General features: G+C 40.8%; 57 protein-coding genes, 1 pseudogene and 1 other annotated feature. Of the genes and pseudogenes, 11 read left to right on the forward strand and 47 right to left on the reverse strand.

The window, feature by feature from the left end; all coding sequences use genetic code 11:
* The 11 genes from HMPREF9707_RS04245 to HMPREF9707_RS04295 all read right to left on the reverse strand — a co-directional run.
* A partial coding sequence (locus HMPREF9707_RS04245) for a DDE-type integrase/transposase/recombinase (protein WP_006701453.1) occupies positions 1 to 777 on the reverse strand: 777 nt, incomplete at its 3' end.
* Between the two features lie 154 nt (positions 778 to 931).
* Positions 932 to 1,915, reverse strand: coding sequence for an ABC transporter ATP-binding protein (locus tag HMPREF9707_RS04250; protein WP_006701454.1), 984 nt, complete (start codon positions 1,913 to 1,915; stop codon positions 932 to 934).
* On the reverse strand, positions 1,908 to 2,831 hold the full coding sequence (locus tag HMPREF9707_RS04255) for an ABC transporter ATP-binding protein (protein WP_006701455.1): 924 nt from the start codon (positions 2,829 to 2,831) through the stop codon (positions 1,908 to 1,910). The genes HMPREF9707_RS04250 and HMPREF9707_RS04255 overlap by 8 nt, the downstream gene beginning before the upstream one ends.
* Before the next feature lie 9 nt (positions 2,832 to 2,840).
* The gene (nikC, locus tag HMPREF9707_RS04260; RefSeq protein ID WP_006701456.1) at positions 2,841 to 3,722 is read right to left on the reverse strand and encodes a nickel transporter permease; all 882 of its coding nucleotides are present in this window, start codon (positions 3,720 to 3,722) and stop codon (positions 2,841 to 2,843) included.
* 12 nt (positions 3,723 to 3,734) lie between these two features.
* Positions 3,735 to 4,664 (reverse strand): ABC transporter permease, encoded by a 930-nt coding sequence (locus HMPREF9707_RS04265; protein ID WP_006701457.1) that lies wholly within the window; start codon positions 4,662 to 4,664, stop codon positions 3,735 to 3,737.
* Between the two features lie 70 nt (positions 4,665 to 4,734).
* Positions 4,735 to 6,252, reverse strand: coding sequence for an ABC transporter substrate-binding protein (locus HMPREF9707_RS04270; protein ID WP_006701458.1), 1,518 nt, complete (start codon positions 6,250 to 6,252; stop codon positions 4,735 to 4,737).
* Positions 6,253 to 6,550: 298 nt separating this feature from the next.
* Positions 6,551 to 8,353, reverse strand: a complete 1,803-nt coding sequence (locus HMPREF9707_RS08485; protein ID WP_006701459.1) for an ABC transporter ATP-binding protein — start codon at positions 8,351 to 8,353, stop codon at positions 6,551 to 6,553.
* Complete coding sequence (locus HMPREF9707_RS08490) at positions 8,354 to 10,189, reverse strand: ABC transporter ATP-binding protein (protein ID WP_006701460.1); 1,836 nt, start codon at positions 10,187 to 10,189, stop codon at positions 8,354 to 8,356.
* Positions 10,190 to 10,347: 158 nt separating this feature from the next.
* Positions 10,348 to 11,652: an IS1182 family transposase gene (locus HMPREF9707_RS04285; RefSeq protein WP_006701461.1), complete on the reverse strand. Its 1,305-nt coding sequence runs from the start codon at positions 11,650 to 11,652 to the stop codon at positions 10,348 to 10,350.
* 150 nt (positions 11,653 to 11,802) lie between these two features.
* Positions 11,803 to 12,501 carry a sensor histidine kinase gene (locus HMPREF9707_RS04290; protein ID WP_006701462.1) on the reverse strand — a complete coding sequence of 233 codons (699 nt, stop codon included), beginning with the start codon at positions 12,499 to 12,501 and terminating at the stop codon, positions 11,803 to 11,805.
* A complete protein-coding gene (locus HMPREF9707_RS04295) occupies positions 12,501 to 13,217 on the reverse strand; it encodes a LytR/AlgR family response regulator transcription factor (protein ID WP_006701463.1) in 717 nt (238 codons plus the stop codon). Before HMPREF9707_RS04295 ends, HMPREF9707_RS04290 begins: the two co-directional genes overlap by 1 nt.
* A gap of 112 nt (positions 13,218 to 13,329) precedes the next feature.
* Between HMPREF9707_RS04295 and HMPREF9707_RS04300 the strand changes: the two genes are divergently transcribed.
* Positions 13,330 to 13,713, forward strand: a complete 384-nt coding sequence (locus HMPREF9707_RS04300) for a RidA family protein (RefSeq protein WP_006701464.1) — start codon at positions 13,330 to 13,332, stop codon at positions 13,711 to 13,713.
* Positions 13,714 to 13,771: 58 nt separating this feature from the next.
* Here HMPREF9707_RS04300 and HMPREF9707_RS04305 read toward each other — a convergent pair whose 3' ends face one another.
* From HMPREF9707_RS04305 to HMPREF9707_RS04330, 6 genes are all read right to left on the reverse strand, one after another.
* Complete coding sequence (locus HMPREF9707_RS04305; RefSeq protein ID WP_006701465.1) at positions 13,772 to 14,995, reverse strand: ABC transporter permease; 1,224 nt, start codon at positions 14,993 to 14,995, stop codon at positions 13,772 to 13,774.
* On the reverse strand, positions 14,982 to 15,755 hold the full coding sequence (locus tag HMPREF9707_RS04310) for an ABC transporter ATP-binding protein (protein ID WP_006701466.1): 774 nt from the start codon (positions 15,753 to 15,755) through the stop codon (positions 14,982 to 14,984). The genes HMPREF9707_RS04305 and HMPREF9707_RS04310 overlap by 14 nt, the downstream gene beginning before the upstream one ends.
* A complete protein-coding gene (locus HMPREF9707_RS04315) occupies positions 15,745 to 17,076 on the reverse strand; it encodes an efflux RND transporter periplasmic adaptor subunit (protein ID WP_006701467.1) in 1,332 nt (443 codons plus the stop codon). The genes HMPREF9707_RS04310 and HMPREF9707_RS04315 overlap by 11 nt, the downstream gene beginning before the upstream one ends.
* Before the next feature lie 153 nt (positions 17,077 to 17,229).
* The gene (trkA, locus tag HMPREF9707_RS04320; RefSeq protein WP_006701468.1) at positions 17,230 to 18,588 is read right to left on the reverse strand and encodes a Trk system potassium transporter TrkA; all 1,359 of its coding nucleotides are present in this window, start codon (positions 18,586 to 18,588) and stop codon (positions 17,230 to 17,232) included.
* A gap of 11 nt (positions 18,589 to 18,599) precedes the next feature.
* Complete coding sequence (locus HMPREF9707_RS04325; RefSeq protein WP_006701469.1) at positions 18,600 to 20,051, reverse strand: TrkH family potassium uptake protein; 1,452 nt, start codon at positions 20,049 to 20,051, stop codon at positions 18,600 to 18,602.
* 5 nt (positions 20,052 to 20,056) lie between these two features.
* Entirely contained in the window at positions 20,057 to 20,689 is a 633-nt protein-coding gene (locus HMPREF9707_RS04330; protein ID WP_006701470.1) for a class I SAM-dependent methyltransferase, read from the reverse strand.
* A gap of 124 nt (positions 20,690 to 20,813) precedes the next feature.
* Between HMPREF9707_RS04330 and HMPREF9707_RS04335 the strand changes: the two genes are divergently transcribed.
* The 5 genes and pseudogenes from HMPREF9707_RS04335 to HMPREF9707_RS04350 all read left to right on the forward strand — a co-directional run bounded on the left by HMPREF9707_RS04335 (position 20,814) and on the right by HMPREF9707_RS04350 (position 25,373).
* Positions 20,814 to 21,677, forward strand: coding sequence for a Cof-type HAD-IIB family hydrolase (locus tag HMPREF9707_RS04335; protein WP_006701471.1), 864 nt, complete (start codon positions 20,814 to 20,816; stop codon positions 21,675 to 21,677).
* Positions 21,678 to 21,741: 64 nt separating this feature from the next.
* Positions 21,742 to 23,082, forward strand: a complete 1,341-nt coding sequence (locus tag HMPREF9707_RS04340) for an MATE family efflux transporter (RefSeq protein WP_006701472.1) — start codon at positions 21,742 to 21,744, stop codon at positions 23,080 to 23,082.
* A gap of 131 nt (positions 23,083 to 23,213) precedes the next feature.
* Positions 23,214 to 23,339: pseudogene (locus tag HMPREF9707_RS09205) on the forward strand (ZIP family metal transporter); the annotation flags it as partial.
* 229 nt (positions 23,340 to 23,568) lie between these two features.
* The gene (locus HMPREF9707_RS04345; RefSeq protein WP_006701473.1) at positions 23,569 to 24,468 is read left to right on the forward strand and encodes an ABC transporter ATP-binding protein; all 900 of its coding nucleotides are present in this window, start codon (positions 23,569 to 23,571) and stop codon (positions 24,466 to 24,468) included.
* Positions 24,465 to 25,373, forward strand: a complete 909-nt coding sequence (locus HMPREF9707_RS04350; protein ID WP_006701474.1) for an ABC transporter permease — start codon at positions 24,465 to 24,467, stop codon at positions 25,371 to 25,373. The genes HMPREF9707_RS04345 and HMPREF9707_RS04350 overlap by 4 nt, the downstream gene beginning before the upstream one ends.
* A gap of 353 nt (positions 25,374 to 25,726) precedes the next feature.
* Here the strand turns inward: HMPREF9707_RS04350 and HMPREF9707_RS04355 are convergent, their stop codons facing one another.
* From HMPREF9707_RS04355 to HMPREF9707_RS04460, 24 genes are all read right to left on the reverse strand, one after another.
* Positions 25,727 to 26,197 carry a GNAT family N-acetyltransferase gene (locus tag HMPREF9707_RS04355; RefSeq protein WP_006701475.1) on the reverse strand — a complete coding sequence of 157 codons (471 nt, stop codon included), beginning with the start codon at positions 26,195 to 26,197 and terminating at the stop codon, positions 25,727 to 25,729.
* Positions 26,198 to 26,425: 228 nt separating this feature from the next.
* Entirely contained in the window at positions 26,426 to 26,938 is a 513-nt protein-coding gene (locus tag HMPREF9707_RS09345) for a PDDEXK nuclease domain-containing protein (protein ID WP_332244907.1), read from the reverse strand.
* A gap of 21 nt (positions 26,939 to 26,959) precedes the next feature.
* Positions 26,960 to 27,367, reverse strand: a complete 408-nt coding sequence (locus HMPREF9707_RS09350; RefSeq protein ID WP_006701477.1) for a DUF1016 N-terminal domain-containing protein — start codon at positions 27,365 to 27,367, stop codon at positions 26,960 to 26,962.
* 221 nt (positions 27,368 to 27,588) lie between these two features.
* Positions 27,589 to 28,815 (reverse strand): MFS transporter, encoded by a 1,227-nt coding sequence (locus HMPREF9707_RS04365; RefSeq protein WP_006701478.1) that lies wholly within the window; start codon positions 28,813 to 28,815, stop codon positions 27,589 to 27,591.
* 28 nt (positions 28,816 to 28,843) lie between these two features.
* The gene (locus HMPREF9707_RS08495) at positions 28,844 to 30,523 is read right to left on the reverse strand and encodes a hypothetical protein (protein ID WP_006701479.1); all 1,680 of its coding nucleotides are present in this window, start codon (positions 30,521 to 30,523) and stop codon (positions 28,844 to 28,846) included.
* Positions 30,524 to 30,636: 113 nt separating this feature from the next.
* A complete protein-coding gene (gene rplL, locus HMPREF9707_RS04375; RefSeq protein ID WP_006701480.1) occupies positions 30,637 to 31,014 on the reverse strand; it encodes a 50S ribosomal protein L7/L12 in 378 nt (125 codons plus the stop codon).
* Between the two features lie 50 nt (positions 31,015 to 31,064).
* Entirely contained in the window at positions 31,065 to 31,598 is a 534-nt protein-coding gene (gene rplJ / locus HMPREF9707_RS04380; protein ID WP_006701481.1) for a 50S ribosomal protein L10, read from the reverse strand.
* A gap of 37 nt (positions 31,599 to 31,635) precedes the next feature.
* Positions 31,636 to 31,777: a sequence feature (ribosomal protein L10 leader region), on the reverse strand.
* 96 nt (positions 31,778 to 31,873) lie between these two features.
* Complete coding sequence (gene rplA / locus HMPREF9707_RS04385; RefSeq protein ID WP_006701482.1) at positions 31,874 to 32,566, reverse strand: 50S ribosomal protein L1; 693 nt, start codon at positions 32,564 to 32,566, stop codon at positions 31,874 to 31,876.
* Between the two features lie 87 nt (positions 32,567 to 32,653).
* Positions 32,654 to 33,079 (reverse strand): 50S ribosomal protein L11, encoded by a 426-nt coding sequence (rplK, locus tag HMPREF9707_RS04390; protein ID WP_006701483.1) that lies wholly within the window; start codon positions 33,077 to 33,079, stop codon positions 32,654 to 32,656.
* A gap of 201 nt (positions 33,080 to 33,280) precedes the next feature.
* Positions 33,281 to 34,612, reverse strand: a complete 1,332-nt coding sequence (locus HMPREF9707_RS04395; RefSeq protein WP_006701484.1) for a putative glycoside hydrolase — start codon at positions 34,610 to 34,612, stop codon at positions 33,281 to 33,283.
* Positions 34,613 to 34,658: 46 nt separating this feature from the next.
* Positions 34,659 to 35,198 carry a transcription termination/antitermination protein NusG gene (nusG, locus tag HMPREF9707_RS04400; RefSeq protein ID WP_006701485.1) on the reverse strand — a complete coding sequence of 180 codons (540 nt, stop codon included), beginning with the start codon at positions 35,196 to 35,198 and terminating at the stop codon, positions 34,659 to 34,661.
* A 108-nt stretch (positions 35,199 to 35,306) separates the two neighbouring features.
* Positions 35,307 to 35,480: a preprotein translocase subunit SecE gene (gene secE / locus HMPREF9707_RS04405; protein ID WP_006701486.1), complete on the reverse strand. Its 174-nt coding sequence runs from the start codon at positions 35,478 to 35,480 to the stop codon at positions 35,307 to 35,309.
* A gap of 16 nt (positions 35,481 to 35,496) precedes the next feature.
* A complete protein-coding gene (rpmG, locus tag HMPREF9707_RS04410) occupies positions 35,497 to 35,649 on the reverse strand; it encodes a 50S ribosomal protein L33 (protein WP_006701487.1) in 153 nt (50 codons plus the stop codon).
* Between the two features lie 116 nt (positions 35,650 to 35,765).
* Positions 35,766 to 37,148, reverse strand: coding sequence for an aspartate ammonia-lyase (locus HMPREF9707_RS04415; RefSeq protein ID WP_006701488.1), 1,383 nt, complete (start codon positions 37,146 to 37,148; stop codon positions 35,766 to 35,768).
* 22 nt (positions 37,149 to 37,170) lie between these two features.
* On the reverse strand, positions 37,171 to 38,544 hold the full coding sequence (locus tag HMPREF9707_RS04420) for a class II fumarate hydratase (protein WP_006701489.1): 1,374 nt from the start codon (positions 38,542 to 38,544) through the stop codon (positions 37,171 to 37,173).
* Between the two features lie 123 nt (positions 38,545 to 38,667).
* The gene (locus HMPREF9707_RS04425) at positions 38,668 to 39,306 is read right to left on the reverse strand and encodes a sigma-70 family RNA polymerase sigma factor (protein WP_006701490.1); all 639 of its coding nucleotides are present in this window, start codon (positions 39,304 to 39,306) and stop codon (positions 38,668 to 38,670) included.
* Between the two features lie 38 nt (positions 39,307 to 39,344).
* Positions 39,345 to 39,923, reverse strand: a complete 579-nt coding sequence (locus tag HMPREF9707_RS04430) for an NYN domain-containing protein (protein ID WP_006701491.1) — start codon at positions 39,921 to 39,923, stop codon at positions 39,345 to 39,347.
* On the reverse strand, positions 39,892 to 40,674 hold the full coding sequence (rlmB, locus tag HMPREF9707_RS04435) for a 23S rRNA (guanosine(2251)-2'-O)-methyltransferase RlmB (protein ID WP_006701492.1): 783 nt from the start codon (positions 40,672 to 40,674) through the stop codon (positions 39,892 to 39,894). The genes HMPREF9707_RS04430 and rlmB overlap by 32 nt, the downstream gene beginning before the upstream one ends.
* 12 nt (positions 40,675 to 40,686) lie before the next feature.
* A complete protein-coding gene (locus HMPREF9707_RS04440) occupies positions 40,687 to 41,130 on the reverse strand; it encodes a Mini-ribonuclease 3 (protein ID WP_006701493.1) in 444 nt (147 codons plus the stop codon).
* A complete protein-coding gene (cysS, locus tag HMPREF9707_RS04445; RefSeq protein ID WP_006701494.1) occupies positions 41,090 to 42,511 on the reverse strand; it encodes a cysteine--tRNA ligase in 1,422 nt (473 codons plus the stop codon). Before cysS ends, HMPREF9707_RS04440 begins: the two co-directional genes overlap by 41 nt.
* A gap of 126 nt (positions 42,512 to 42,637) precedes the next feature.
* A complete protein-coding gene (locus HMPREF9707_RS08950) occupies positions 42,638 to 42,811 on the reverse strand; it encodes a hypothetical protein (protein ID WP_006701495.1) in 174 nt (57 codons plus the stop codon).
* Positions 42,812 to 42,857: 46 nt separating this feature from the next.
* Positions 42,858 to 43,301: a hypothetical protein gene (locus HMPREF9707_RS04450; protein ID WP_006701496.1), complete on the reverse strand. Its 444-nt coding sequence runs from the start codon at positions 43,299 to 43,301 to the stop codon at positions 42,858 to 42,860.
* An 11-nt stretch (positions 43,302 to 43,312) separates the two neighbouring features.
* Positions 43,313 to 44,266 (reverse strand): flotillin-like protein FloA, encoded by a 954-nt coding sequence (floA, locus tag HMPREF9707_RS04455; RefSeq protein ID WP_006701497.1) that lies wholly within the window; start codon positions 44,264 to 44,266, stop codon positions 43,313 to 43,315.
* Between the two features lie 38 nt (positions 44,267 to 44,304).
* Complete coding sequence (locus HMPREF9707_RS04460; protein ID WP_006701498.1) at positions 44,305 to 45,009, reverse strand: AbrB/MazE/SpoVT family DNA-binding domain-containing protein; 705 nt, start codon at positions 45,007 to 45,009, stop codon at positions 44,305 to 44,307.
* 217 nt (positions 45,010 to 45,226) lie between these two features.
* On the opposite strand from HMPREF9707_RS04460, the gene HMPREF9707_RS04465 reads away from it, so the two are divergent.
* Positions 45,227 to 46,825, forward strand: coding sequence for a Na/Pi cotransporter family protein (locus HMPREF9707_RS04465; protein ID WP_006701499.1), 1,599 nt, complete (start codon positions 45,227 to 45,229; stop codon positions 46,823 to 46,825).
* A 116-nt stretch (positions 46,826 to 46,941) separates the two neighbouring features.
* Here HMPREF9707_RS04465 and HMPREF9707_RS04470 read toward each other — a convergent pair whose 3' ends face one another.
* Positions 46,942 to 48,207 carry a LysM peptidoglycan-binding domain-containing protein gene (locus HMPREF9707_RS04470; RefSeq protein WP_006701500.1) on the reverse strand — a complete coding sequence of 422 codons (1,266 nt, stop codon included), beginning with the start codon at positions 48,205 to 48,207 and terminating at the stop codon, positions 46,942 to 46,944.
* A gap of 242 nt (positions 48,208 to 48,449) precedes the next feature.
* Here HMPREF9707_RS04470 and HMPREF9707_RS04475 point away from each other — a divergent pair, with 242 nt between their 5' ends.
* From HMPREF9707_RS04475 to HMPREF9707_RS04485, 3 genes are read left to right on the forward strand one after another with little or no spacing between them, the layout of a single operon-like run.
* Positions 48,450 to 49,958 (forward strand): amidase, encoded by a 1,509-nt coding sequence (locus HMPREF9707_RS04475; protein WP_006701501.1) that lies wholly within the window; start codon positions 48,450 to 48,452, stop codon positions 49,956 to 49,958.
* Between the two features lie 12 nt (positions 49,959 to 49,970).
* Positions 49,971 to 50,828 (forward strand): transporter substrate-binding domain-containing protein, encoded by an 858-nt coding sequence (locus tag HMPREF9707_RS04480; protein WP_006701502.1) that lies wholly within the window; start codon positions 49,971 to 49,973, stop codon positions 50,826 to 50,828.
* A gap of 23 nt (positions 50,829 to 50,851) precedes the next feature.
* Complete coding sequence (locus HMPREF9707_RS04485; RefSeq protein ID WP_006701503.1) at positions 50,852 to 51,550, forward strand: amino acid ABC transporter permease; 699 nt, start codon at positions 50,852 to 50,854, stop codon at positions 51,548 to 51,550.
* Between the two features lie 75 nt (positions 51,551 to 51,625).
* On the opposite strand, the gene HMPREF9707_RS04490 is transcribed toward HMPREF9707_RS04485, so the two are convergent.
* Positions 51,626 to 51,943 carry an ArsR/SmtB family transcription factor gene (locus HMPREF9707_RS04490; protein WP_006701504.1) on the reverse strand — a complete coding sequence of 106 codons (318 nt, stop codon included), beginning with the start codon at positions 51,941 to 51,943 and terminating at the stop codon, positions 51,626 to 51,628.
* Positions 51,944 to 52,089: 146 nt separating this feature from the next.
* On the opposite strand from HMPREF9707_RS04490, the gene HMPREF9707_RS04495 reads away from it, so the two are divergent.
* Positions 52,090 to 53,988, forward strand: coding sequence for a heavy metal translocating P-type ATPase (locus tag HMPREF9707_RS04495; RefSeq protein ID WP_006701505.1), 1,899 nt, complete (start codon positions 52,090 to 52,092; stop codon positions 53,986 to 53,988).
* Between the two features lie 61 nt (positions 53,989 to 54,049).
* Here the strand turns inward: HMPREF9707_RS04495 and HMPREF9707_RS04500 are convergent, their stop codons facing one another.
* The 4 genes from HMPREF9707_RS04500 to HMPREF9707_RS04515 form a co-directional block, all read right to left on the reverse strand.
* A complete protein-coding gene (locus tag HMPREF9707_RS04500; protein WP_006701506.1) occupies positions 54,050 to 54,577 on the reverse strand; it encodes an ECF transporter S component in 528 nt (175 codons plus the stop codon).
* Positions 54,578 to 54,579: 2 nt separating this feature from the next.
* Positions 54,580 to 55,026: a DUF1893 domain-containing protein gene (locus HMPREF9707_RS04505; RefSeq protein WP_040443162.1), complete on the reverse strand. Its 447-nt coding sequence runs from the start codon at positions 55,024 to 55,026 to the stop codon at positions 54,580 to 54,582.
* A 163-nt stretch (positions 55,027 to 55,189) separates the two neighbouring features.
* Entirely contained in the window at positions 55,190 to 56,059 is an 870-nt protein-coding gene (locus HMPREF9707_RS04510; protein WP_006701508.1) for a glutathione S-transferase C-terminal domain-containing protein, read from the reverse strand.
* A gap of 67 nt (positions 56,060 to 56,126) precedes the next feature.
* On the reverse strand, positions 56,127 to 57,269 hold the full coding sequence (locus HMPREF9707_RS04515) for an ArgE/DapE family deacylase (protein WP_006701509.1): 1,143 nt from the start codon (positions 57,267 to 57,269) through the stop codon (positions 56,127 to 56,129).
* Positions 57,270 to 57,500 lie beyond the last annotated feature (231 nt).

Below are 57,500 nucleotides of genomic sequence, written 5' to 3' on the forward strand. Positions count from 1 at the left end.
TTCATCTTCTCTGTGACTTCTTTCCACCAAGCCGTTTTGCCAAGGACTGTAGGGTGCTGTTGTTTTATAGCTAATCCCAAGAAATTCTAAAACCGTTTGAAACCTCGACTTCTTATCCGTTTCATAAGAGTCGTTTGTAAATTCTTTCCCATTATCTGTCTGAACTTTGTCTATCTTAAAGCCCATTCTTTTCTCTAAATCTATAAGAAATTCAGATGTTGTATAAGTGCTATTTTCATTCATCAAATCAAGAACTCTAGTTCTTGAATAAGCATCTATAGCTGTGATTTGATAGTATCGTTTATGGTTACTGGCAAAACCTATAGAATGAATAGGAACGTACTTCACATCGATTTGAACTAATTCTCCTGGATAAGAATAGTTGGGTTTATCTTTTTTCTTGATTCGCCTTTTTTTCTTTTTAGAAGGAGGTTTTAAGTTCATTTTCCGTATTTGACGACACATAGAATCATAGCTTCTAGTATAGCCCTTATCCCTACATTTACGATAGACGTGGGCTAATCCTCGATGCCTATGGTATCGATAGTTATACTTGATTAACTCTAATTCAGTCTGTGTGTGCTGATTAGGATGAGATTTAGGGCGAGTTGACTTCTTTCGAAGGGATTCAATCGTCCCATCGTATCGCTTCCGCCATCTTTGAACATATTGACGGGATGTGTGATACTTTCTCGCTGTAAGAGCATTATTATTCACTTTTATAGCATGCTTAACAATTCGTTCGCGATGTTTCATTCCTTCTGTTATAATAGACATATGAGAGATCCTCCTTGGATGATTTTTGATTGCACATCTATCATACCAAAGGGGGCTCTTTTTTTGTTTGTTTTATGTCACAAATGTATTATCTCCTAACAATAATTTAAAAAATACCCCCGCTCGATTTGAGCAAGGGTATTGATTGTTACAATTAATGTTGATGTCCTTGACCATCATATTGATAGCAAGTACAACGGACCCAGTGACCTGGTTCCACTTCACGCAGTTGAGGGTCTGCTTCATGATACTCTGCTGGAATCCATGGGACCCGTGAAGCAAAGCGACAACCTTGCGGAGGATTGACCGGACTTGGAACATCTCCTTCCAAGACAATCCGCTCGCGTTGCAATCCATATTTAGGAATTGGAATTGCTGATAGCAATGCTTTTGTATATGGATGTAATGGGTTTTCGAATAATACATCGTAGTCTGCTAACTCAACAATTTGTCCTAAATACATTACCGCTACTCGGTCACTAATATGACGAACAACCGATAAGTCATGTGAAATGAATAAGTAGGTTAAGTTGAATTCATCTTGCAGCTGATCCATCAAGTTCAACACTTGCGCTTGAACTGAAACGTCCAGTGCAGATACTGGCTCATCTAGCACAATGAATTTTGGTTTTAAAATGAGTGCCCGCGCAATCCCAATCCGTTGACGGCTCCCACCATCCAATTCGTGAGGGAATGCACCTGCTACACTTCTGCGCAAACCAACCGTATCCATCATATTGTAAACAGCCGCTTCCAACTCGCGTTCAGACTTGAACAGATGATTCACCCGAGCAGGCTCTGCAATTAAGTCAAAGGTACTCATCCGTGGGTTCAGTGAAGAATATGGGTCTTGGAAGACGATTTGCATGTCCAGACGGATTTTATTGATGTCCGCTTTTCGCTTCAGTTGCGCCACATCTACCCCGTCAAACAGTACTTGACCCGATGTCGGCTCATGCAAGCGAATAATCGCACGTCCAACGGTTGATTTCCCACAACCCGATTCCCCGACAAGTCCGAGTGTTTCGCCGCGCTTAATATCGAAGCTAACACCGTCAACAGCCTTTAGATCTCCAGCTTTGGTCGGGAAGTACTTCGTTAGATCTCTGACACTAATTAATACATCTTCGTTACTCATTCAACTCACCTTCCATCTCTGCTGTTAGTGGGAACGCAACAAAATGTCCAGGACGTACTTCTCGGTACTCTGGCGTAATCACTGAAAAATCAGGTAACGCCATATTCATTGTTGCTAAACGTTCAACATCTTCGTCAATACTTGGAATCGCAGCAAACAATCCCTTCGTATATGGATGATATGGATGCTCAAAAATTTCTTGAACCGTACCATGTTCTACAATCGCCCCACCATACATAACAGAAACATAATCACACGTCTCTGCAACGACACCCAAGTCGTGAGTAATTAAGATCATCGAAGTATCGAAACGATCTTTTAAGTCTTTAATTAACTCTAGGACTTGCGCTTGAATTGTTACGTCCAATGCGGTTGTCGGTTCGTCTGCAATAATCAAACTAGGATTACATGCCAATGCCATCGCAATAACAACCCGTTGCTTCATACCACCACTAAATTGGTGAGGGTAGTCATCAATACGCTCTGGACGAATTCCAACAACTTTAAGCATTTCTTTTGCGCGTTCACGCAATTGGTCTTTTTTCAGATCCTCGTGCAAATCTAATACTTCTTCAATTTGCTCTCCAACGGTCATAACAGGGTTCAATGACGTCATCGGATCTTGGAAAATCATCGAGATTTTATTTCCTCGAATTTTATACATTTCATTTTCAGGGACGGTTAATAAGTCTGTCCCTTCTAGAAAGATTTCGCCAGATGTAATCTCTCCTGGCGGAGTTTGGATAAGTCGCATGATTGCTTTCGCGGTAGTCGTTTTACCCGCACCGGTCTCTCCAACTAACCCGTGCGTTTGCTTTTTGTCGATTTTGAAGTTCAGATTATTGACCGCGTGAACCACACCACTATCTGTATGATATTCAACACTTAAGTTTTTAATATTTAATAATTCACTCATCATAATCTCCTATCTCTTCAACTTCGGATCGAGCGCATCACGCAATCCATCACCAAGTAAGTTTAAGGCTAGAATCGTTAATACAATTGCCAACCCAGGGAACAACGTCATATGAGGATAGTCACGAATATAAGCACGTCCTCCAGATAACATCGCACCCCATTCTGGTGTAGGTGGCTCTAAACCAAGCCCGATAAAACTAAGCCCCGCTGCGTTAATAATGGCATAAGCCACCCCTAACGTCGCTTGAACAATGATCGGTGCCATACAGTTCGGAATGATGTGTTTTAAAATAATTCGTGCATCACTTGAACCGTTTGCTCGAGCTGCTTCAACAAACTCTTGATCTCTTAATGATAAGACTGAAGAGCGAACTAAACGAGCATAACCTGGGATTGCAGCAATCCCGACCGCCACCATTAAGTTCGTCAGACCTGGGCCTAAGGCAGCCATAATCGCAATCGCTAATAAAATATCTGGAAGGGCTTGAACAATATCAATAAAGCGCATCAAGATATTATCAATTTTACCACCATAATAACCCGTAATCGCACCAATCGCGACCCCAATCGTCATCGAAATACTTACTGAGATAAAGCCGACCCGGAGTGATACCCGTGAGCCATAGACAACTCGACTAAAAATATCGCGCCCGAGTTCATCCGTTCCAAACCAATGCTCGGCATTCGGTGTTTGGTATTGATTAGCTAAGTTCTGTTCAGCATAACCGTATGGAGCGATATAATCGGCAAAAATAGCTGTAATGACGAGAATAATAATAATCACTAACCCCACCATCGCCAATCGATTTCGCTTCATTCGTGTCCAAATATCACGTAGCCCTCTAAAACGTCCACGTTCAATACGTTCGGTATTTATTTGTTCTGTCATAATATCTCACCCCTACTCGTATTGCGTCTTAAGTCGTGGATCCACATAAGTATAGAGAATATCTACAACTAAATTCACTAAACTAAATGTAACCGCCACGAATAGAACGCACCCTAATACCATCGGCATGTCTCGTTTCATAATGGAATCCACCATCAAACGCCCAATCCCTGGGATAGAGAAGATAACTTCCGTCATCAAGGCTCCCCCCATTAATTGTCCGAATTGAGTACCGGTGATTGTAATAATCGGAATCAACGCATTTTTAAGTGCATGTCGCCAAATAATTTTGTTACGACGTTGCCCTTTGGCTTTTGCGGTTTGAATAAAATCTTTACGAATTACTTCTAACATCGATGACCGCGTCATCCGCGCAATAACCGACACGGATTGTGCCCCCAATGCCATCATTGGTAATACCATATGCATTGGTGTTGAATAACCAGAAGATGGGAACCAATGTAATTTCACTGAGAATAATAAGATTAATAATAAACCTAACCAGAATACTGGCATTGAAATCCCGATTAAAGCAGCCACCATCGTTACGTTATCAAAGATTGAGTATTGGCGTACCGCACTAATAATACCAACTGGCACTCCGACCACGACAGCGAAAGTAATCGCTGTTGCCGCTAATTTTAGCGTTGCGCCCGCCCGAGACATAATCTCTGGCGTCACATTACTGCGTGTGATATAGGAATAACCTAAGTCAAAATGGAAAATTACATTCTTTAAGTAACGTCCGTATTGGACTAAGAATGGGTCTTCAAGTCCCATCTCTATTCTTAACGCTTTTACCGCTGCTTCTGAGGCAGAAGGTCCTAAAGCGTTACGCGCCATGTCTCCTGGCGTTAAGTAAAGCAGCGAGAATACAATAAAACTTACTCCTAATAGGACGGGAATAAGATAAAGCAGTCGCTTTAAAATATATCTAAACATTATTACACCTCTCTATAAAAGGAGATGGCAGGCATCTCCTTTAAATACGGTTTTAATACGATTTTTTCTATTATTCACCGATCGTTACATCTGTAAATGAGTGGAAGCCAAGTGGAGATAAGTGAACGCCACCGATTTCCTTCTTAGTTCCCATGGTCATTTCTTTATTATGAAGTGGGATCCAAGCGTAAATATCCATCAAGTATTCTTGAACTTCTGCGTAGTAGTCTGCACGCTGTTGATCGTCTTGAGCATAGCGTCCTTTTTCTAACAGTTCGTCAACTTTAGGATCTTCTAAGAAGATGTAGTTTCCACCTTCACCTTTAGCTGATGAGTGGAAGCAAGGATATAAGAATGTATCTGGGTCTGATGAGTCCGCAGTCCAAGCAATCATGAATAGATCTTGATCACCGTTTTTGATGACTTCGTTAAAGGCAGACCACTCTAAAATGTTAATCGTTGCATCGATACCTGCTTGAGATAATTGTTCTTTCATTGCGGTTGCCATGTCTGAACGGTCTTTATTTTCGTTAGTACTAATCGTTAAGCTTAGACCATCTTCATAGCCAGCTTCTTTAAGTAATTCTTTCGCACGTTCGATATTTTGTTGGCGAACTTCCATTTGATCTGAGATTGAGTAATTCAATGTTGGAGGAAGTACCCCAGTCGCTGTTTGACCTAAGTCATGGAATACCGCTTTTACAATTGAATCAACATCTAAAGCTAAAGCAATGGCTTCACGAACTTTTGGATTATCAAATGGCTCTTTCGCTGTATTGAATCCCATGTATGTTTCACCATAGTCTAAAGCTTTAATTAAGTTAAGATCTGCGTTATCTTCAACTTTTTTAATATCTGTTGCGATAATGTCGTAAGCAATGTCTACCCCACCAGATTCTAACTCAATCACACGGTTACTTGGTTCTGGAATAACTCGGAATAATAATTTGTCGTAGGCTACTCCTTCACCGTGATAGTCTTCGAATTTCTCAAGTTCGATCGAATCAGCACGTTTCCAGCTAACGAATTTCAATGCGTTCGTACCAACTGGATGTTGTGCGTAATCATCGCCACCTTCAGTGACTGCTTTTTCGTTGACAATAAAGCCACCTGGGTGACATAGCGCAGGAATAATACCCGCGAAAGGTTCAGTCTGTTTAAATTCTACGGTATAGTCATCAATCGCTTGTACACTATTAACATCGATTGTTTGGAATAAGTGCGTAACGTTTGGCGCTTCAATCGCGCGTTTTAATGAGAAGACAACGTCAGAAGCTTTTAGCTCTTCACCGTTATGGAACTTAACGCCTTCTTTTAATTTGAAACGGTAGGTCACATCATCCACTTGTTCATAGCTTTCTGCTAAGCTCGGTTGAATTTCACCGCTTGGATCTAATTTAACGAGTCCTTCATAAATTTGTGTTGTGACGTTACTTGATTGGTTGTCATTGGACATCACTGGGTCTAATGAGATAGCATCGCCCGATAAACCAATCGTTAATTGGTTTCCGCCCGTTCCTCCACCAGAACAACCTACTAATAACAATACACAAAGCATTGTTAATAACATTGATAACTTCTTCTTCATAATTAGAATCTCCTTATCATTATCATTCTACTTTGACACTTGCGACAGACAGTTGACTACGCGACACGACAAAATTTAATATCCACCACCTCTGTAATAACACGTTTTTGTAAACGCTTCTATACTCTATGAAAAGCCTAACATAGTTACTTCTCATTCGTCAATCTCTCTTTCAAAAAATTATACAATCGTGAATTGAACATTATTATATTTGTCCGAACGTGTGACAAAAGCTTGTGAAAAAATAAAAATCCTTATTCGCTATCGACAAAATCGAAAGTGAATAAGGAACGAATGATTATTGATAATATTGTGCTTGGGCTTTCCATAGTTCGGAATATTTGCCCGGCTGATGAACTAACGCTTCGTGCGTTCCGCGCTGAATAATCTTGCCTTGGTCAAAAACCAATATTTCATCACAGAAACGACAGCTTGACAAACGATGTGATATATAAAAGGCCGTTCGATCTTCAACCATCGCATCAATATGTTGGTAAATCTCAAACTCAGCGATCGGATCCAACGCGGCTGTTGGCTCATCGAGAATCATAATCGGACTTTCTTTGTACAAAGCACGGGCCATCGCAATTTTTTGAGCTTGTCCTCCTGAGACATTGCTCCCATTCGATTGATACTCTGTCCCTAAATACGTCTCAAGCCCTTGTTCAAAATCTGACACTTTCAGCCCGACTTGATGGAGTGCGCGTTGCACCCGATCAATATCGTATTCTGGGCTTACCGCAATATTCTCCGCTAGGGTCAGACCTAACAAGCGATAATCTTGAAAGACGACCGAGTACAATTGATACCATTCTGCCAGTGAATATTTCATGCCATCGACTTGGTTCAGTTCAACTGAGCCCGTGGTCGGTTCATAAAGTCGCAGTAGTAACTTAATAAAGGTTGTTTTACCTGAGCCATTCTCTCCTACAATGGCGTAGCGCTTGCCAGGTTCGAAGTCCTGAGTAATTCCTTTGAGAATCTCCTCATCACTCCCTGGATATTTGAACGACAGGTCTTTCACAGAAAGTTGATAATCATTGTCTAGCCGTTTCTCAATTGGCAAGGTGCCTTGGGCTTTTTCATCTGGTAAGTCCAACAATTGATAGAATCGGTCCATCGGTTCTCTTTGAGCAAATACAGAAGATAACGATAATAATCCTCGCATGGAAGTCATCAACTGGTTCATCGCTCCCATCAATTGAACGACCATCCCGATAGGTAAGCTACCTAAAATCACCCGAGCGCCAATCAATAAATAGATTAAGGTATTAATGACACCTTCGCTGAATGCCGCCATCAAATTCGAATGCGAATTAACTTTATGAAACTGCGCCATAAACTCAATCATTTTTTTAATTTGCTCATTCCACATTTTGACGAACTGAGATTCCCCATGGTACAAGCGGATTTCTTTGCTCGATTCCGGGTCTTCTAATAAATTAATCAAATAGAAGGCGAGCGCATTTAAGCGAACAATCAATCCTCCTTTGGTTTCTAATATCCCCACGGCACGTTGCATTTCGAGTATTTGAATGACAATCAATGATACCATCGTGGCAATTAAGGCGACGTTCACCCAATATGAGTCAATCCAGTGAGCGCCTTGTGCGTAGGACCATAATGGCCACATTAGGATAAGAGACATCCCCATTCCAACAAGGCTATCTAAAGCACGCAAAGTATGTTCACAAATATAGTAGAAAGAAGAGTTATTTTGCATTTGATCTCGGCCTACTTGAAAGGCCAGCGATTGGATATTTGGATCCTCAACATAAGTATACTCGGTAATCGCCATCTTCTTATTTGGAATATCGAATAAGTCTCGCCGCATCTCCGTAAACCGAACCCCATAGATTGGACGAAGTAAGGCATTCGCAAGTTGTAAAGTTCCTATGATCGTTAGATAACGTATAATCATTGGCATAATCGCATCATAATGGCCATACGATAAATTTGATAAGACCCGTGACATATACCAGAAGTTTGCAAATGTCACGCCATGAGTCAAGAAAGCCAAGAGAATTCTTAATAATAAAATTCCTTTAAAGTAGTACCATAAATCCTTAAAAGTTCTTATAAATAATTGCTTTCGACTCATTTAAATCACTCCTCCTTGTTCGCTCACAGCTTCTGGCTCTTCATTTCCATCGCCTAAATCACGATAATAGTATGCTTGATGGTGGAACATCTCCGCATACGCTTCATGTGACGCCAGTAACTCCTCATGGGTTCCCATCTCTTTAATGTAGCCGTCATCCAAGTAGATAATCCGATCGCAAAATTGTGTTGAAGCGAGGCGATGCGAGATGAATAGGGCAGTCTTGCCTTTAGAGAATGCCAAATAGTGTTGATAAACTTCACTTTCGCTCAATGGATCCAACGCGGCAGTCGGTTCATCCAATATTAATATCGGCGCATCTTTATAGAGTGCCTGAGCTAATTTTAATTTTTGCATTTGCCCGCCGGATAATTCCACCCCGTCATAATCAACTTGTCTAACAATTTTGGTTTGGTCGCCTTCCGGTAACTTATCGATCACTTGATCCATACCACTCTGTTCAAGTGCAGCTTGATATTTTCCTGGATCATAAGGGGCTCCTTGTAGAATCGTATCTCGAATATTAAAGGTAAATAAATGCGTGTCCTGGAATACGGGGGCTATTTGCTGGTAATAAGCTTTTCGATCAAACTCACGCAAGTCCGTCCCGTTAATTAAGATACAACCAGAAGTTGGTTCCAAGAGTCCTAAGATTAATTTTACTAACGTTGTTTTCCCGGCTCCATTTGTCCCGACAATCGCTAGCTTCTCACCCGGATGAATGGTTAAATCCATTTGATCGATAATCGCTTCTTGTCGATTCGGATAACGATACGTTACTTTTTCCAGCTTAATTTCAAAAGGAACACCTTCAGTCGCTAAAGGTTGTTCACCCTTAAATATCGGAGCCAAATGCATATAATCATAGAACGGTTCGATGTCGATTAAATATTCCAGCGTCATGGCAGATTCTTCAATCAGTTGCGACAACACGGTGATCACAACGGTCACCAACCCGACATAGACGATAAAGTCGCCAACCGCAATCTCCTCTTTGATTAAGCTTTGAAGACTGTAGTAATAAGCTAATCCAGACATCAGCAGTGTCATCAATAGAACACCGATACTTTCAATCCGATTCAATCGGTTCGTAGGGCGAATTAGCTGATAGTACTGCTTCATTAGTTGTGCTTGAATCTCACTAATCCAATCCATCATTGAATAAAGTCGAATATCTTTCCCAACACGATGATCGCTCATAACTTTCCGCGCATATTGATACTGTGTTTCATTGCTCAGCCGCTCATCGCGATTGCTACGCTTTAATTTCAACTGGAAATGTTTGATTACAAGTAGGAAAATCACCAAAATCAAAATCAATCCCAACATAACAGAATCGAGTTGAAAGAGTAGCGTAGTATATAAGATCATTCCAATTCCAGCTCCAACTAACTCGACGCCTCTCAAGATGAATCCCATCAACGGCGTCCCATTGTGATCCGCTGCGTATACCGCTCCTTTGAAGGCTGCACTATTCTCTTCGCCAATAATTAACGGATAATCCATCAACACCTGGTAGGATAGCACTTGCGCTAGCGTTAACAATCGCAATCGATCGGAAAATTTATTTTCAATCCATTGATTGCTATAAACTAACAGCATTTCTGCCAAAATCAAAAGACCCATCATTTTAAGTGTGTATAGTAAATAACCGGTCAAATCGCTTTGATGTGTCGTTTGCAATAAATAATTCACTAAACCTCCCGACACGAGCAATCGCGCCATCGGAAGCCATGCTTTGACAATTACTTTGGTCAATGCGATGGGGTAAAACTTACGATCCACTTCAAAAATTAATTGATTAATATAACGAAAGATTGCCCATTTCTTCTTCATCTGATCCCTCCTGACGCTTTCAGTATAAATGAAAAAAGACATTTTATTCGATAAAATGTCTCAGATTGGAGACAAACCCCGTTTGAGTTAATCTCAAAATAAGGGTTTGTCTTTTGTTTTAGTGAAATATCCTCTGAAAATAAAAAAACGAAGCCTTTCTAGCTTCTCAATGCCAGTATATTGGCCAGTTTCTTCATGTTTAAGCAGGCAAAAGTGAGCCCTGCTTTGAATTCCATCAAGGCTTTCCCAACTAAATGGGTATATCGAAAACCGTGATGTTCCTTCGCAGTGCCAAATAATCGCTCTACCGATTGCTTACGTTCTTGATATAGTGCACGCATGCCGTCTGAATGCCGGATTTCTTCGCAGGTTTCAAGGGCTTCCTGCCAGACATGCCGTGTAATGACGCGTTTACTTCTTTCCTCTCCCGATGCGCGATACTCTCGGTAACCTTTGCGATTCGTTGTTGTGTAATGATAGACGGTATTGTTTTCATCTAAATAACAGTCATAGTATTCATCATAGACAATGTCTCGATTCTCTGGTTTGCGTCTAGGACGTGTATAAGGAAATATTGGGGTGATGGCTTTACTTAATAAAAACTGAGCGATAGTGGGGGTTTTATACCCGGCATCCGCAATAATACGGGCAGGATCAAACGAGATAATCTTGTCAAATAATGACGGGAAAGCTTGTGTATCATGAGTGTTCCCTGAATGTACGCTGTAACCTAATACCCAACCGTTCCGATCACAGGCAGTTTGAATATTATAAGCAAAGACTTGTTTGTGGTCTCCTTTATGGAACCAACCGGCCTCGGGATCATTGGGACTGATTTTTTGGGATTTTGTTGAGGCCACCTTTTCTGTATTTTTTAGGGGCTTTTTTCCATGCATCTCCCGATCTTTTTGAACAGCTTCCATCATCTCATCCGCTAACCATTTTGCCTGGATAAGGATTTCCTCATTTGTATACTTCCGACCATTGGCGCAAGCTTTAACATGGGTGCCATCAATGAAAATATCTTTAGAATCGACCACGCCTGCCTCAAAGCACTGGATGAGAATCTGTGAAAAAATTTGTTCGGCGATATTGGTTCCTTCGAAACGTCGCTTATAATTTTTTCCAAATGTTGAAAAATGTGGCACGGTATCCGTAAAAGATAAACCGAGAAACCAACGATAAGCTACATTTACTTGAATTTCTTGAATCGTTTGACGCATGCTTGGAATCCCGAAGAGATATTGAATGATTGGGATTTTAATCAAAGTAACCGGGTCGATACTGGGACGCCCGTTATCAAGGCAATAAACATCTTCGACCAGATCATAGATGAAAGAAAAGTCAATGTAGCGATCAATTTTTCTTAGAAGATGTTCCTCAGGAACGAGATCTTCAAGCGCATGAAATGCGATTTGGTGACGTGCTTCAAACGTCTTACTTTCAGCATTAATGGACATCATAGAAATCACCCGTTTTCTTTTTATTATATCGAAAAAAGCTCATAAAATCACTCGAAAGAAGTGATTTAATAAGCTTTGTCTACAGTCTGAGACATTTTATTCGATAAAATGTCTGAGTGGTTGAAAATTTGACCTCAACGGTTATTTTAATTACAAAGGCAGGGTAACCTCCGTGACAAAGACCCCTTCTTCCCATTGACGGTTGACGATACCATGATTCGCTTGAACCGCCGCATCAATCCGACGCAAGCCATACCCTTGCCGATTCGGTTGCTTTAATGAGCGATACCAAGGGAGCGGAGCATGATCCATCGTATTCATCATACTGATATATAAATTATTCTTTATAGGGGCAATATAAAGTCGAATTCGTGCACCACCTTGTTGCTTTAGCGTTGCTTCAATCGCATTGTTCAACAAATTTCCTAAAATAATAGCCAGATCGGTTGAAGGAATATTTAATTTATCTGGGGCAATGGCTTCTGCCTTCACTTCAACTCCGGCACTGACGGCTCGCGTTAGCTTTGTATTGACTAACGCATCCATTAACGTATTCCCAGTACGGATTAAGGTATCGACTTGATTTAATTCATTCGTTAATAATTTTAAATAGTCACGCAAAGCAGTGAGGTCCGATTGGTTCGCATACGCATCAATCACTTGCAAATGATTGCGATAATCATGACGAATCCCCCTTAAACGGTCGTAGATGGCTTCCACTTCCACCACATATTCATCTAATTCTTGTTGTTGAATTTTAACGGTTTGGAGTTTGATCACTAAACGCCAAATAATATAACCCATTCCAAGGACTAGGATACCTAAACTTACCAATATAACTCGATTCATCAATAAGCTCCTTTACGATAATGCGATACAAAGGCGGCTTGCACTTCTTTTAACAGTCTTCTCGAAAGAGGAATCGCCGTACCATCTTCCATCTGCACCTCATTGGCGTGGATGGCACTGACATGATTTAAGTTAATCAAGTAGCTGCGGTGCGGACTTATAAAATCCGCATTGAGCTTCTCTCTAAAGGCGGCTAATGTCTCACCCAATTCAATCTGTTCATCTTCGAGCGCTATCGTTAAACGCCGACGATTGACCTCGACCCAATAGATTTCATTGGCATTCAGCGCTCGACTCACCCCATCGATGGTATCAACTAGCACGTAATGTTCTTGGACAGGTTGGATCGTCAAATACTTTTGAATGACCCGCTCAATATCTGCGTGATCAATTGGCTTTACTAAAAAGTCCAACGCATCCACTTGATACCCTGCGACGGCGTATTCGCTATAACCGGTCGCAAAGATAATCTCGATTTGCGGAGCGATTTGCCGAATTTGATGTGCCAACGACATCCCGTCGAGCGTGGGCATTTCGATATCTAAGAATAGAAGTTGCCATTCTGGATGTTCTTCTAATTCAAAGAGAAAATGTTCGCTACTCTCAAGGCAAGTAATAGAACAATCTACCTTTAGCGCTTGGCAAGCTTGTTGTATTAATGCTTCCATATAATCTCGTTGAATCTGTTCGTCATCTACCACGACGATGTTCAGCATGGTCAGTCCCTCCTACTCATTAGTCAACTCATTATAGCATATCTAATCCCTTTGACGGACAGAAGAAAGCGTTGTACTATAGAATTATAAAATTTACAAAAGGAGAATGATTATGTCAAAAGTTACCCCACTGAATACGGATAAAGCACCTGCCGCTATCGGTCCATACTCTCAAGCAACGACCGCAAACGGCCTCGTGTTTGTCTCTGGTCAATTACCGATTGACCCTGCCGTAGGTAAAATCGAAGCGACCGATGTAGCTGACCAAACGCGTCAATGTCTTGAGAACTTGAAGCATATCTTAGCCTCAGACGGTCTGACTTTAGCCGATGCATTGAAGACAACGGTTTATTTAGCAAATATCCAAGACTTCGCCGCGATGAATGAAGTCTATGCAGAATATTTCCAAGCACCTTACCCTGCACGTGCTGCCTTCGAAGTGGCTGCCCTACCTCAAGGTGCACTGGTTGAGATTGAACTTGTTGCTGCAAAATAATTAGCCTTAAATACAAATAAAGCCGGGAGCAATCGCAATTGCTTTCGGCCTTATTTTTTTATCTTAATATTTCTACGACATTCTTTCTTGATGCGGCTCGAGCAGGAAAGACACTGAATACAATGCCAATCAAGACTGAAATCAATACACTGACCAATGCCGTCGTCACATCAAAGAGCGCATTAAATGGAATAAATCGGCTGACTAAAAGCGCAATCCCGATCCCGCTTAAATAGCCAATAATCCCACCGAAGGTCGTAATCGCAATCCCTTCCAGTAAGAATTGCCATTGAATACTATCCTTGGTTGCCCCGAGTGAACGTCGAATCCCAATCTCTTTTGTTCGCTCTGAGACAGAGATATACATCATATTCATAACCCCGACACCAGCAATAAAGAGTGAGATTCCTGCCACCGCAGAAATAAAGAGTGTTACCATCGACAGTGTCTTACCGACTTCAGCCATCATCTCAGAACTATCAAAATAAGTATAGCTCCCATTGCTAATTTCAGCACCCGCTTCATCTAAATAGCTCTTAATCTTCTTATTGATGGTGGACATATCGGCACCATCTTCGAAATAGACTTGAATGCCAAAATCAAAGTTTTGCGCATAATAATAACGATCAAACGTCCCACGTGGCATCACACCACTAATGGTCGAGAAAATATAACCTTCTTCTTGTAGCTTTTGTTCTTCTTCAGACAACGTCTTAATAAAAATTCCCACAATCGTAAATTCATGCCCATCCAAAGTCGCAGATCTTCCAACAGCCTTTTCGGCACTACCATACAATTGGGTGGCAACATCTTCATTCAACATCATATAAGGTGACCGATAATCCGAATCAGCTTGGGTTAGATTCCGTCCCGCAATTAACGGATAGTCGGATTCCTCTAAAATTTCAAACTCAAAGTCGAGATTTTCTTCTCTTACTTTAATTTGACTATACTGCGTCTGAACCGAAGTCTCGCTATCTAGCTTGACTTCATCTACACCCGGCATTTCTTCAATTGCTGAGAGGTTATCTTTACTAAAAGGCGTAATTTGTGCCCAGTCAATATTTTGATTTTCTGGGTTAAAACTAAATCGCTGGCTCATTCGTCCTTTTTCGTCTTTCGTTAAATTATCAATTGTTTGTTGGCGAAAGCCATTCCCTAAGCTCATAATTGTGATCACGGCGGCAATCCCGATAATAATCCCAATCATCGTTAGAAAGGTTCGTCGCCCGTTCATTCTCAGTGTGTCAAACGATGATTTTAAGATTTCACTCATTCGCATCTTCAGTCACCTCCTGAGATTGAATATTCGATCGCTGGGCGAGTGTTTCATACTCTAAATCTTCCCAGCGTTTTTGACTAATTTGCCCGTCCACAATTACAATATTGCGCATTGCATAGGCTTGGAGTGCCGGGTCATGTGTCACCATCACGATCGTTACGCCATCTTCTTCGTGGCGTTGTTTTAAAATATCCATAATCAATGTAGAGGTCTTCGTATCAAGCGCACCTGTCGGCTCATCCGCAATAATAAATTGTGGATTATTAATTAACGCACGTGCAATCGCAACGCGTTGCTTTTGGCCTCCTGATAATTCATGTGGCATATTCTTGAGTTTGTCTTTTAAGCCCACGCGCTCCAGTGCAGCTTCGACTTTCGGACGCGTTTGCTTTGCGGTCATCCCGCTATAAATTAGCGGTAAACGAACATTTTCTTCAACGGTCATCGTCTCAATTAAATTAAAATCTTGAAAGACAAAGCCCACTAATTGATTACGCAGTTGCGAAATTTGACGATCGGTTCGTTGTTCAATCAACTTGCCATCTAAAATATACGACCCCTCAAATTGATTATCTAAAAAGCCTAAAATATTAATTAACGTTGATTTCCCGGATCCTGAAGGTCCCATGATCGAGACAAATTCACCACGATGAATTTGTAGATCAATATTCTTTAAGACATGGAGCTGTTCCTCACCGGCCGTATAATACTTATTAATGCCTCGAATATCAATTAACGGCACAGAAGTATTAGTGACCATCATAATCCATTCCTTCCATATCAAATTGATCGAATTCTGCATTATCCATCACTTGAATGGTCTGTCCCTCTTTGACATCGTATGGATAAAGGATGACCACTTCACCTTCCTCAACGCCTCGTAGAACGACTTGCTTCACACCTTGGCGTTCTAATTTAATCTCTTTCTTAACTGCGACGCCATCTTGAACCGTATAAATAAAAGTCTTTTCACCTTCGTAGACAATCGCATCGGTTGGAATCACATAGCCTGGCAGGCCAATTTGGACTTTCACCGTAAACCCAGGTTGAATAAATTCATCCGCTTTAACTGTAAAGCCATATTGGGTTCCAGAGCTACCTTGGGATGCATTATACATCGGTTCATTCGATTCATCGGACCTCGGCGAAACTTTCGGAATCTTATCGTAGTGAATCATCGTGCCGGTAACATCGCGGTCCTCAGCATCAACATAAAGATTAACCGGACGATCTTCACCTAACGCGTAGAATTCGTACTCTGAGACGGATCCAGTAACGGAGATATCTTCACTAATTACACGAATAAATGGTACTTGTGAGTCCGTCTTTCCATCTTGATTTAAGATGACTTTACCATCTATTTTTGCAACGACTTGGCTATCTTGATCCTTCAACATTCTTGCAACCTTAATATCAATATCTTCAATTTGTTGGTTTAAAGTTCGAATCTGATCTTTAATGCCATCCGCTGAGCCATCTTCTGGGGGTGCTACCAATTCACCAGATTCATCCATCACCGGTGGATTGACCGGTTTATTTACATACTCCCCTTTGCCAATCGGCACCGAGACGTAATATTGGTAGCCATCTTCGGTCCAATAACCTTCAATCAAATCGCCTTGCCAGTTATAGGCATTACCGGTCATTTCTGACAATTGATCAATCAGGCGCTCACGTTGGTTATAGAGTCGGGTCTGTTCACGTCGGGTATCTTCGAGTTCGTAGACGGCTTTTTGTTCATTGTACTTAAATAAAGGTTGCCCTTTTTTGATTACTTGCCCATCCGTCACATAGACTTCTTGAATATCTCCCCGTTCAGCATTGTAATAATAAGTCTGATCGGTCTTCAGCTGAGCGACCCCATTAATTGTAATCGGTTCTTGGCGGTACAAGGTCATTGTTTGATAATACTGCTCAGATTCCGAGGCTTCTTCTGGGTCTTGACTATAGGCGAGTCTCTGTCCAATAGGTCGTCCATTCGGATTCGACCAATGAATCTCCCCATTAATAAATCCATAGGCTAATAATATTGATAACGGACCTGCGATTAACAGGCTATAATTTAATTTCTTGCGGTCCAAGGATACTCCTCCTCTGTTACGTTTTTGTAACATTTATTTAATTATCAATAGTATATCGTTATGATTTATCTTAATCAATAGCACTTCATTAATAATCTCACTTTTAAGACAACGAAAAGATGGGAAGCGGCACACTTCCCATCCATAATTCACTTATGATTTGACGACTAGCTGATTAATATCGGTCACCTCATGTTGCTTCGTTACCACATAGACAAAATCCCCTGGTTTAATTTGGGTATCCCCGGTTGGCACAATAAATTCATCTTGTCTTAAAATACCGATAATCAGCGTTTGATCTTCGAGCATCAAATCCCGCAAGGTGTTTTGCGTAATTAAGCACTCATTCAACACCTCGAATTCTAACGCTTCAAGCTGCCCTTCAATTAACATATAAAGGTTATTTACCGCTGAGTTTTCGGTTGCTTTGAGACTCCGTGTCAATTGAATAATTTTATCCGCCACTAATTGTTTCGGTGTAATAATCGTATCGAGCCCTAAATTTGCTAATGGGCGCAATAGATAAGGACGATCTAATTTTGTAATAACTTTTGGGACGCCCTGATGCATTGCAAATAATGACGTCACCATATTTTCATGGTCACTGCGGTTTAAACTAACGACAGCATCATAATTCTTAATATGTTCTTCTTCCAAGACACGTTGGTCTGACCCGTCACCATGAATGACTTCAATTTCAGGGTAGCTAATGGCCAACTGCAACGCTGTCTTATAATCTTGTTCAATCACTGTAATCTCCAGATGGCGTTGCTTTAATTCTTCTAATAGATAATGCGTTAATGTCCCTCCATCGATAATCAAAACTTTCTTAATAGTCACTTGTTTCGTTCTTAGGCGGTTGTATAGAATTTTTAAGCGATTTTGCTCACTTAAAACATGAATTCGGTCTCCCGCTTGCATGACGAAGTCACCATCCGGAATATAGACCTCATCCCCGCGTTCAATCGCACAAATTAAAATATCGCCGTCTAAGTAATTTCTAAAGTCCATAATCTTACAGTTAGCGGCGGCACTCTCGGGTGTAATTGTCAACCCGACAATATGCATCCGACCATTCGCGAAAGCTTCGATTGAATTGGCGAAAGGATACCTTAAGATTTGGTCAATCACCACTGCGGCATCATGCTCGGGATTGACAATCCGATTGACCCCGATGGCCGATTGCATAAATTGAATATCTTCCATATATTCTGGATCCCGCACTCGTCCATAGACATGCTTAACACCAAAGTTTTGAGCAATAATCGAAGAGATAATATTCTTCTCATCCGAGTTGGTAACCGCAATAAAGACATCGGCTGTCGCAATCCCGGCCTCTTGCAAAATCCGAACCGAAGCCGCTGAACCGACGATTCCTTGAACATCATATTGCCCCGCAATCTCATCAATAATGTGCTCATTCGGGTCTACAATCACGATATCCGCTGTCTGGTACAATGCTTCACAGATGGCACTTCCGACTTCGCCACCACCACATATAATGATTTGCATGATGATTCCTCCTAGTATTTCGTTGTCCAAGTGCGTTTCAGTAACAGAATTAACACGGGATATATTTCCAAGCGTCCAATAATCATGGAACAAATTAAGGTTACTTTTGCAAAAGGATTAAACGAAGCAAAATTACTGGCGGGTCCAATATTACCCATCCCTGGTCCGATATTATTAATTGTCGCAGCTACCGCACTGAAGGCGGTCATAAAATCATTTTCAGAAATAGAAACAAATAGCGTCAATACAGTAAATACCATAAAATAAGTTCCCAAATAGATAAAGGTCCGCTTAATATAAATATTCGACATCAATCGCCCATCAACTGTGATCGGCACCACTTTACGTGGGTGTACGGCTTGAATAATATCGCGTCGAATGCCTTTAAGATAAATCAAAATTCTCGACATTTTTATTCCACCAGCAGTTGACCCAGCCATACTTCCTGAAAACATCAATAATAAAATGATGAGCCGGGCAAATAATGGCCAAAGAGTAAAGTCCACCGTCCCGAAACCAGTCGTTGAAATAATCGTTGTAACGGTAAAGAACGCATCGCGAAAGAGCGGTTCAAAATGTAAATAATCTGCATGCATAACAAGCATCAACAGTAAAACCGCTGCCGCAAGTACTTTTAGAAATAATCGCAACTCTTCGCTTGAAAAGAATGTTTTAAATTCTTTACGTAATAAAAAATAATACAAATTAAAGTTAATACCAAATATAATCATGCCAAAGGATAGAATATACTCAACCATCGGATTATTAAAATGGCCGACACTGAGGGCTTTATTACTAAAACCGCCTGTCCCAGCCGTCCCAAATGCATGAATCAATGCATCAAAAGGTTGCATCCCAGCTAGCATCAGTAGTAAGACTAAAATACCCGTCATCGCAATATAAATTGTATAAAGAATCGCTGCGGTATTTTTATTTTTCGCAACTAACTTACCAAATTCAGGTCCGGGAACTTCTGCCTTCATAATACTCACGGAACCTTCACCCAGTTCAGGAATTAAAGCAAAGGCAAAAACTAGCACCCCCATCCCACCTACTAAATGGGAGAAACTGCGCCAAAACAACATCGATTGACTGAGTGCTTCAACATTTTGTAGAATACTTGACCCTGTCGTTGTAAATCCTGACGTCATCTCGAAGGTTGCATCAATCACGCTTTGAATTTCCCCACTAAATATAAATGGGAGCCCACCAAAAAATGACAGTAAAAACCACGATAAGGCTGTGATCGCAAAACCATCCACTAAGGTATATGATGTTTGCTCGGGCTCAAATAAGCTGAGAAAAAAACCACAGACGACTAAAATACCGATCGTATAAATAAAGCTTAATAAAGTCTCAGGCCCTTCCCGGTAGATTAATCCCACAACAAATGGAATTAACATTAAGACGGCTTCTAAATAGCATATACGCCCTAGAAAGCCTGCCACCATTCGCTTATTCATTGAGCTTAGTCACTCCCTTCTTGCTTAATTGACCGAAGAATCCAATAACCACGGTCTTGCTTTAACCGTTCAACATTATCAAAGCGTTGCACCATATAATCACGCATCGAAGGTGCTCCTTGTTTCTTCTGGATAACTACATATAACTCGCCTCCTGGCTTCAGTGCAATCTCCGCTTGATCCACAAATGCTTGGATCGTTTGCTTGCCAGCACGAATCGGCGGATTGGTCACTACACAATCGTACTGCACATCCCAATTCACTTGCGTAACATCGCTTTGTATCCATTGGATTTCTTTAATTTGATTTAATTGTTGGTTTGTTTGCGCTAAATCATACGCGCGTTGATTTAATTCAATCCCTGTTACTGTTAAGTCTGGTCCTTCCGATTCACTTAATTTCTTCAATATAATTGCAACTGGGCCATATCCACTGCCTAATTCAAGCAGGGATTGCCACCTTGGTTGCCAATATTTGCGGACCGTCTTAATTAAAACTTGTGAACCATAGTCAAGTCCATCTCGCAAGAAGACGCCACGATCGGTCTCAAATTGAAAGGTAGTTCCTTCTTCTACCCAAGTATAACGTTTTGGATCGTGTTGACTCGTTGGTTGTTGTGAATAATAATGATCGTTCACTTGATAAAACTCCTTTAATTTCAATACTCAATCATTATACACTAGTTTAGCTAAGGTTTTACGGTTATTTAATTAAATAGATTATGTTATCATAGGAAAGAAAGATATTTTGAAGGAGAGACAGATGATTAAATTATTCGTATCCGATATGGATGGAACGTTACTCAATGAAAACCATGTAATTAGCGAACGTAATGCCGAAGCGATTCGCCAACTTGAAGCTGCAGGCATTGAATTTATGATTGCGACAGGTCGGACATTAATGTCAGCCACGCCGTTACTCAAAGAACACGGCCTAAAGTCTCATATGATTAATTTAAATGGCGCAGCGATCTATGATACACAAGGACGTTTGGAATACTCGATTCCAATGGAACCAAGTACGGTTGCTGAAATTATGAGTTATTGTGCGGTGAACGGCTTAGGGTACACTTTAATGACCGATCAGCATACCTTTGTCATCGATGTTGAAGAATTTATCGAAGATATGAAAAAGTTTATGCCCGTTCGTGAACAAGAAGATGGTCAAGAATTAAGCTCCCAAGCTCAGTTTGCAGGAATTCAAGAAGACATTCGTCCGTTAGATGAATTTGACTTCAATCACAACCATACGATTCTTAAAATGATGGTCTTCAGTCCGCAAGATCCAAGTAAATTTGACGCTTTCCACCAAGTCTTTGATAAGTTTGACGATATCGATATCACTTCATCAGCGGTTGATAATCGTGAAATCACGCACACCAATGCGCAAAAGGGGATCGCTGTTGAAAGCTACGCCCAACAAAAGGGCTACACAATGGATCAAGTCGCAACGATTGGAGACTCGCTGAACGATCGCTCGATGCTTAAAATGGCAAAGTACAGCTACGCGATGGATAATGCTAGCCCAGAAGTCAAAGCCATGGCGAAGTTTATTGCGCCGAGCAACCGAGAAGATGGTGTCGCTTTAGTTATTGAACAAATTCTATCTGAACAAGCTCAAAGTTGATTCATTGATTCCATCAAATCACATGACGCAGTTTTAGCATCCATAGCTTAGATAGAAGGGACACATGAATACAAAACACTATTATAAAAATGCACTAAAAATGGCTTGGCCCTCCGTCTTAGAAAGTTTTTTCATCTCATTAGCTGGGATGATTGATACGATGATGGTCAGTGCAATGGGGACCTATGCGGTGGCCGCAGTGGGACTGACGACACAAGCTAAATTTATCGGACTCACTGCCTTTTTTGCAATTAACGTCGCCGTCTCTGCCCTTGTCGCTCGGCGACGTGGCCAAGAAGATGAGGACGGTGCCAATGAGATTTTCCTAACCGCGCTCGTGATGTCAATCATTTTATGCTTGATTATCAGTATTTCGATGGTGTATTATGCAGGACCCTTAATGCGAATTTCAGGAAGTCAAAGTGATACGCATGCGCCTGCTACGCTATATTTTAAAATTATTACGAGCGGAATGATATTCAACGTCATTGCGATGGTCATCAACGCCGCCCAGCGTGGCAGTGGGAATACAAAGATTGCTTTCGTGACCAACTTAACCTCTTCAATTGTCAATATTATTTTCAATTACTTATTGATTAATGGTTATTATGGCTTCCCAAAATTAGGGATTAAAGGAGCGGCGATTGCGACCGTCTTCGGCACTTTTGTCGCCATGGTAATGAGTATTCGTTCACTGTTTCATCACTCAAGTTATATCCGCGTTAAATATATCATCAAGCACCACATCCGAACACAGTGGCAAACGGTCAAATCCATTGTTCAGTTCGGCTCAACCATGCTCGTTGAAAACCTCGCCATGCGAGTAGGTTTTCTAACAACCGCCATTACTGCCGCCAATTTAGGCACAAGTTCTTTTGCGGTTCATAATGCAGCGATGAATATTATTCGTATTGGCTTTGCCTTGGCTGACGGTATGCAAGTTGCTGCCGTGGCATTGACCGGCTATGCACTGGGGCAAGGTGAGCGCGAAGAAGCAATTACTTATGGCCATATCTGCCAACGAATTGGCTTGGCTATTTCCGTGGTCGTTGCGATCGTCTTCTTCTTCGGTGGAGAGACCATTATGAGCGCCTTCTTCAGCAATCCAGCTGAAATCGAGATGGGAACGATTCTCACTCGCTTTATGACTGTCATTATCTTATTGCAAATCTCGCAAATCATCTACGGGGCTTGCTTAAGAGCGGGTGGCGATGTCAAGTATACCTTGATGGCAGGGATTGTTTCTGTCACCTTTATCCGAACCATTACAACCCTCACACTGGTCAATGTCTTCCAACTTGGGTTAATTGGAATTTGGATTGGAATTTTCTCCGATCAATTCTCTCGCTACCTCTTTATGCGACACCGATTCAAACAAGGTAAATGGACGGAAATTGCGATTTAAATTTTAAGAATCAATTCATAGAAAATATCATAGCAAGTGTTAAAAATCGGAGTGAGTTGCACACACTATGTGCGTTCACTCCGATTTTTCATTGTTTTGTATTAATGTTACTTTAAAGCGTTAGATAGCACGTGGTTTTCCCCTATGTAGAGGAGTTAATCGCCGAGTCTCAGACCGATGGTAATAAGGATTTGGCTACGATGGCCTTGATTCTAGGCTTTGCTCTCATGATGACTTCAGATGTTAACCTAGGATAAGCCAATGATATCAAATCTATCTACCTTAATCAGAAGGCGGCTCAATCTTTTTACTTTACCACCGTTAATCATCATTGCCTACAGATATTTACATAGTTTTTATTATTAATTTACGTAGTTTTAATAATTAGGTGGTATAATCAACGATAAAATTATGTTGATTAATATGCTATTATGTCTATCATAGATAGTTATTGAGGAGGGCTAAGTCATAGCTAAGGAGAATAAGATGAAAGCTATTGAAGTAAGACACCTGAAAAAAGCTTATGGAGACTTTAAGGCCGTGGACGATATTTCTTTTTCTGTCGATGAAGGAAGTTTGTTTGCCTTTTTAGGTGAAAATGGAGCTGGAAAATCAACTACCATTAATATGTTGTGTACAATCCTTCAAAAATCCAGCGGAGAAGCAGACATTCTAGGATATCGACTGGGCGAAGACGACGACAAGATTAGAGACAGGATAGGAATCGTTTTCCAGCATTCTGTGCTCGATCCTGAATTGACCGTCCGAGAGAATATTCTGACTCGAGGAGCATACTATGGACTGTCTTCCCACCAAGTCGACCAGCGATTGGCAGTATTTTCAGAATTATTTGATTACAACAGGATCAAGAATCAGCACTACGCTGACCTAAGTGGCGGTCAAAGGAGACAAGTAGACTTGATGCGAGCCTTGATTAATCAGCCTAAAATTTTGTTTTTAGATGAGCCGACGACGGGCTTGGATTCTAAGGCGCGGCAGAATATCTGGCAATACTTGAATTTATTGCGCCAAGAGTTACACTTGACTATCTTCCTCACGACGCATTATATGGAGGAAACGAAAAACTGTGACCAAGTGGTGATTATTGATCATGGTAAGATTATCGCCGATGCTAGCCCTCAGCAGCTAAAGAATAGCTATACCTATCCCAAACTCCTTTGGTACACCGATCGGTCAAAGAGTCAGGAAGAGATTTTAGAGGGCTTGGATTATGAATACAAGAACGATCATTATGTCATTAAGTTTGTTGGCGATATCCACCCATTTTTGTACCAGTACCGGGATCGAATTCAAGATTTTGAGTTTATCAAAGGCGACATGGATGACGTCTTTCTTAATATTACAGGGAGAGTGATGAAGCGATGAAGCGATTGCTAGCTTTTACTCAGCGTAACCTGATGGTCTATCTAAAAAATAAGTCTTCCATTTTCTTTTCAGTGCTGACCTCTGTGATTGTTCTTGGCTTGTACCTCTTGTTCTTGCGCGGCAATTACACGCAGCCGTTAATCGAGGTTGCTGATCAAATGTCGCTGGGTCTTTCAGCGAAAGATATCAGCTTGTTGTCAGATGAAGTCATCATTGCTGCTACGATTAGTCTCTCGACAATCACTATTCCAGTGACAGTTTTACAAAATGTGGTCAATGACAAAGAAAAGCGGATTGACTATGATATTTTGTCAAGTCCCTTAAAACGTTGGGAAATCATTCTCGGATATTTCTTATCTGCGGTCATTGCGTCCTTTGCTTTAAGTAGTCTTTTGACGACGATTGCATGGATCTACCTTTACTTCCAAGCCGATACGGCTGTGAATACACGCAACATGCTTCAAATTTATAGTCTGAATCTGTTGTCGTCCTTATCATCGTCTGCCTTATATATGATTGTAGTCAGTTTTATCCAACGCCAAGCCAGTTTCTCATCTTTTTTTGGCTTGTTTTCAGCAATGATTGGTTTTATCGTTGGTGCTTATGTGCCAATCTCTCAGTTTCCCGAGATGGTTCAAAATTTTTTTCTTTTTGTGCCTCAAACGCTCTTGACCTGTCTCTACCGGCGTCTATATACGGAAAATCTGCTCGACCATTTGTATCAAACTACTAATCATCCTGCCGCTGCAGGTTTCCTAAATGAGATGAAGCGCATCTTTTCAATTGATGTTACTTTCTTCGGTCACGATTTAACTAATGAGATGATCTTGGTTTATGTCCTAGTGTTAATGCTTTTAAGTCTATCGATCGCTATTTTCATCTATGCCAAACGTTACAAAAAATAACCACTTTCTAAGACAAAAAACTGATCTACCGCATAAGTTGCGGTAGATCAGTTTTTTTATTTGGTTTTTTAAGCAGTTTAGTAAGTAACCGAAGATTCGCCAATGGCGTTCAAGCGAGCTTCCCACTCATCATGAGTTAGGCCGTGCTCCTGGACGTAAAGGTTACACGGATAACGACGACATCCGGCGAAGATATACATCTGTCCCTCCCAGAGGTCGCCATAGACTTCTGGGTCTTTGCCGTAAGTATCGATCACAACTTCAATTTGTCTGACCGACTGGCCAATAGCTTCGATAAGATTTATCGAAGGCTTTTTTGTGAGGGGGGTTTCTCGCTTCTTCCATGTACATTTTTATTCTCCAATATATTTAATATATATTTGGCACGGGTTCCATTCATCCCAGAGTGTTGGGAAGACTTCTAGTTCTTTATAGCCTACGGATTGATAGAATTGATTCGTTATATCATATTCATCGTAGTGACCTGTTTGAACGGTTTTAACTTGTGAATAAGTGTAGCCAAGACTTTTCGCCAACTTTTCATACGCTTCATTTAATTGTGTTGCGGCACCTTGACGGTGATACTTCTTTTTAATTCCCATGACAAATACGTCCGCACAGTCTGGACTCTTTGCATTCAAAACGATAAATCCTACTACTTCATCTTGATAAAAGGATGCCAGGAAAGGTTTATCTTGTGAGTCCACAATGTATTCTTCGGTACTCTCAGGCATACCAAACCACTCTGGTAAATCATTCAAAACTTCCCTAGCGATGGCTTCCTTTTGTTTTTTATCTTTGATTTCTTGAATCACAAATTCCATCTAGTTCTCCGATCTTTAAAGTTTTTTATGAGCCTACCATTTGGCTCCATTCTTCCTATTTGATATTTTCATCATTATACATGATACCTATAAACAACAGAAGTAATTAATCAGTCAGGTTCATAATGTTGTGTAATTTTTAATAGTACAACATTTACTATTTCATTCATACCTCCATAAATTAAAAAAAAGTAGATTTTTTCTCTACTTCTTCTTATAATTTACATTTTATTTTCCCTCATATTTTTCAATGACTTTTTCTACTTGTTTTTCAAGCTCTTCCCTATTTGGGATATACAAGGTGTATTTTGATGCGAATATTTTATTTGATAAGTTTCCTAGTGCGTATTCTGCTTGTACCCCGTCCTTATCGGTACACAGAATTATACCAATTGGTTCATTGTCCATTTCATCATTGACTTCTGCCTTATAATAATTTAGGTACATATTTATTTGACCGACTGCTTCTGGCATTAGCTTGCTTGTTTTTAGTTCGATTAAGACATAAGATCTTAATATTTTATTGTAAAATACCATGTCCACATAATAATGTGTGTTTCCTAGGGTTACTCTTTGCTGGCTACCTACATACATAAAACCCTTGCCAAGTTCTAACAAGAATTTTTCAATGTGGTCTATAAGTGGTTTTTCTTCTGGCAAGCCTAAAAATTCAAATACATAAGGGTCTTTTACGAGGTCAGATGCCTTATTTATTTCATTGCCCTTTAAGGCTAGGTCCAGGACTTTTTCTTTATTTTCTTCTCAAGCTGATAAAAGCAATCTTTCAAAAAGAGATGTTTTAATTTGACTTTTAAGTTCTCTTACCGACCAGTTTGCATTGATACTTTCTTTTTCATAGAAGCTTCGCTTTTTCTCATCGCTAATAGATAAGAGTTCGCAATAATGCGACCAAGTCAATTTTCCAGACAGTGTCTGGAAAATTGGATAAGATAAATATAATTTTCTCATGTTAAATAAATTTGACTTTGAAAATCCTTTACCATATTCCTTTGTAAGTTGTCTTGACAAGTCATTTATAAGCTCTTTACCATACTCGGCTCTTTCTGAATGTCCTTGCTCATCTTCTACGATGATACGTCCAATCTCCCAGTATGTTTGCACCAAAATATTATTGACTTCTCTTGCAACTTCTTTTCTTGCTTTATCCATCAATGTTTTTATGCTATTAAATCGGAATTATAGCCACTTCCGTCCTCGAATTCTTTTAATATCAAGACTGTATGTTTCAGAGAGACACAAAAAAGAAACTAAGCTACAAAAAGTAGCTTAATTCCTAAAAAGTATTTCATCAATCTGATTTGACAAAGTGATTTTCTTATTAACTTTATTCGTTACTCGGTTATTAACTGTATAAAGCAAATCGCTTCATTCTAAGACAGATTCTCTGCCGAACGTTGTTTATAGTAATAATTAATCAATAAGATTAAGACAATAGTCAACACGGCAAAGAGGCCGGATGTGAATAATGCAAATTGATAATTTCCAGTAAAGTCGACACTGTAGCCATAGAATGAAATGGCTAAAGCTCCCCCGATATTCGATATAAAGTTGATTGCTGGAAAAACTTTATTGAAACCTTGATTACCGAAGAAATGTTTAGCTAATAAAGCCATTCCAACAGCAACCATGGCTGGGACCGAACCGTACAGCACACTTCCGGTAATCAACATGCTCGTTCCTTGACCAATATAGAGTAGAGCAATCCCAAGTGTTGTTACCGTCATAATCGTAATCGTCGCAAAGACTTGGCCTTTCCAGTCTGATAGCGTCCCGATTAATAATTTAAACGTAATATTTCCAATCATGGCGGCAGATAGCATCGCAGCTCCGAGTGCGGCAGTATGTCCTAAGTTCTCGCCGATCCCTGGAATATGTTGTGCTAAACCCGTTAAAGCTGTGGTTAGGAAACTCATCCCCATTAATAAAAACACGGGATATTTCGGGATGATCATTGGCTCGGTAATTTCTTGACGAACTGACTGCTTAACTTCATTCGCTTCTCCCCCATAAGGAACGTAGCCTTCATCTTCAGGATGGAATGTAAATGGATAGAGAATCGCTGGTAGACTCAAGCCTACAAAAATTATAGTCTGCCATAGGTAACCTGTTCGCCAGCCATAGTTTTCAATGGCATACATTAAGATTGGTGAGAAAACTGCTCCCGCTACACCATTAAAGCTGGAAACAAGGCTTGAAACTAAACCGTGTCGTTCATGGAACCAATTATTAACAATCATTTGGACCGGCACCATTCCGTAGAAGGCTGAGGCAAATCCTCGAATAAAGCCGAGCACACTAAATTGCCATGGTGCAGTAGCGCGTGACATCAGTAGCGTCGTTCCTGCAACGGTCAAACCGGCTACCAATAAGATTGCCTTAAAGTTAACCCGCTCTTTCACTTTCATGAATGCAAGAGCACCGAGTGCCATTCCCATAGAAATTAAGGTTGAGTGAACTGAAATATCCCCCAAGCCAACATTTAAACCATCTGAAACAGGAACTAGAAACACACCTAGTGTATTTAAATTGACTCCAATTGCTCCACATGTTAATAATGCCGAGACAATGGCAACCATAATATATTTACTTTTCTTCATCGGCTTCCCCTTTAATACCTAGTTTTTATTATTTTGATAATGCTTTCCAGATCTTATCATTCACATTATTAGCAACAAGATCAGGCGTATGTTGATTAAATCCTTGGAATGTTAAGCTAATATAATCGTCAATTGATTCACTTTCTGGCAACGCCGTCCAGAAAATCACATTGACTAATCGTCCGGTGACCAAGCTAATTTGGTAATCAAGCCCATACATCGCTTCTGAAGATTGAATTAACCCACTACCGTCAAAGTCTCCTAATGCCGCTTCAAAATCTGAAGCTACTTCAAAAATTTCTCGATATGCAAGAATATCTTCTCGATCACTTTCTAACTTCGTTAGTTCTTCACCCGTTAATTGATCGAATCGTTGCACAAAATGTACATAATTATTTGGCATCGGTTGGGAAGATGTTACAACTTGCTCCCCATCTAAGGTATATGCTTGGCCATCGACCACTAAACTACCTTCACCTAACTCTTCATCTACAATCGGTGTCGTAATCACACGGTAAACTTTTTGATTGACCGTATTATAGTAATCTACATAGCGCTCTGCGGTGTCCTCTTCTTCTGTAGACTCTGGAGCTTCGGTTGCTTCTGAGCTTGTTGGAAGTCGGAGTGTCCGTATTTGTTCATAGGTTGACCATAGTGAGATTGGATTATAGTCATAGAAGTTATCTACCACTTCTTTACTACTTAGCAATTCGACCGGTTCACTCGAAGTATCGCTATCTGATTCATCGGTCTCAGCGGTTGGATCTTCCCCCTCCTCTTCAGCTTGCTCAGCGCCTTCGGCAGTCTCTTCAATTTCGCCAGTCTCCTGCTCTTCCTCTGAAGAACCTTCCTCAGAATCAGTACCCTCGCCAGAATTTTCATCCGCTTCTAGCGCCTCTGGCTCCGCAGCTTCCTCGGATTCTTCCGATTCATCTTCTGTGATTGGCACGTTAAAGTCTAACTCTGGCGCAGTCTGTGAACCAATGGGTTCAATTTCAGCCGATATCTTATGGACAATCCCTTGATCATTAGCTTCAATCATTAAAGTCGCAGTCTCAATCATACCGGATTCACGATCTATTCCATATGTTAGGTGCCCTTGATAAGTCGTCTCGGGTGATAATAAGACTGGAAAATCAAAAGTAAAGGGAATCAAATCCAAATGTTCTTCATTTAATTCGTCAATTTCAACGCGATATTTGGTATTATTATCGATTAATTCTGCACTAAAATCTTCTTGTTCAATGAGTAATTTGCTAAGAATTAAGAAGGTCAATTGGCCACGTTGTTCATACTTTGAGGAACTCCATGGGGCTCCATTAATTTGTTGATAGAACTTCTCCCCGTCATAGTAGAAAGTTTCTTTTAAGCTTTCATCCCCTGCTTGCGTATCACTCGTAGTATGGTATTTTCCTAATTTAGAATCTTTATATGATTGTTGCGTAATCAGATGACGACTAAACTTGCCCAATTCACTGTCATACGAAATGGTTGTTTGATAAGACACTGTAGGGTTGGATTTTAGATAGTCAAATACACTTTCCGCGGCCACTTGTTGGATTGGTTTTGGAAGCGGTATGCGGTCCTCAAGAGCCGTTGTTTCCTCTTGATTACTTGATTCTTCAGCCATCACAGCTATAGTTGGGCTAAGTAAGCTCGCCGCTAGGAATAGGGCAATAGAGCCTCGAATTATTTTTGATCGATTCACTCATCTCATCCTCTCTAATATACCCCTATAGTATACCATGATATGTGATTGCACCATACCTAAAAAAAAGCACTTGGCATTTCGCCAAGTGCTTTAAAGCTTGAGTTAAATCATTATTTAGCTTCTGCTTTACCGCCAACTTCTTCGATTTGAGCGATAAGTGCGTCAGCGTCTTCTTTAGAAAGACCTTCTTTAACAACTTTTGGAGCGTTGTCTACTAATTCTTTAGCTTCTTTAAGACCTAATCCTGTAGCTTCGCGAACTACTTTGATTACTTTGATTTTTGCGTCGCCAGCTGATACTAATTCAACGTCGAATTCAGTTTTTTCTTCAGCAGCGCCAGCTTCAGCAGCACCACCAGCAGCAGCAACTGCTACAGGAGCAGCAGCTGATACACCGAATTCTTCTTCGATAGCTGATACTAATTCAGATAATTCAACAACTGTTGCAGATTTGATATCTTCGATAATTTGTTCAATATTTAATGCCATTTTTATTTTCTCCTTTTATTTAAAAATTATTTTAGTTCAAACAATATACACTATTTTGTCTCAGCGACAGCATTAAGTGCGTAAGCCAATCTAAGCGCTGGGTTAGCTTGTTGTAATACAGAAGCTGTATTGCGCATAGGTGCTTGTAATACAGAAAGTAACATAGATAATAGGCCTTCGCGGCTTGGAAGTTTAGATAAGGTTACGATTTGATCGATTGATACTGCAGTACCTTCTAATAATCCACCCTTAACTTCTAATGCTTCAAGATCTTTCGCAGAGTCTACTAAGATTTTAGCAGCAGCTACCGCGTCATCTGCGTGGTAAGCAATGGCTGTTGGTCCAGTGAATACTTCATCTAAACCTTCGATTCCTGCTTCATCCGCTGCACGGCGTAGCATCGTGTTTTTAACAACGCGCATTTGTACACCTGCTTCACGTAATTCTTTACGTAATTCAGTCACTTCTGCTACGTTAAGACCTAAATAGTCAACAACCACAACACTTGCGGAATTCTTTAAGTCTTCAACTAATCCTGCTACTTCTGCTTCTTTTTGTTCACGGGTTACTTTAACTCTTGCCAATCAGTTCACCTCCGTCATTTTGGTATAAGACTTGATTATAGAATATAAAAAAGCCCTATGTCACCTTAGACATAGAGAACCATTCCTTAATGTATCAATTTGATCACTACTGGAACTTCCTCGGTAAGATATTTAAGGCAGATGCCACTTACTGTCTACGGTCGTTTAACACAATGAGTATTATAACTTGACCTAGCTAACAAGTCAAGAACATTTTATTCAAAATTCAACTTCCAAATCCTTACTTGAACTTGGAAGTTGATTATTATTTTTTATTATTCAGCGCTTGGTACATCTAATTTGATGCCAGGGCCAAATGTTGTTGTTAAAGTTAAGCTTAAAATATACTTACCTTTCGTTGATGCTGGACGTAAACGAACAATTTCGTTATGTAATGCTTTTAAGTTTTCTTTTAATTTTGCATCTTCAAAAGAAACTTTACCGATTGGGACGTTCACAATCCCTGCTTTGTCAGCACGGTAAGTAACTTGTCCTGCTTTAATGTCGTTAACTGCTTTTGTGACGTCTTGCGTTACAGTACCAGTCTTAGGGTTTGGCATTAAACCTTTAGGACCTAAAACGCGTCCTAAACGTCCTACTTGTCCCATCATGTCTGGTGTCGCAACCATCACGTCGAAATCTAACCAACCGCCTTCGATTTTAGCGATTAAGTCTGCATCTCCGACAAAATCTGCGCCAGCTTCTTCAGCTTCTTTCGCTTTTTCACCTTGGGCAATCACTACAACGGTTTGAGTTTTACCTGTACCGTGTGGTAATACCATTGCGCCACGAATTTGTTGGTCTGCTTTTGTTACGTCGATATTTAAGTTATATGATACTTCTACTGTTGCGTCGAAGTTTGCAAAGTCAATTTCTTTTGCAAGTGCAATTGCTTCATCTGCAGCATAGAATTTTGTGCGGTCTACTTTTTCAAGAGCCGCTTGGTATTTTTTACCTTTTTTAGCCATGTATATTCCTCCTATTATTTGTGGTATTAACGGTCATGCCTCCCACACCCGATAGAGATACGGGCTGGAAGCTGCTCTGCGGGATGCTTACCCTTCAACAGTGATTCCCATTGAACGAGCAGTACCTTCGATCATGCGCATAGCAGCTTCAACATCTGCTGCGTTTAAGTCTTTCATTTTAGTTTCAGCAATTTCTTGCACTTGTGCACGAGTAACTTTACCTACTTTTTCTTTGTTAGGTTTACCCGATGCTTTATCCAATCCTGCTGCTTTCTTAAGTAAAACTGGTGCAGGTGGAGTTTTAGTGATAAATGTGAATGAACGGTCTTCATACACATCGATAACAACTGGAATAATTAAGCCTTGTTGATCTGCTGTTTGAGCATTGAACTCCTTCGTAAAGGCTACAATGTTCACCCCAGCTTGACCTAATGCAGGTCCAACCGGTGGAGCAGGACTAGCTTGTCCAGCTGGAATTTGTAATTTAACTTGAGTAATGACTTTTTTAGCCACGAAACATTCCTCCTATTATATTTAATCGTGATGTGGTTGACGGGCCGGAGCCCTCCCACTCAGTGTGCCGTCAAGTGCACTCGAGTATTATAGCATAACTCATGCATTGAATTCAAGGCCTAATTGCCCATTTGCCCCACAAAAATAACGAATGAGTCAGAGCGGGTAACCTCGTCGCTCTTTAACTCATCCGTTATGACTTTAAGGTCCTTTATAATAATCTACACCGTGCTGATACTCACCACTTGCATTCCATAAGAGGAATTCATAAATGCCATTATCAGCTAGCGCTTGAATTTGCGCTTCAACCTCTGCAGGGCCATACTCTAAGAAAGTTCCAGGTTCTTTATACCAAGTAAAGTCTTGTAACCAAGGACGCGTATTTACTTCATTTTTAACGGAGGTATCAAAAACGTGCTGCTCTTCCTTAATATAAGCATCAACAAATTCATATGGATATAAGTCAGGATAGTCAAAGCCTAAGAAGCCTGCATCCCAGTGGGATGGATAGATCATCGAAGATACGGTATCTAATCGCTCTGCCATTTGGGCAAAATTTTGTCCGATTCCTCGAACGTCGTACTTATCTCCGGCAATCGCCGTATAACCGAAGATGTCGGCGCTCACTTGAACATCGTAAAGTGTCAGACGTTTCTTAGCATACTCCAAGAAATGGTTAATTGCTTCGACCCGCTCATAACCCGTACTTTGTCCGGTCTCATCGCGTTCAATACTAAAGTCCCCGATATTATATTCTAGCATTGGCTCCACTTCGAAGAAGCCTTCTGGGAAACGAACATAGTCAAACTGAATATCTTTAAAGCCTAACTTCGCTGCTTCTTCCGCAATTTCCAGAATATAGTCCCATGTTGATTGCAAAAATGGATTCAAGTATTTAGAGCCATTCGGGTCAGCCCAGACCGACCCTTCTTCTTTATCGAAGAAGCTTAAGTCCGGACTTGCATCGGCCGTTAAATTATCTTTAAATGTTACAATCCGAGCAATTGGATAGATTTGGTATTCTTCGAGACGCTCGAGAATTTTACGCATATCGATATTTAGACGATGGTCATCAATAACGGGATTATCACTTTCCTCTTGATTTGCGATATGACCATAGTCTGTCTTGAAGTCAATCACCACGGTATTGAGTTCCGTATCTCGGACATATTCCAAAATATAATCCATGTATTCGGGATCCATCAGCATCGCATCACTAATATACAACCCGCGAACTCCGTTACTTGGATATGGAATATCAATGCCTGTGTTGTAGGTCAGGCTCGCCGGTAATGTATCTGGTAAGGATAGAATCGGATCATTAGAAACAACAAGTCCCTCATAGCGATTGGTTTTACCCATTCCCGCTTTTTTCTTAAAATCCGAGATGGTTTCTTTATCATATTTCGGGGTGATTGTAGGCAATTCATACGATGGCGCTTCGTTCGGTTTGGATGTCGATAGCGTCGGAAATCCTTGACACCCTGTTAATAAGATGATGCTTAGTAATATGATGCAATCTCTTAATTTCATAGCTCTCCTCATCTCTATAATCAATTCGATGATTTTTTCCTTGATTTTAATGGCTTATTTGATGAAATTCAAGTTCTGCCACCGTTTCACGTCCAAACATTTCAATCAAGACTTTTACTTTCTGGGCATCTGGGTCGATGCTTTCAATTTTACCTTCAAGTCCACTAAAGGCACCGTCCGTAATTTCAACGACATCGCCAATCTCAGCATCCAATTCAATATGTTCACGTGGCGCATCAATGTCACCTAAGATATACGCAATTTCTTCATCTAACAGTGGCGCAGGCTTACTTCCAGCACCGTGTGATCCGACAAATCCTGTGACACCCGGTGTATTACGTACAATAAACCATGCTTCATCGGACATGATCATTTCAACTAATACATAGCCTGGAAATTTCTTTTGGACTTTTTCTTTGGTGTTACCTTCTGCTGATTCGCGCACCGTCTCTTCAGGTACCATCACTCTAAAAATATTCTCTTCCATTTCCATAGATTCTTTACGTAAGTCAATGTTTTCTTTAACTTTATTTTCATAGCCTGAATAAGTGTGTAGTACGTACCATGCTTTATTATTGGATTCCATGCTCTTGTTCCTCCTTAATATCTTCCATACAAAAAAACCTACCCCTTGGCAGGTCTACCCCCAATTATAGCAGAAAAGGCTGGCGATAGAAAGCGCCAGCCTAATATTTTATAAATTAACAAACCACTTAATTAACCAAGAAAATACTTGGTCAGCTAAGCCGAAGTAAGCCGCAAAGACGACAATAAACATCACTGAAATCCAAGTAAAGTGATTCGCTTCTGACACGGTTGGCCAGGTTACTCGTTTCATTTCTTTACCGACTTCTTTGAAATAACTCATTTAGCTCCCACCTTTACTATTTGGTTTCTTTGTGTAAGGTATGCTTATTACAATAACGACAATACTTTTTCACTTCGAGTCGCGTTGTTTTCCCCATTTGGGTTGGAGTCATCTGATAATTGCGCTGACCACATTCAATACAAGCTAACGCTGCTTTCTTCTGCGCCATTGACAGTCCTCCTTTTCAATAATACATGTACCTCTAGCAATCATACTCAATGATCGCGTCACTGTCAAGTTGTAGTTATCTTTAACGTATTACACAATTCAACCTTAAATTATTAATTAATTAGTTGGGAAGTAAGCTGGAAAGGCTTCTTTAAGTTCAGCCTCTGTCATAATTCCTTCGTCAATCAACACATCGACAAATGGACGATTTTCTTTCATTGCTTGTTTTGTCAGGCTCGAAACTTTTGAGTAGCCTAATTGAGGCGATACGGCTGTTGCTAAAGCAAAGGACTGACGAACGTACTCTGAAGCTTGATGTTCATTAACGGTAAGTCCTTCAATACCATTGACACGTAATGTTGTACAAGCATTGGTTAAATAATCGATCGATTGGAATAAATTATAGAACAAAACAGGTTCGAAAACGTTAAGTTCCATTTGGCCGGCTTCAGATGCTAACGTAATTGTTAGGTCATTCCCAATGACATGGAAGCAAGCTTGGTTGGTAACTTCGAAAATTACCGGATTCACTTTCCCAGGCATAATGGATGAGCCAGGTTGTTTTTGTGGAATGGTAATTTCATTCAATCCGACTTTTGGACCTGATGCCATTAAGCGCATATCGTTACACATACGTGATAAGCTTGCCGCGAAACTCTTCAATGCACTCGATACGTAGACAAAACCGTCAATATGTTTCGTTCCATCCACTAAATCTTCTGCTGTTTCAAAGTCAAATCCAGTATATTCTGCTAAGTATTTTGCCACACGCTCTTTGTAGCCAGGCGTCGTATTAATTTCAGTTCCTACCGCTGTTGCACCCATATTGATGGTATGCATCTCCTCTAAAGCATGTTGGATACGGCGAATGTCTCGGCGAATCATTGTCGCAAAGCTCTGGAACACTTGACCGAAGGTTATAATAACAGCATCTTGTAAGTGTGTCCGTCCGACTTTCGTTACGTCACGATATTCTTCGGCTTTAGCTTCAAGGGAAACAGCAAGTTGTTCCATCGCATCAATTAATGCTTCACTTAAGAATAAGATTGTTAATTTGCCCCCAGTTGGGATGACATCGTTAGTTGATTGCGCTCGGTTAACGTGATCATTCGGATGGACTGTCTGATAAGTTCCTAGAGGTTCATCCAACAGTTGCGCTGCCCGATTGGCTAAGACTTCATTCATATTCATATTAATTGACGTCCCTGCCCCACCTTGAATCGCATCCGTCGCAAATTCTTCTAAGTGATCACCAGCAATAATCTCATCAGCAGCTTGCATAATTACTTTCGCCACTTCTTCAGTTAATTCACCTACTTCATAATTCGCCAAGGCTGAAGCTTTCTTCACATAAGCGAGTGACTGAATCATCGCAGGATGGACCGTTTGTCCTGTAATATGGAAGTTATGTTGGGCGCGCACTGTTTGTGCGCCATATAATGCTTCTTTAGGGACTTTTACTTCGCCTAAGGAGTCGCTCTCAATTCTGTATTCTGTCATTTTCCATTCCTTTCAAATATCTCTATAGTTCGTATGGTTTAATCATCGCTTCGTAATCGAAGAATGCATCAAATTCATCGGCCGTCATTAACTGATGTTCGACAATCACATCTTTAATTCTTAAGCCGCGTTCATGTGCTTCTTTAACGATTCTAGCAGTTTGGTCGTAACCAAAACGGTTATTTAAGTAAGTTGCTGTCATCAATGACTTTTCTAGATTTTCGCGCATTTTATCGCGATTGACTTCAATTCCTTGAACACAACGTTCGCGGAATGAATTCAATCCATCCGTTAGAAGACGGATTGATTGCCAAGCATTGTGTAAAATCATCGGCATATACACGTTTAATTGGAAGTTCCCCTGACTTGCACCCATCACAACTGCTTGGTGATTGGCCATGACTTGAACACACACCATCGTGATCGCTTCGGCTTGGGTTGGATTCACTTTCCCAGGCATGATCGAACTTCCTGCTTCATTCGCTGGGATGGTTAATTCACCAATTCCACAACGTGGCCCACTCGCTAACCAGCGAATATCATTGGCCACTTTCATCGTATCCGCTGCAATAGCTGTCAATGCGCCATGCATAAAGACGATCGCATCTTTGGCACTCATTCCGTGGAATGGATTTTCAGTTGATTCAAATTGTTCGCCGAGATTTTCATTTAAGTAGCGTGAGACGTCTGCCCCAAAACCACGATACGCATTCAATCCCGTTCCTACAGCTGTACCACCAATCGTTAATCTACGAAGCATCGGCAAGATTGCTTCTAATTGGCTTAGGCATTGACGGTAACAATGTGCCCAAGCTGCTGCTTCTTGGCCAAACGTCACCGGTGTCGCATCTTGTAAGTGTGTGCGCCCTGTCTTTAGAACATCTTGGTGTTTCTCAGCTAACTGATCTAATTCATCCCGCATCGCTTCAATGGCTGGAATTAAATCTCGATTGATCATTAAGGTTAGACATACATGCAATGCTGTCGGGAAAACACAGTTAGAACTTTGCCCTTTATTAACATGATCATTCGGATGCACCACGAGACCGGGATGATTTTTATTCGCTAAATTCGCAATCACCTCGTTGGCATTCATATTCGTCTGAGTCCCGCTTCCCGTCTGCCAAATGGCCAGTGGAAACTGATCGTAAAGTTCCTGCTCTAAAATTTGATCACTCGCTTCAATAATCGCATCCGCAATTGACCGATCTAACACTCCTTTTTCACCATTCGCTTGTGCCGCAGCTCGCTTAATATGAATTAATGCTTCGATCAATTCACGTGGCATTTTCTCGACACCGATTGGGAAATTTTGTAGACTGCGCTGCGTATTTGCGCCCCATAACACGCCTTCTGGGATTTCTACCGAACCATAGATGTCATTAACTTGTGACACACAATCTCCTCCTTTGTGATAAACGCTTTCACCACTATCATAGCCTATTGCACTAGCGTTTACAATTAGAGTTTGATGTGAATAAAGGAAAGGATGTTTTGCAAAGAATGATGGTTCACTTCATTATAATTGGAGAGAATGAATTAAAGAGATTTGAGTCGTAGGTAGAGGAGTTTGGAGCATTAATTTGGAGAATTTCAAACGAGCTCGATAAAGCGCGTTGTCAACTTGATAACGTGAGCGTTGTAAGAGAGAGGCGATGTCATCGGGTAACAATCCGATAATCATCAAACGGATTACTTGGTTTTCTAATGGAGTTAAACTTTGATAATAGGCCTGCATAAATTCATTGCCGATGAGTCTTTCTTCCATGGCGTCCGTCTGAGGTTGTTTGACGGTCATATAATAGGGATTTAGATCTTCACTGAGGAAATTATCGTGATAACTTATTTCATGCATACCTGCACCTCTCTTTTGAGCTTGGCTCATTCGATACAAGTTCAATAGATGGTGATAGAGATTGGTCTTATAAAAAGGGGCGAAGGTCACACCGCGATCGAAGCGATACTCTTGGATACTGCGGTAAAGGACAATTCGCCCTTCTTGTCGATAATCATCCATTTCATAGGATGGTATTTTAATTTGACCGTAGAACTTCCATAATAAATTATAAAATCGACGAAATAAATGTTCGAACTTTTCGCTACAACTGTCTTTTATAATAAGTTCAACTAATGCTTCATTCGATAAGTCATAATACACCGCTATTTCCACTCCTTTGTATTGGAAACAGCTATCTTTTATGAACGTCGTTTTGGATTCTCTAGCTCATATAACAACTGATTCAATTGTTGCAGATGATCCATGGTCCACGGACTGCGCCGTCTGAGCCGTTGATTATAGTAGGTCGTGACGTCTTGATTGATTTCTGCTTTCGCATAGTCAACCTCCATCAAAAGCTCCTTCGCCGACTGGCGAAGCACTCCTTGTTGGAAGATCATCCACTGTTCAGCAGCATCACTCGTTGCCACCACGACGCGTGTCAACGGATTAATATAGCGAGGGACTTCGCGTTCAATATAAGAGTCAGCTGTCTCTCCTTCTGCTGTGAAGACAACGGTACATTCGTATTCATCATAACTTGACGTAATACCCGGAACAAATTGCGCATCAAACACCACGATAACTTGGATATCTCGGTACTTACGGTAATTGGATAATTCGAATAACAATAAATCTCGAGCCGCTCCTAATTCATCTCGTTGCTTAAGATGATTTAATTCTGGCCACGCCCCAATCATATTGTAGCCGTCTACAAAAAGGATGTCTTGTTTCAAAGTAACACCTTCATTTCTCAATCCGGTGACGGGCGACTTCATAGACGACCATCCCCGTTGCAACGCTAGCATTTAAGCTTTGAACATGACCTACCATCGGAATCGTAATGATCCCATCCGCTTTGTCGAGCAAATTGCGCGAGACGCCCTGTCCTTCATTACCAATAATGATCGCAATACTGCCCAATGAATTCCACTGACGGATATCCTCTCCATCCATCTCGGTCGCAAAAATCCAGACACCTCGTTCTTTGAGAGTTTGGATCGTCTGAGCCAAATTCGTAACTCGGACAACCGGAACATGCTGTAAGGCTCCAGCCGCAACTTTAGCAACAACCCCGGTTAGACTTGCTGAGCGACGTTTCGGAATTATAATACCATGAACTCCCATCGCATCCGCTGTTCGAATAATCGAGCCCAAATTATGAGGGTCTTCGATGCCATCGAGAATCAAAATAAATGGGTCAGCTTGTCTTGCTTCCGCTAATTCGAAAATATCGGACAGTTCGCTATAAGGATAAGAGGGAATCGTTGCGACGACGCCTTGGTGATTCTTCCCACCGGTCAATTCATCCAGTTTACTTTTAGGTACTTCTTGAATAACGAAGCCATTCTCTTTCACTAATTTTAAAATATCAGAGATGGCAGCACCCGCAATGCCTTTTTGAAGATAGAGCTTATTTATTGCTTCATCCGATTCTAAAAAACTTAAAACAGGATGTTTTCCATAAATAATTTCGTTTTCTTTGGATTGATTATCACGATTATTGGTTTTTTTATTAGAATGTGTCATACGTTTCCCTCCTTACTTTGAATGCGTTGATTCAATCCACTGAATCGCTTCTTGCATCAATTGATTCATTCGATCATGCTGGTTGGATAAATATAACCACCCCATAAGTGCCTCAAATCCAGTTGCTTGCCGATAATCACCAATTGAAGCATTTTTTGCCTTTGTATTCGTTTTATAATTTCGACCCCGCTTATAAATTTGTATCTCCTCCGGCGTCAGACTTGTATCATCGCTGAGCCAATGTTTCATCACTTGTGCTTGACCGGCTGCTTCTACAAATCGAATGGCCAGTCGATGCAGTTGATTCGGATGAGTCTCGCCAGATAGAAGTACGTGCTGTCGTACTGCAACCTCGTAGACGGCATCGCCGATATAAGCCAGGGTTGCCCCGTTCATTAATTCTGGTCTTTCCACACTATCCTTCTCTCTTCCATGTCGTGCCTTGTGGAGTGTCATCTAATTTAATTCCTTGCGCCTTCAACAAATCACGAATCTCATCTGCGCGCGCAAAATTACGATCTTTTCGAGCTTGATTGCGCTCTTCAATCAACGCTTCAATCTCTTGGTCGATCGCTTCATCTTCAGTTAGAATAATTCCGAAAATTTCCAACCAACGTGTAAGTTGTTCTTGCATTGGTTGGAGTACAGCCTCCGAAACTTCTTCTTGCGTTAAGTAATGATTGATGGTCTTTACGAGACTACTTACGGCAGTTAACCCATTCGCTACATTGAAGTCATCATCCATTCCAGTGACAAATTGCACTTCGAGTTGATTTAAACGATCTAACCATTCAGTATCCGTATCAAGTTGTGTTTCTGCAAGTGATAAGCGATTATTAAGGCGACGCGTCACTTCTTTCAAACGTTCAATATTGCTTCGAGCTTCATCCAAAGCTGCTTGATCATATTTAAGCGGACGGCGATAGTGCACTGACGTTAATAAGTAACGCACCACCGTTGGATCTTCATTTTCGAGTAAATCTCTTAATAAGACAAAGTTACCCAATGATTTACTCATCTTTTCTTCATCTTGCCCGATAGTAACAAAACCGTTATGCATCCAATAATTACTGAAAGTATGTCCAGAGCAAGATTCCGACTGTGCAATTTCATTTTCATGATGAGGGAATTCTAAGTCTTGTCCCCCGCCGTGAATATCAATCGTCTCACCTAAATGCTCCATTGCCATCACCGAACACTCGATATGCCAGCCAGGACGCCCTGGACCCCATGGAGAGTCCCAATAAATTTCAGAAGCATCTTTGACGCCTTTCCATAGTGCAAAGTCCACTGGATTTTTCTTGCGCGCAGTATCTTCACTTTCAGTCCGTTGGCTTGCACCGACAATTAACTCATCTAAACTCTGATGACTGAGTTGTCCATAGTTAGCGTATGATGTTGTGTCAAAGTAAACATCGCCTTCAACTTCATAAGCATGGCCTCGTTCAATTAATTGCTCGACAAACTGTATAATCGACGGAATATGGTCCATCACTCGCGGGTGCAATGTCGCGGGTTTGATCTGGATCGCTTGCGTATCCTCTTCAAAAGCCGCGATGTATTTATCGGCTAATTCCTTTGGAGTGACGCCTTCTTGCGCCGCTGCGCGTATAATTTTATCGTCAACATCGGTAAAGTTAGAGATATAACGAACTTGATAGCCACGATATTCTAAGTAGCGACGAATCGTATCGAAAGCCACTGCACTTCTCGCATTTCCAATATGAATATAGTTGTATACCGTCGGTCCACAGACATAAAAATTCACCTTCCCAGGTTGAATTGGCTCAAAAATTTCTTTTTGACGGCTTAAAGTATTATATATTTGAATCGTCATAGGTTCACTCCTCACTCATCTTTTATATCTTTATCATTGTACCATATCTCGATGTGATACCGGTGGAGTTTGTTTGTTCATATTAAAAAGAAGCGACCTCATTTTCGAGTTCGCTTCCAATTCTCTTTACTCTCCAAACCAACGGCGCTTAAAACGAATCCACCAACTATCCCTTTTCGGTCCAACATACGTTGAGGATTGTTCACTCAATTCGCGGCGGGTAGACTTCATTCCATTATAATGTTCGAGTTGCTTACTTAAGCGCGCCATTTCTCTACTTTGTCTTTCTCTTACATTCATCAGCCATCATCCTTTCTTGATAAGTTGACCCAGCAATCATTCTATTCTAAATAATTGGACGACGTGACCTTGGTTCACTCATGATTAAAGCTGCTCTCAATGCTTGTCGGTCGACTGACGCTTCAGACACTGAATCTAAATTTGTAACCTCGATTTTTTTATTTCCCGTAGTATTTAATTCAATCCTTTTAGTTGGCTTTTGTTCAAGTGCCTCTACATGCTCCTTGTCAGATTGCGTAGTCTGCGTATCTTTTGGCATCATCCGGGAAACTCCTTCTTTAGTTCGCGGTTGATTTCGCTTCGCAATACGGTGCCGCTTTTGAGACTTCTCTAAAGTATCTTTTGGCATTACTTCTTTCGGCACTTTCAAGTGTGCAGTCTCTATTGCCTCTTCTTGAGACGCCAACCAACGCCTCAATGGCATTCGATATTTACTTGAAATTTTTAAAATTACGACAAAAAGTATAATTAGACCTGGAAAGAAACTCATCGAATCCCTCCTTATTCTCCTAAGCTAGAGCGCATTTTCGTATCAGCTTCAATATTTTTTAGATTGTAGTAATCTAACACCCCTAAATTACCATTGCGCAATGCTTCAGAGATTGCGCGAGGCACTTCCGCCTCGGCCTCAACAACTTGTGCACGACGTTCTACAACGAGTGCGCGCATTTGTTGCTCTTTAGCAACGGCTTCTGCCCGCATTTCTTCTGCTTTAGCTTGGGCAATATTTTTATCTGCTTCTGCTTGGTCTCGCTTCAATGAAGCCCCGATATTGCGGCCAACGTCGATATCTGCAATATCAATCGACAAGATTTGATAAGCCGTCCCCTTATCGAGTCCTTTTTTCAGAACCGTCTCAGAGATTAGATCTGGATTTTCGAGCACCGTGCCGTGATAAGAGGCACTACCAATGGTCGTAACAATCCCTTCTCCGACACGCGCAATAATGGTATCTTCACCAGCCCCACCGACTAAACGTTCGATGTTAGCACGGACCGTCACTTTCGCTTTCGCAATCAGTTCAATCCCATCTTGTGCAACAGCAGCAATCTCAGGTGTTTGAATCACTTTTGGTGTGACCGATACTTGAACAGCTTCTAATACGTCGCGCCCTGCCAGATCAATTGCTGCCGCTTTTTTAAAATCGAGTTCAATATTCGCACGTTGCGCCGTAATTAAAGAGTTAACCACTTGATTTACATCTCCACCGGCCATATAGTGTGACTCCAAATCATTCAACGTTAAGCCTCTGATACCTGCTTTATGTGCCCGAATCATTGGTTCAACAATCGCACTTGGGCTGACTCGGCGAAGTCGCATCGCAAATAGCGTTCCAACGCCCACTCGTAACCCACTTGATAAGGCTGTAATCCATAGCCCAAGCGGTACAAAATATAAGAAAAAGGCTATCCCAACAATCACCAGTGCCACAATAACATAAAATAATGCTCCCATCATACGCCTCCTTTAAATTTTTATCACCATTGGTTCCACTATAAGTTAAAATCTTGTTTGATTTGATTTGCTACGGTTGTACTCAATAGTTCTGCTGAAACATCTTCTAAAAACTGCAACGTTAACTCCAAAATCAAATAATTCGTATCACTATGATGTAAAGCAGTTAACGGTTCATAAGTAATTCGGATATCACCGTATGGTTGCGGCGTAAGTCGAAAATTCCCTAAACTTTCAACTTCTTTACCGGATCTGACCGGTCGTTGCAACGTGGCTGTAAGGTCTGTCTTTGCGCCGGTAAAAACTAAGAACCATTGCTGATCTCCGCTGACCGTAACTTGATACCATCCTGTATCGGAGTGTAAAATAGCGAGATCAACTAATTGGAAGAATGCACGGGTTGCTACCCCTTCAAAAAATGGATTAAATAATTTTTCCGTTGCCTCTTGTACATTGGCATAAAGCGACTCTTGTTGATCAATGCTACCTTCCACTTTTTGTTCGAAGCGATTCAAAGCATCTAATATTTCACAATTCGTTTGAACGGGTTCTTGTTTCGTCTCCTCACCGGCTCCTCGTTTCCGAATAATTAAAGTACCCGAACCTCTCGCTTTCAAGTGAACTGCATCTTCAGCTTGTAACTGCAAAGCTTCTACAATACTTTTAGGTAAGCGAATGGCAAGCGAACCTCCCCATTGTTTTACCGTACTATCTACAGCATTTTCAAATCCTTCATCATACAACGTTTCACCCTCCTCTCCATTCTGATATTAAATATCATCTCGCTATCATTTTATGATACTTTTACCAGAAATGCAATTCAAATGTTTATTATGCTAATTTTTTCCTCAAAAAATTTCATCAGTAAAAGGTTTAACATTCACACCCATAAAATCCTTTTTTGACTTTAATCGCACAGAAAGATACAGTACAATAGAGTTAATTGATTGGGAGGCAAATATGAAAATAAATTATTTAGTCGGCCTGCTAGGAGGACTGACCCTCTTCCTTTATGGGATGGATTTAACTAGCCAGGGCCTTGAGATGGCAGCGGGAAATAAACTGCAAGGTTGGATTGAAAAATTTACTTCTAACCGATTTAAAGGTCTCATTATTGGAACAGTTGTCACGGCAGTGATTCAATCATCTTCTGCGACGACCGTTATGTTAGTTGGTTTTGTCAATGCGGGAATTATGACCATTGAGCAGACCATCGGAATTATTATGGGGGCGAATATCGGAACAACGATTACCGGGCAAATTGTCGCCTTAGATATCGTTGCCGCAGCGCCAATTCTTTGTTTTGTTGGTTTCTTACTTTTGAAATTCGCAAATAAAAATAGCGGCTTAAGACATACGGGACAAGCAATATTAGGACTTGGGGTACTTTTCTTAGGAATGAAGACCATGTCAAGTTCGATGGCTCCGTTAGCTGATAATCCTGAATTTGTTCATTTAATTGCCAAGTTCCAAAACCCTCTCTTAGGTATTCTAGTGGGGACGGCAATTACTTGTATCTTACAATCCTCTTCTGCTTCGCTCGGTATTTTGCAAGCGACTGCGAATATGGGGTTGATTGCATTAAGACCGAGTATGTTTATCATTTGTGGATTTAATATCGGAACATGTGTTACCTCTGTCTTATCAGCCATTGGTTCTAACAAAAATGCACAACGAACGGCAGCCAGCCATGTACTATTTAACGTCATCGGGACCGCCTTATTCTTAATTCTTGCCTTTATTGTACCCGTTGAGAATTTCATTACGGGAATATCGCGCAATGTCCCTGCAGCGCAAATTGCGAATATGCATACGTTCTTTAATATTTTTGCGACCGCAGCCTTATTCCCATTTGGTAATCAAATTGCGAAAATGTCTAAGTTTATTATCCAAGGGGACGATAGTGATCGAGATGAAAAATCTCTACTTTATCTCAACCCAAATATTCAAGATCCTAACGCACTATTCGCTGGGGTTCGCGCTGAGACTGAACGTATGATTTCACTAGCACACAGTAACTTCCTACTTAGTACGGAACTATTTCGTCAGTTTGATCAGGAGAACTATGATCGTTGCTTCCACAACGAGTCGATTATTAACTATTTAAACTCTCAAATTTCAAAACATATCATTGAAAATATTAGCTTACCAATGGACGATTCTTTGGCCTCCCTCTACACAGCCTATTTGAGGATTGTACGAGACTTGGAGCGGATTGGTGACCATACGAAGAATATTGCAGAACATTCTCAATATTCAAATCTTTCTCGCCTCACTTACACGGAAGATGCTTTAGAAGAATTCGATGCGCTAGAATCCATTATCGATGATATGTTCGAATCGATTGAAATCGATCCAGTTAAGTCACATCGAGTGAATGATTTACGTTTAGCTTATACTGGCGTTGAGAGCAATGTCGAAAATTATAAGCGAATCCATATTGATCGAATGAAAAGCGGCGCTTGCGACCCTGAAAGTGGTATTATCTTTGAAAAATGCTTAGTTGCTTTTGAGCGAATTGCTGCATATACCTATAACGTTGGTAAATTATCACTATAGCCAAAAACCCGAGATGATTTTTCATCTCGGGTTTTATTAGATTGATACGAAGTCCCCTCAAAAATCCGTTTTGGATTGAGGGGACTTTAACTTAATTTGATAGAATCTTCTTATTTTTATGGATTAAATGAAACGTGGACGTGATCGAAGTGGTTTGCTGTAATGTTTCCACGATCTTCCATATCTTGCCATTGGTAACCTGTCCATGGCCCTGCAATACGTTGTTTCCAAATGACATAACTAATTCTACTTTGGCCACTCTTCATTTGTTCTAAAGTATATTCAGCCACTGCATCACCTAGCTGCTCGTTGCTATAAACCATAAAGTCAACAGCTAATCCTTTACCGTGATCTCCTGGATCTCCTGGGCGGAAGGTACTGAAGTTCGTAATGCCGAACATCGAACCGACTAAATCTTTATAAGCTGCGGCATGTGGTTGTAAACCATCCACTGACGGTGTCTCAGCCGGTGTTTCAGGTACTACTTCTTCTGTTTCTTCAACAATCGGTTCTTCAATGGATACTTCAACTTGAGTCGTAGTTTCTTCCACTGGCTCTGCTTCAACTGGCGGTTGTGTATAAACACCCTCGTCAACTTCTTTTTCAGGTTTTGGTGCTACTACTTGTGTTGTCTCTTCTGTCGTTTCTTCAGTTGTTTCTAACGTACTCTCAACAACTTCTTTTGTCGTTTCTTCGGCGTTAACAACAGGTGGTGTCACAACATTTGCTGGTTTCTCTTCTTGAGTAGTAGACGGTTGTGCCTGAACTTTAGGACTTGTCAAATGTAATGAGTTCGAACGTGATTGTTGTGGCTCTTCTTGAGTTACTTCAACTTCAGGAGTCGATTGTTCAACCGCTGGCGTTGCCTCTGTCGCTTCTTCAACTTCCTCAACCGTTGTCTCAATCTCGTCAACGGTCACAACTTCTTGGGTTGTTTCTTCAGTATATACCGCTGGTGCCACTGGCGTAGTACGTTGAACGAAAGTTGCTGCTTTTACTTTATGGAGTGGCGTTAAGTTAACCGGTACGTCCACTTCAACAGCCTCTTGCTCTGGGGCTGAAATCGTCATGCGCTCAGCGCGTTGATTCGAATCAAAATGCGCTTCGATTACTGCACCAGGCTTGATAATATTTACTTGACCTGTCTTGTTCAAGTACGCTAAAACGCGTAAATCCATCTTAAGTTTGTTCGCAATCGTACTTAATGTGTCACCAGACTTCACTTGATAGCTAGTTTGACGTTGTGTAGATTGTACTCGATTGGCTTGTGCTACACTCTTAGGTTGTGCTGCCACCGCTGGACCTTGAGCACTTACTAAAACGCTGGGTGCCAATAAAGCGACCAGCGACGTGCTTAACCATAATTTTTTTGTTTTATTCATAATTTCACCTTTTTACCGTATTATAATTGCAACTGTAGTGTATCACGTTTCAACTCAAAGACCAATATTGGTTTCTGGATTGAAATGTTTTGTTGCCAATTTGTAATATTCATGCATTAAACAGCCCTCAAAACATCGAAAAAATTAATTAAGTACCTAAGCATTAAGGTACACAAAACCTTTAAAATCATTTATACTAGAAACACAATAAATTAATTGTATAAAATTGAAGGGGGTATTTTATGCTATTTACTGAAGATGCGGTTCAAATTGCACAACAGATTCGAGGATCCCATATCTCGATCGTTGATACGGTTCAACGAGCACTTGATAATATTGACCAGTACAATCCGTTGTTAAATGCAGTGACGCATACCCAGTATGACGCTTTAGACATTGCTGAAGCTTATCAAGCAAAGCTCGACGCATTGAGCGATGATCAAAAAGAAGCATTACCACCGTTTTACGGGGTACCAATTCTTTTGAAAGACCTCGGTCAAACCCAAGCAGGGCAACCGAGTACTTCTGGCAGTCGATTGATGAAGGATTTTATTGCACCCATCACGGATAACTTTGTTCAACAAGTATTGGATGCAGGTTTTATCGTTGTCGGAAGAACCAATACACCTGAGTTTGGATTCAAAAATGAAAGTGATTCCGATTTTAATGGGGCAGTGAATCATCCGATGGATTTAAAGCGTAACCCAGGAGGCTCGAGTGGTGGAGCCGCTGCTGCCTTAAAAGCCGGGTTGGTTCCAGCGGTCACAGCCAGTGATGGCGGAGGTTCAATACGGATTCCCGCTAGCTTTACTGGATTAATTGGCCTTAAACCTACTCGGGGTCGGATGCCCGTTGGTCCTGGAGGTTACCGTGGCTGGCAAGGGGCGTCGATTGACTTCGCCATCACTCGAACCGTGCGAGATACTTGGGAAATGTTAAAAGCTTTGCAAGTTGAACAGACTGAGGCGGCTTTCTTCTGTCCAAAAATTGCCCAGCAAGAATTGACCGCATTAGATCGTCCACTGAACATCGCATATACTTATGATGTTCCAGCTGGTTACGCCTTACGAGAGGAGGCTCGTGAAGCGCTTGATCAAGCTGTCGAACAACTAAAACGACTTGGACACCAACTGGTGGAAGTTCCACTTCCTACCGACGGACGCCGCGCAATGGAAACATATTATATGGTTAACGGTGTAGAGACCCAAGTGATGATGGAAAGCATCGAGCAAGGTCAACAACGTAAAGTAACTCAAGATGATATGGAACCGATGAGCTGGGCTCTCTATCGTTCAGGTGAGAAGGTGACAGGTGCTGATTATTCTAGAGTATTAACGTATTGGGATAATTTAGCTGTTCAAATGGAACAATTCTTCCAAGAGTATGATGTGCTATTAACGCCTACTAACAATGGAGCTGCCTTTGTTCATGAAGAATTCCACAAACAACCCGAAATGGTTGATCGACTCCATCATATTGATGATTTATCGAAAGCTGAGCAGCAAAGTTTAATTTGGGAGATGTTCGATCGCAGTCTCGAGTGGACACCTTTTACCCAACAGCAAAACTTAACCGGTCAGCCAGCGATTTCATTACCGATGTATCACACAGCGCAAGGTCTACCGATTGGTATTCAAGCATGGGGCGGTCGCGGTGAAGAATATTTACTACTTCAACTCGCACTTCAACTTGAAGAAAACGGCTTATTACATACAGATATTATTGATTTATCAACACAAATTAACGAATAAAGGAGCAATATTATGAAAAAATTTCTAACAACATTACTTGTATTTCTACTGTCACTTACTTCAATCAACACTGCCATTTATGCAGAAGACAAGCAAGATGACTCACTCGCTCGCGTTGAAGAGAATGGTAAATTAGTTATCGCTGCTTCAGGAACTTTATACCCCATTGCTTATTACAATGAAGATAATGAACTGGTAGGTTACACCATTGATATTCTTAAAGAAGTCACAAAAAATATGGGGCTAGAGCTTGAAGTTAAAGAGATGGGCGTCGACGGCATGGTGACGTCTTTGGATAATGGTCAAGTTGATTTAATTGCGGAAGGCTTCGATATGACACCGGAAAGAGTAGAAAGCTATCGATTCTCTACACCGCTTATTTACAGTCTTGGAACCGCCGTCGTTCGAAGTGAAGATAACTCTGGTATTGAGAGTGTTGAAGATTTTGCCGGGAAGAAATCTGGTGGAGCAGCTTCAACATCTTATATGAAAATTGCTCAAAAATTCGGTGCTGAACCTGTCGTTTATGACAATTCTTCTAACGAGCAATATTTTATGGACTTAGTCGCGAAGCGTATTGATTTTATTCCGAATGATTATTATACCATTAAATCCGCTATTGCTTTCTACGGTGAGCAATACCCGATTAAAATGGCAGACGTTTTCTTTAACCCAACTCAAGCAGGCTTTATGTACCATAAAGACGCTGAGACATTAGTCGAAAAAATTAATGAAGAAATTGAAAAACTTCGCGAGAGTGGTCGCTTAAAAGAAATTGCAGAACTATACTTTAATGGTGATAATCCTTCTGAACCGTTTAAAGAAATCAACGGAACTCCTATCGAAGATATCCCTGTGATTGAGTATTAACATTAGAAATTGAGGCTGAATCGATGACGCCACTTAATGAACTGATTGATTTTCAATTAATTTGGGAGAACCTTGATTTTGTCTTAATGGGGTTAAGCACAACACTTTCCATTGCCCTCATTAGTTTCTTAAACTCATTATTAATTGGAACCTTGATTGCCATCGTTCGAATCTTACAAGTCCCAATCTTACATTGGGTTGCAAGATTTTATGTATCATTCTTTCGAGGCGTTCCTGCACTTGTTGTCTTGTTCTTTCTATACTTTGGGTTACCCTTTGCCGGTGTCACATTAGAGGCTTATACTGCTGCGATTATTGGATTTACCTTTACTGCCAGTGCCTACAGCTCCGAAGTGATTCGCAGTTCAATCATTGCGATTGAGCGCGCCCAGTGGGAGATGGCGATGGATTTAGGCGCGAATCTTAAACAGGTGATTACACGTGTTATCCTCCCGCAAGCAACAAGAATTGCCATTCCAGGCTTGAGTAACATCCTATTAGATCTCATTAAGGGAACCTCACTAACCGCGATGATTACGGTGCGAGATATTTTTCAACAAGCAAAGATTGTTGCTGCTTCGAACAATAATTTTATTACGATGTATCTCTTATTGGCTGTCTTATATTGGTCAATTTGTTTCGTCTTTGAACAAGTCCAACATTACTTGGAAAGACGTTATACGGTCAAAGAAACCCCAATTTCGTTTCAAAGTTTCTCTTAAATTTAAACTAATACTCAAACAAATAAGCTACTGAACTCATCATACGTTGATGAGCTCGGTAGCTTACTTTATTGATTAGTGATGATGATCGCACTCTACTTCTTGAATATGATCTAGTACTTGTTTCAAAATACTAAACACATGATCATCGTCTAACTCATAGTAGACATTTTTACCAGAACGCTCAGATTTCACGAGACGTGCTTCTTTTAACGTCTTCAACTGATGTGACGTGGCGGATTGTTCCATCATTACTTTATCAGAGATTTGTCCCACATTGGCGGATCCTTCGCGTAAAAAAAATAAAATCGCTAAGCGAGTCGGATCGCTAATAACTTTAAACAAGCGACTCACTGCTAATAAATCTTCATTATTAAAGTCTGTTAAACTCATTATTTCGCCTCCCTACTCCTCTATTATAATATCTTTTTATTAAAAATCATATGAAGACTTTTTCCCTTGACAAATCTGTCCGTTCGGTATAATATGAAATTATAATCATATGAATGATTACTCATAAGTTGAATGGAGGAATTTTTATGAAACATACACACCATCACCACGAACATCATCACAATCACGGTAAAGCACCTATCATTAGCTATCTCACTGGTTTAATTCTAGCATTGGTTGGATTGTTTTTAAGACATTCCAACCCTTCGTTAGCGAATGTTACTTTTGTCTTATCGGCGCTGCTGGCAGGCTATCACGTAATTATTATGGAAGGCGTCTCCCAAACTTGGCACGAGACGGTCGAACATCGTTCGTTTAAACCCAATGCCCATATTTTAATGGGACTCGCTTCAATCGGTTCGATGGTACTTGGCGAATATTGGGAAGGGGCACTGCTTATATTAATTTTTGCAGGAGCACACTTCTTAGAAGACTGGGCTCAGGGCAAGAGTCAACGAGAAATATCAAAATTAATGGCAATCAATCCTACAACTGCCCGAAAAATTATGTCGGATGGAAGCCTTGAAATTGTCTCTGTCGATTCATTACAAATTGGTGATCAACTTCAAGTTCTCAATGGCGACCGCGTTCCTATCGACGGCGTGATTCTTTCGGGACGAACAAGCATTGACGAATCTACCTTGAATGGTGAATCATTACCTAAAGAGAAAACAGCCGGAGATTTAGTTTATGGCTCCACATTGAATGGTACGGGAAGTTTTACGATGGAAGTTTCAACCGAACCGTCAAATACATTATTTGCTAAAATTATTCAACTTGTTGAGCAAAACCAAACGAATCAAGCGCCAGTTGCTAGCTTTATCCAACAATACGAACCTTCTTACGTTAATTTGGTTCTAATTTTAGTTATCTGCTATATTTTGTTTAGTTCTTTACTTTTTAATATCGATATTGCCTCGAGTTTCTATCGCGGACTCGTTCTATTAGTTTCTGCTTCTCCGTGCGCTTTAGCGGCTTCAACCGTTTCGGCTACTCTCTCCGCGACCTCAACTTTAGCGCGCAAAGGAGTTATGTCAAAAGGAAGTGTCTTTTTAGATCGGCTAGCACAGTTACAAGCCATCGCATTTGATAAGACCGGAACTTTAACACGTGGCCAACTCGAAGTCACGGATGTGATCATTGATGACGAATTCGATCCAAGTATGATTCATAATATCGTTGTAGCACTAGAGCGAGAATCCAATCATCCTCTCGCCCAAGCGATGCTCCGTTATTTTACCGCTAAACAAGTCTTAGAGCTTGAAGTCAATAATATTATTGGGCATGGCCTCGAAGCCCATTACCATGGAGATTTATATCAATTAGGTAAACCTACCGAGGAGATTGCCTCGACACAACCTGAATTGAGCCAACAAGGCTACACGTTGGCCCAAGAAGGCAAGACTGTTACTTATTTAGCACGCAATGGCCAACTAATCGCAGTAATTGCTCTGATGGATGAAATCAAAGACGATGCGCCAAGCGTTATCCAATATTTCAAACAACACCAAATCCACACAACCTTAATTACGGGAGATTCCAAGGAAACTGGCGAAGCTGTTGGGAAACAACTGCAATTGGATACCGTCCTTGCGAACGTCTTACCTGAAGAAAAATCGAATTTAGTTGCTTCACAAAAACAACAACATGGAACCATTGCCATGGTCGGAGATGGTGTCAACGACGCACCAGCGTTAGTCCAAGCTGATATTGGCATTGCGATGGGACAAGGAACGGATGTCGCTATCGAAGTCTCAGATTTAGTTCTAATGCAAAATGATTTAAGTCGCCTTGTCGAAGCGCATCAACTCGCACACAAAATGACCCGAATTATTCGTCAAAACATTATTTTTGGTCTAGCAGTGGTCATTTTTCTAATTACTGTTAACTTGCTCGGATTATCAAATATTACTTTAAGCGTGATTGTTCATGAAGGAAGTACGCTTGTTGTCATACTGAATGGACTACGCCTTCTGAAAGGATAATGCAGCTATATATAAGAAAATCCCTTAGCATCTCACTGAGCGCTAAGGGATTTTTCAATGATTAAATATGATTTTCTTTATATAAATTGGTGGACTCGATCATATAAGTCATGACTGGAATTAAAACTAATTGTAAAATAATTCCTGGCAGTCCCGTCATAAAGTTGTTTGCAATATAAAGCAATGGGTGGATATTCATATCCGCTACGAAGAAACTAATAAACCAAGTTACGAGTGCACCGACAACTCGTCCAGATAAAATCCCGATAATTAATGATGGGTAGATACCAAGTTTGAATTGACGACGCATTAAAGCAGTGATTAAAGCATAACTCCCTAACTCAAACATCATGACGGTCATTGTTGGAAAAACAGGCGGCATCCCAGTGAGTAAAGTGCTCATCACCGGTGTTAAAATCCCTACAATTACCGCAATCGATGGCGATAAAAGCATCCCTGCTAACAATACGGGGATATGCATGGGTAGGAAAACACGTCCCCCTAGTGAAAAGTAATGAAAAATCGATGGAACAATCAAACCAAAAGCAATTAATACTGCCCCTAAAATTAACTGACGTGTACGATTCATAATTATTTTCCTTTCTGATTTTGAGCTATTTTTTCAAAAAACGATTCAATTCTTATACATAATGACTCAACACAATCCGGCGTTAAGTCACCCGCTAGTTGTTCGATTGGACAAAGGTCGGAACGATCTCGATTTAAAATATGTGGAACGGATTGACCATACTCATAGTGGATACCATTCGATTGATAAATCTCGGTGGCATCCGCTGACATTAAGTCTGCATAGACTGCTTTTGCCCCTCCTGCTACACAAAGCATCGCATGAGCTTTTCCACTCACTTTGTCCGCTACCAGGCTTTGATTTAAAAGCGCTTTTTGATGTCGGTAAACTTCGTAAAGAGGGCGAATCCCTCGTCCTTCAAAAGGATAAACTTGCTCTTGATGCTCGATAACGAGTGCATAATCTTCATCATGTAGTAATTTAATCACGGATTCTAATGTCACGCGCATATCACCTCATCCAATATTTTTGTCAATCGTATTTTAACATAGTTAATAAACATAAGATATAAGAATATTCATTCATATAATCAAGTTTTTGAAATCCCTTAATACACTTCCAAAAAAACACTTCAGTACTTAGTTTCATCTAAGTTTTGAGGTGCCTAAAAAATTATGCACCGCGTCCGTGAGGTTCATCCCAATGTGAGAAATCTGCATTTGTATCCACTTCATCAAGACGGCCGTTCATTGAATAATAACCCTTTTGAATCTCACTGAAATGCGTTGTTTCATGGAACTCAGGCATTTGATATAAATCACGCATATAAGCCCATAAGTGTGGATAGTCTTGTAACTGAATTTCTCCACGGGCATAAAGTGCACTATGTGCAGGTTCAAGACGAACTAATGGCGTATAGACGAAAATATCTGCTGCGGTAAGTTGATCACCTAGAACATAGCGTTGTGACTTCAATCGCTCATCGAGTTGTGCCATATAATCCGTATAGCGTTTCTTCATACTCTTGAAGCGATTGTCACTACCATTATCCATTCCATAGATGGTGCCGAGTAATTTTTTATTGACAGCTTCAATGACTTCCTCGATTTCTGCTTCCTTCTCTTCTGGGAATAAATCGAACGCACCCTCTCCTTGAATCGACTTAAATTGTCGTCCTAAAAGCTCCACTAGTTCCGCAGATTCTTTATTGACAATTTTTTTGTCCGTTAAATCAACCAACACTGGGATTGTGCAGCGTCCATCATAAGCAGGATCCGTTATATGATATAACTCTCCCATCGTCTGAACATCTAATACAGGATCTTTCCCATCATCATTTTGTGTAAAATCAAACGTTTCACCCGTTTTAATCGGATTAACTTTTGTCAATGAGATGGCGTCTTCTAACTTTGCTAAGCGGTAGGCTAAATCAGCTCGGTGAGCATAAGGACAAAAATCTCCGACTACTAAGTGATATCTTCCAGCCTCAATCGGAAACTCACCAGGATTTTGTGCCATTGTTGATATAAATGTTTCGGTCATATCATTTCCTCCTTGAATTTATTATTTTTTAATTATAAAGTACGGCGTTGCGGATGGTAACTACAACTTACTTCAAATAGTCAATCGCCACTTGATAGAACACGTCAATAAAACTTAAGTAATCTGCAATTTCAATCGATTCATCGACAGAATGCGCTAATTCAGTAATTCCTGGTCCATAGATTGCTAAATCAAACGGCTGTTTCAATCGGGCAAAATTCGAAGCGTCTGTTGCTCCAGATAGCGTCAAAACTTCAACTTCATTCTCTACCACAGACTGAATGACTTGAACTAATTTAGAATCAGGTTGAGACTCTACGGGCAGGTTATTTTGCATCACATTCAGTGAGAGTTGCCCTTCATGTGTTTCATTCATTTCTTGAATTAACTCTTCAAATAGGTCCAGCATCGCTTGATTATCAAATTGAGGTACAATTCGAGCGTTTCCCATCATCTTTGTCTCAGCAGGGATCGAGTTAATTTGCGTCCCCCCTTCAATAACTGAGAAAACATTGAGCGTATCCCCCATTTCTGGGTGGCGCTTTCCTTGAATTCGTTCTGCTAATGTTTGATTGAATTGCTGAATAAAATCAGACATTAATTCAATGGAGTTAATCCCATATTCAGGCATTGAACTGTGTGCAGTCTTGCCTTTGGCCGTTAATTCATATTGAATCGACCCTTTATGCGCATAGTATAATCGTTGAGCTGTTGACGGCTCCGCCACAATAAAGGCATCAACTTCATCCAAGTAACCTTCATCCACTAGTTGCTTTGAACCAAGCATCCCAATTTCTTCGCCGACTGTCGCTACGAGCATTAATTTCCCTTTAAAGGGAATCTGTTGTGTTTTAATTTGAATAAAAGCACATATTAACGCTGCTAAGCCGCCTTTCATATCGGTTGCACCACGGCCGTAGAGGACACCATCCTCAATTTCAGCACCGAACGGATCATAGTGCCATTCATCCGGATTCGAGACTTCCACCACATCCATATGCCCATTGAAAGCAAGCGTTAAGCCGGATTCATCCCCTTTTAAAGTTGCGATTAAATTCGCCCGATTCTCATCATAGGGAATAATCTTGGAGTCAATCTCATATTCCGATAAGACTTGTTGAATATATTCAGCAACTTCTCGTTCGTTGCCATTCACCGACTTGATTTTTATGAGATCTTGTAAAATTTTTACACGTTGTTCCGAATTCATGAGGACCCTCCTCGCCTGATTTATGTATTTTCATTATAGCATATTTTGCTTGCCAGACATAAATACACGCTGAGTGAAGATAGTGTCAAATTATTGTTGGTTTTCCTCTACCATACTTTTATATTTCCCTGAACCTAGTTTCATGGATTCCATATTTTAACCGGCGCCTTTGGCACCGTGCCTCCATCCGCATTCAGTTCGTCGCCGCTCGCTTTCGTTATGAAGACGGGA

Origin of the sequence: Falseniella ignava CCUG 37419 (assembly GCF_000301055.1) — a bacterium.
Classification (GTDB): domain Bacteria; phylum Bacillota; class Bacilli; order Lactobacillales; family Aerococcaceae; genus Falseniella; species Falseniella ignava.

Coding starts and splice junctions, on each gene's coding strand:
- HMPREF9707_RS04250 (WP_006701454.1), bottom strand. CDS start 1,915: ATGAGTAACGAAGATGTATTAATTAGTGTCAGAGATCTAACGAAGTAC.
- HMPREF9707_RS04255 (WP_006701455.1), bottom strand. CDS start 2,831: ATGAGTGAATTATTAAATATTAAAAACTTAAGTGTTGAATATCATACA.
- nikC (WP_006701456.1), bottom strand. CDS start 3,722: ATGACAGAACAAATAAATACCGAACGTATTGAACGTGGACGTTTTAGA.
- HMPREF9707_RS04265 (WP_006701457.1), bottom strand. CDS start 4,664: ATGTTTAGATATATTTTAAAGCGACTGCTTTATCTTATTCCCGTCCTA.
- HMPREF9707_RS04270 (WP_006701458.1), bottom strand. CDS start 6,252: ATGAAGAAGAAGTTATCAATGTTATTAACAATGCTTTGTGTATTGTTA.
- HMPREF9707_RS08485 (WP_006701459.1), bottom strand. CDS start 8,353: ATGAGTCGAAAGCAATTATTTATAAGAACTTTTAAGGATTTATGGTAC.
- HMPREF9707_RS08490 (WP_006701460.1), bottom strand. CDS start 10,189: ATGAAGAAGAAATGGGCAATCTTTCGTTATATTAATCAATTAATTTTT.
- HMPREF9707_RS04285 (WP_006701461.1), bottom strand. CDS start 11,652: ATGATGTCCATTAATGCTGAAAGTAAGACGTTTGAAGCACGTCACCAA.
- HMPREF9707_RS04290 (WP_006701462.1), bottom strand. CDS start 12,501: ATGAATCGAGTTATATTGGTAAGTTTAGGTATCCTAGTCCTTGGAATG.
- HMPREF9707_RS04295 (WP_006701463.1), bottom strand. CDS start 13,217: ATGCTGAACATCGTCGTGGTAGATGACGAACAGATTCAACGAGATTAT.
- HMPREF9707_RS04300 (WP_006701464.1), top strand. CDS start 13,330: ATGTCAAAAGTTACCCCACTGAATACGGATAAAGCACCTGCCGCTATC.
- HMPREF9707_RS04305 (WP_006701465.1), bottom strand. CDS start 14,995: ATGCGAATGAGTGAAATCTTAAAATCATCGTTTGACACACTGAGAATG.
- HMPREF9707_RS04310 (WP_006701466.1), bottom strand. CDS start 15,755: ATGGTCACTAATACTTCTGTGCCGTTAATTGATATTCGAGGCATTAAT.
- trkA (WP_006701468.1), bottom strand. CDS start 18,588: ATGCAAATCATTATATGTGGTGGTGGCGAAGTCGGAAGTGCCATCTGT.
- HMPREF9707_RS04325 (WP_006701469.1), bottom strand. CDS start 20,051: ATGAATAAGCGAATGGTGGCAGGCTTTCTAGGGCGTATATGCTATTTA.
- HMPREF9707_RS04335 (WP_006701471.1), top strand. CDS start 20,814: ATGATTAAATTATTCGTATCCGATATGGATGGAACGTTACTCAATGAA.
- HMPREF9707_RS04340 (WP_006701472.1), top strand. CDS start 21,742: ATGAATACAAAACACTATTATAAAAATGCACTAAAAATGGCTTGGCCC.
- HMPREF9707_RS04345 (WP_006701473.1), top strand. CDS start 23,569: ATGAAAGCTATTGAAGTAAGACACCTGAAAAAAGCTTATGGAGACTTT.
- HMPREF9707_RS04350 (WP_006701474.1), top strand. CDS start 24,465: ATGAAGCGATTGCTAGCTTTTACTCAGCGTAACCTGATGGTCTATCTA.
- HMPREF9707_RS04355 (WP_006701475.1), bottom strand. CDS start 26,197: ATGGAATTTGTGATTCAAGAAATCAAAGATAAAAAACAAAAGGAAGCC.
- HMPREF9707_RS09350 (WP_006701477.1), bottom strand. CDS start 27,367: ATGGATAAAGCAAGAAAAGAAGTTGCAAGAGAAGTCAATAATATTTTG.
- HMPREF9707_RS04365 (WP_006701478.1), bottom strand. CDS start 28,815: ATGAAGAAAAGTAAATATATTATGGTTGCCATTGTCTCGGCATTATTA.
- rplL (WP_006701480.1), bottom strand. CDS start 31,014: ATGGCATTAAATATTGAACAAATTATCGAAGATATCAAATCTGCAACA.
- rplA (WP_006701482.1), bottom strand. CDS start 32,566: ATGGCTAAAAAAGGTAAAAAATACCAAGCGGCTCTTGAAAAAGTAGAC.
- HMPREF9707_RS04395 (WP_006701484.1), bottom strand. CDS start 34,612: ATGAAATTAAGAGATTGCATCATATTACTAAGCATCATCTTATTAACA.
- nusG (WP_006701485.1), bottom strand. CDS start 35,198: ATGGAATCCAATAATAAAGCATGGTACGTACTACACACTTATTCAGGC.
- secE (WP_006701486.1), bottom strand. CDS start 35,480: ATGAGTTATTTCAAAGAAGTCGGTAAAGAAATGAAACGAGTAACCTGG.
- rpmG (WP_006701487.1), bottom strand. CDS start 35,649: ATGGCGCAGAAGAAAGCAGCGTTAGCTTGTATTGAATGTGGTCAGCGC.
- HMPREF9707_RS04415 (WP_006701488.1), bottom strand. CDS start 37,148: ATGACAGAATACAGAATTGAGAGCGACTCCTTAGGCGAAGTAAAAGTC.
- HMPREF9707_RS04430 (WP_006701491.1), bottom strand. CDS start 39,923: ATGAAGTCGCCCGTCACCGGATTGAGAAATGAAGGTGTTACTTTGAAA.
- rlmB (WP_006701492.1), bottom strand. CDS start 40,674: ATGACACATTCTAATAAAAAAACCAATAATCGTGATAATCAATCCAAA.
- HMPREF9707_RS04440 (WP_006701493.1), bottom strand. CDS start 41,130: ATGACACTCCACAAGGCACGACATGGAAGAGAGAAGGATAGTGTGGAA.
- cysS (WP_006701494.1), bottom strand. CDS start 42,511: ATGACGATTCAAATATATAATACTTTAAGCCGTCAAAAAGAAATTTTT.
- HMPREF9707_RS08950 (WP_006701495.1), bottom strand. CDS start 42,811: ATGAATGTAAGAGAAAGACAAAGTAGAGAAATGGCGCGCTTAAGTAAG.
- HMPREF9707_RS04450 (WP_006701496.1), bottom strand. CDS start 43,301: ATGAGTTTCTTTCCAGGTCTAATTATACTTTTTGTCGTAATTTTAAAA.
- floA (WP_006701497.1), bottom strand. CDS start 44,266: ATGGGAGCATTATTTTATGTTATTGTGGCACTGGTGATTGTTGGGATA.
- HMPREF9707_RS04465 (WP_006701499.1), top strand. CDS start 45,227: ATGAAAATAAATTATTTAGTCGGCCTGCTAGGAGGACTGACCCTCTTC.
- HMPREF9707_RS04470 (WP_006701500.1), bottom strand. CDS start 48,207: ATGAATAAAACAAAAAAATTATGGTTAAGCACGTCGCTGGTCGCTTTA.
- HMPREF9707_RS04475 (WP_006701501.1), top strand. CDS start 48,450: ATGCTATTTACTGAAGATGCGGTTCAAATTGCACAACAGATTCGAGGA.
- HMPREF9707_RS04480 (WP_006701502.1), top strand. CDS start 49,971: ATGAAAAAATTTCTAACAACATTACTTGTATTTCTACTGTCACTTACT.
- HMPREF9707_RS04485 (WP_006701503.1), top strand. CDS start 50,852: ATGACGCCACTTAATGAACTGATTGATTTTCAATTAATTTGGGAGAAC.
- HMPREF9707_RS04490 (WP_006701504.1), bottom strand. CDS start 51,943: ATGAGTTTAACAGACTTTAATAATGAAGATTTATTAGCAGTGAGTCGC.
- HMPREF9707_RS04495 (WP_006701505.1), top strand. CDS start 52,090: ATGAAACATACACACCATCACCACGAACATCATCACAATCACGGTAAA.
- HMPREF9707_RS04500 (WP_006701506.1), bottom strand. CDS start 54,577: ATGAATCGTACACGTCAGTTAATTTTAGGGGCAGTATTAATTGCTTTT.
- HMPREF9707_RS04505 (WP_040443162.1), bottom strand. CDS start 55,026: ATGCGCGTGACATTAGAATCCGTGATTAAATTACTACATGATGAAGAT.
- HMPREF9707_RS04510 (WP_006701508.1), bottom strand. CDS start 56,059: ATGACCGAAACATTTATATCAACAATGGCACAAAATCCTGGTGAGTTT.
- HMPREF9707_RS04515 (WP_006701509.1), bottom strand. CDS start 57,269: ATGAATTCGGAACAACGTGTAAAAATTTTACAAGATCTCATAAAAATC.